The sequence below is a fragment of the Streptomyces sp. NPDC094032 genome, assembly GCF_040303965.1.
In the GTDB taxonomy this organism is placed as follows: Bacteria; Actinomycetota; Actinomycetes; order Streptomycetales; family Streptomycetaceae; genus Streptomyces.
The window spans coordinates 1-57,671 of record NZ_JBEOUE010000015.1; the positions used below are offsets into that span (position 1 = coordinate 1).

The window sequence follows — 57,671 nt, forward strand, 5'->3', positions numbered from 1 at the left end:
GCCCTGGACCCCGACGCCCCCGCCCGGGTCCGGATCGACGCCGACGGCACCACCCTGCGCATCACCGACACCGGCATCGGCCTCACCGAGACCGATGTCCACACCCTCCTCGCCACCATCGGCAACAGCTCCAAACGGGACCCCGCCCACGGCCTCGAAGGCGCCCGCGCCGAATACCTCGGCCAGTTCGGCATCGGCCTGCTCGCCTGCTTCGTCGTCGCCGCCGAGATCCGCGTCGTCTCCCGCTCCGCCCGCACCCCCGACGCACCCCCCGTCGAATGGCGCGCCCACGACGACGGCTCCTACACCGTCACCACCCTCGACCAGGCCGCCCACCCCGAACCCGGCACCACCGTCCACCTCACCGCCCGCCCCGGCACCACCGACTGGCTCACCCACGACCGCGTCCTCACCCTCGCCCGCCACTACGGCTCCCTCCTCCCCCACACCATCCACGTCGGAGACCAGCCGGTCACGGACCTGCCGGCACCGTGGGAGCGCGCGTACCCGAGTCCGGCGGCGCGCCGGGCGGCGCTGGCCGCGCACTGCCGCGAGACCCTGGGCTTCACGCCCCTCGACGTCATCGAGCTCGACGTGCCGCTCGCCGGACTGCGCGGGGTCGCCCACGTCCTCCCCTCGCAGGTCAGCCCCGCCCACCGGGCGGGCCACCGGGTCCACCTCAAGGGGATGCTCCTGACGGAGAAGGCCGACGGGCTGCTCCCGGACTGGGCCTTCTTCGTCCGCTGCGTCCTGGACACCGACACCCTGCGCCCCACCGCCTCCCGCGAGTCCCTCTACGAGGACGAGACGCTGGACGCCGTACGCGAGGCCCTCGGCCGGTCCGTACGCGACTGGCTGGCGGAGCTCGCGGCGAGTGAGCCCGAACGCCTGCGCCGCCTCCTCGCCGTCCACCACCTCGGCGTGCGGTCGCTGGCGCGGCACGACGACGGGATCCTGGCCGCGATGCTGCCGTGGCTGCCGTTCGAGACCAGCGACGGACAGCTCTCCCTGGACGCCTTCGCCCGCCGCCACCCGGTCGTCCACTTCACCCGTACCGTCGAGGAGTTCCGCCAGGTCGCGGCCATCGCCGCCGCCCAGGGCATCGGCGTCGTCAACGGCGGGCACACCTACGACTGCGCGCTCGTGGAACGCCTGCCGTCGGTGCGGCCGGGCACGGCCGTGGCCGAACTCGACGCCGGCACCGTCGCCGACCGCCTGGACGCCGTCGCCCCCGCGCACGAACGCGCCCTCACCGGCTTCCTCTCCCTCGCCCGCACGACGCTCGACGCCCTCGGCTGCGACGTCGCCCTGCGCGCCTTCCGGCCGGTCACCCTGCCCGCGCTGCTGCTCGACGGCCGCCTCGTCCTCAACCACCACAGCCCCCTCGTCCGCCGCATCGCCGCCCTCGACGACCCCACCCTCACCGCCACCGCCGTCGAAGCCCTCTACGGGCAAGCCCTCCTCATGGCCCAACGCCCCCTGCGCCCCGCCGACAACGCCCTCCTCAACCGCACCTTCCTCGGCCTCCTCGACCGGTCCGTGCGGACGGGGTCCGGCGGGACGGAGCGTGCGGCGGACCCGGCCCCCGAACGCCCCTCCGGAGAACACCGATGACCCGCCGCCCCCTCGACGAGATCCGCAACGACGTCTACCGCAACGGCGAGGAGCCGTACGGCTCGGCCCGCAACGCCCGCGCCGAGCGGCTGGTCGCCGAGGCGGAGGCGACGGGCGACCGCCCGCTGCTCGTCGAGGCCCTGACGGGACTGACGGTCGCGTACACCTCCAGCGCGGAGGGCGACAAGATGTTCGTGCCGTTCGCGCGGCTGCTGCGGATGTGGGACCAGAATCCGGCGGACTTCGACGAGGACGACACCCACGAGCTGTTCTGGATGTTCAAGTGGGTCAGCGGCAGCGCGCTCGACCAGCCGGACATCCCGCTCGACTCCATCGAGCGGTGGCTGACCGAGATGCGGCACCGCTACCGGCTCGCCGGACACTCCGAACGGGCCGTGCACTCGCGGGAGTTCGAGGTCGCCCGGCACCTGGGCGACCGGCCGCGCGCCGAGCGCGCCCTGGCCGCGATGCTCGCCGCCGAACGGGACGAGATGGCCGACTGCCCCGCCTGCGAGCTGCACGAGCGCGGCCGGTGGGAGACCGAGCGGGGCGAGGACGCCCGCGCCCTCGACGTGTGGCGGCCCGTGCTCGACGGGCGCGCCGCCTGCATGCACGAGCCGCACGCCGTGCTCGCGCTGTCGCTGCTCCCCCTGGTCCGCCTCGGCAGACTCGACGAGGCCCGCGCCCACCACCTGCGCGGCTACCGCATGGCCCGTACGGAGACCGGCCTCACCGTCGCCGTCGCCGCGCACGTCGAGTTCTGCGCGCTGACCGGGAACGAGCCGCGCGGCCTGGAGATCCTCGCCGAGCAGTCCGCCCGCTGGGGTCTGCGCGGGGACGTCGGACCGTACCTCCACTGGCTGAGCTGCGCGGCCCTGCTCACGGGCCGGCTCGTCGCGCTCGGCCGGGGCGAGCACCCGGTGCCGGGGCCCGCCGGCACGGAGTGGACGGCCGCCACGCTCCACGCGTACGCGACCCGGGAGGCGCTGACCCAGGCGGCCCGCTTCGACACCCGCAACGGCGACGACCGGACGTCCGCGCTGGTGCGGGCCCGGATGACGGCGCGGCCGCTGCTGGACGCGCTGCCGCTGGGTCTTGGCGGGGAGGGGCGGTCGTTCGGCGGAGGGGTCGGGGCTGTCCCCGAGAGCGCGGCGGCGGCCGGTGCCGTGGAGACCGACGCGGAACTCCTCGCGCACGCGCGGGCGTCGACCGCCGTGGGCCACCCTGCGGCCGGGGCGGCCTGGGGGCGTGCCCGGACCGCCGTGGAGGCCCGTGGCGGCGCCCTGTCGCCCGCCGACGGCGCCGACGCCCTGGACGCCGAGGCCCTCGCCCTCCAGCGCGCGGACGCGGGCGGCGCCGAAGCGGCCGCGCTGTTCGCCCGCGCGGCGGACCTGCACGCACGGGCCGGGCGGGAGGGCCGGGCCCTGGTGTCGCGGGCGCGGGCGCTGATCGTCGCGCCGGACGCCTCGGTGGCCGGGCTCGACGAGCTGTGCGTACGGGCCGGAGCCCTGCACACGGACGGGCGGGCCACCGCCGCCGAGACGGCGACCGTGCTCCTGCTGCGCTGCCGGGCGCTCGTGGCGGGGCTCGGGGCGGGCGACGGCACGGCTCGGGCACGGGAGGAGGTCCACCGGCTGCTGGCCTTCGCCGAGGAGGCGCGGGAGGGGCGGGACCGGCGGGCGGACCAGGAGCTGCTGAGCCGTATCGCGTCCGCCGTCGAACTGCTCGCGCGGATCACCGCGCCGGAGGATCCCCGGGCCGCCGTGCGGCTGGCGACGGCCGCCGTCGCCGACCATCACGAGGCGGGGCGGCCCTGGCTCGCCACGCCCGCCGAACTCCTCCTCACGAGCCTGCTGTCGGCGGTGCGGGACCACGAGCGGGCGGCGGCCGTGGCGCGCGGGGTGCTCGGCGACGAGGCGCGCACGGAGCTGCTCGGGCCGGGCGACCGGGCCCGGTTCTGTCTGGCGCTCGCCCAGGCGGTGACCGGTCTGGAGGGTCCGGGGCCCGAGGCGGAGGCGCTGCTCGTGGACGCCGACCTCTTCGCCGGGGCCGCGGGCGAGGGGGCCGGACTCGGCGCCCTGGTGCGACTGCGGCTCGGCGGGCACTACTGCGCGCTCGGCCGGTTCCACGAGGGCGCCGCCGTCCTGGAGGCCGTCCTGCCGGAGCTGCGCACCGGGCACGACCCGGCGGATCTGGTCCAGGCCCGGGTGTGGCTGGCGCACGCGGCGACGGGGCTCGGCGAGCCGCGGCAGGCCGCCGAGCAGTACGCGCTGGCCGCCGCCGAGACCGGCGACTGGGCGGACCGGCACCCTCACGCGGTCCTCTCGCAGCAGGCGGCCGAGGCGCTGGCCACGGCCGGCCTGCCGGAGGAGTCCGCCCGGGCCTTCGAGCGGGCCGCCGACCTCTGGCGGGCGCTCGGGGACCCGATCGGGGCCGTGCGCGCGCTGCGGGGCCGGGCCTGGGAGGCGCTGAAGGCGTGGGGTCCCGCCGCGGGCGAGGTCGTCATGGAGGAGGCGCTGCGGGAGAACGAGCGGGCGCTCGCCGCGGCCGGGACGGCCGAGGAGCGGATGCGCGGGACCACGGAACTCGGCACCACCCGGCAGCAGTTCGCGCATCTCCTCGTGGAGGCGGCGGAGGCGGCGCCGTTCGAGGAGGAGGAGTCCGCCGAGCGGTACGCCGAGCTCGTCGCCCTCTTCGAGCGGGCGCTCGAAGAGGCGGAGCGGGCCATCGTCGCGCTGCGGAGCTGCGGCGAGGCCGCCCGCTCCGACCTGTGGCTCTGCGAGCTCCTCGCCGTACGCCTGGAGTGGGGGCTCGGCCGGGCGGGCGCGGCCAACGGGCGGGCCCGGCGGGTCCACGCCGGTGTGCAGGACCTGCCCGACCCCGACGGCACCCTGGCCGTGGTCGCCGCCGAGTGCGAGGCGCTGCTGGGCGCGCCGGGGGCCTTCTGACCCGTACGGGGGCGGTCCGACCCTTACGGGCCGGGGGCGGGCGGGGTCTTCGCGGCGCGGCCTCAGCCCGTCGCTCGGGCCACCAGGGAGGCGAGGCCCGCGCGGGTCATCACGCCGGTCTTGCGGTAGACCCTGGCCACATGGCTCTCGACCGTGCGGGGGCTGAGGCACAGACGGTCGGCGACGGCCTGGTTGGTGAGGCCTTCGGCGACGAGGGCGGAGATCTCACGCTCGCGGGGGGTGAGCGTGGCGAGCGGGCCTTCCGCGTCCGTCGCCGGGCCCGGGCCCGGCGGTTCGGGGCCCAGGGCCGCGGTGCGGGTGCGGTCGGCCAGGTCGGTGAGCAGGCGGGCGCCGCCGGCGGTGGCCAGGCTCCGGGCGCGGCGCCACATCGCGGCGGCCTCGGCGGGATCTCCGGCGGCCCGGGCCACGGGGGCGCCGAGCAGCAGGGTGTGGGCCTCGCGCAGACCGGTGCCCGAGCGGGCGTACTCGTGCGCCGACCGGGCGAACAGCTCCGCCGCCGCGGCCTGTTCGCCCGCGTGCAGGCGCAGCCGGGCGCGGGCGCGCAGGGCGGCGGCGCGCTGGACGGGCAGGTCCAGGCGTTCGGCCTCGGCTTCGGCGCGCCGGGCCGCGTGGTGCGCGCCGGAGGGGTCGCCGATGGCGAGCGAGGCGGTGGCGAGGAGTTCGAGGAATCCGGGCCGTACGGAGGGCTGGATCCTGGGCAGGGCGGGGCCGCCGCCCGTGGTGAGGAGGATGTCCCGTACCCGGTACGGGTCGGTGGCGACGGGGATCGCCTGGGCGAGCAGGCTGCGGGCGAGGGTGCCCCACCAGCCGCCGGCCGTGCCGACGGTGGCGGCGGCCTCCTCGGCGGCGGCGAGGGCGCCGGGGTCGCCCAGGGGCCTGGCCTGGAGCAGGATCGTGGCCCTGATGGCGCGGCTGAAGCCGAGGACCTCGGCGCCGCCCAGGGTGCGGGCGAGGGAGATCGCCTCGTCGGCGAGGCCGAGGGAGGTGTCGACCCTGCCGGTGAGGGACTGGACGTACGCGGCGCACAGGAGCAGTTGGGAGAGGGCGAAGGGGCGTCCCGCGCGGCGGGCGAGGGCGATGCCCCGGGTGGTGTGGCGCTCGGCCGCGGCGGGGTCGTCGAGGAAGATCTCGCTCCAGCCGAGCCGGACCAGGGCTTCGCAGTACGCGGTGAGTTCGCCGTCGGTCATGGCGTCGACCAGGGTGGCGGCCTCCTCCGCGTGGGCGCGGGCGGCGTCGGTCTCGCCCTCGTACGCCTCGCCGAGGGCGCCGAGGGTGAGCGCCCCGAGCGTGCCGGGCTCGTCCCCGCGCGCGCGGGCGTCGGCAAGCACGGCGGCGAGTTCGGCGCGGACCTCGGGGAAGCGGGCCTCGAAGAGGGCGCGGCAGCCCCATTCGACGACGAGCCGCAGCCGGAGCGAGGGGCGGGGGCCGGGGCCCCGGCGCAGCTCGCGGCGGATCAGGGCGTCGGCCTCCCGGTAGCGGCCCAGGTGCCGTTCCATGAACGCGCACAGGAGCACGGCCGCGCTGCGGGGCTCCTCCTCGCCGGTGGTCGCGGGGCACCGGGCGCCGGTGCGGCGGGGCGGTCCGTCCTCCCCGCACAGGGCGAGCAGCCGGTGCAGCAGGTCCCGGCTCTCCTCGACCCGGCCGGCGTGGCCGAGCGCGCGGGCCCGGCGCAGCTTCAGCTCGACGCGGGCCTGACGGTGTTCGGGGGCGTCGGGCAGGACGTCGAGGACGGCCGCGAGGCGGCGGGCGGTGAGCGCGGGGTCGGTGGCCTCGGTCAGCTCGGCGGCCCGCACCAGGGCGGCGGCCGCGGCGGGCTCCCAGCGGTTCAGATAGCGCTCGATGTGCGCCGCGCGCGCGGTGGCGGGCGCGCCCGCTCCGGCGAGGCCCTCGGCCGCGCGGCGGTGGTACTCGCGGCGCCGCAGCGGGTCCATGGACCGGTGCACCAGCCGGGCGAGGGCCGGGTGCCGCAGCTCCAGGGTGTGTCCGTCGGGGTGCGGGCGGACGAGGTCGAGCCGCACCAGGTCCCGTACGGCCCGGACGAGTTCGTCCCGGCTCGCGCCGGTGACGGCGGGCAGCAGGTCGGTGCGGGCCTCCTCCCCGAGCAGGGCGACGGCGTCGACGACCGCGCGGGCCGGGGGGTCGAGCGGTGCCAGCTCGTCGAGGAGCACGGCGAGCGCGCCGCCGCTGCCCCGGGCGCCCGCGAGCGCCAGGAAGTAGGCCGGGTTACCGCCGCTGGCCGCGTGCAGTTCGGCCACGCGGTCCGGGGGCAGCCCGGGGGCGAGCCCGTCCGCGCACTCCGCCGCGCCAAGGGGACCGAGCGCCATCCTGGTGAGCGTGCCGCCCTCGGCGCCCCGGGCGAGAGCGGCCGCGAGCGCGGGCGGGGTGCGCTGCTCCCGACGGGCCGTCACCAGGAGCACGGGGGCGGCCACGGGATGGCGCAGCAGGTGGTCGAGCAGGTCGAGCGAGGCGTGGTCGGCCCGGTGCACGTCGTCGAGGACGAGCAGCAGCGCGGGCTCGGCGACCCGGGCCAGGGCTTCCGCGGTCCGCCGGAAGATCCCGTACGGCTCCGGCCAGACCTGCGGCGGCACGCCCCACGGGTCCCGCCCGGAGGAGCCGGCCCCGGCGTACCCGGTCCCCGTCCAGGGCCCGATGATCCCGTACGCCCCGGGGCCGACGGAGTCGGACCCGTACGGGAGCTCGTAGGGGAAGGAGTCGGGCCCGTACGGGGAGCGGCCGGTCGATCCGGGCTCGTACGCGGAGGCCCCGGGCCCGTACGGGTGGACGGGGCCCGGCCCGTACGCGGCGGAACCGCCCCCGGGCGGGAAGTCGGGGACCGTCCACGGCGCCCGGCCCGGCTTCCGGCTCGGGCGGCGGGTGGGGCGGCCCGGTGCGGGGGAGGTCGTGTCGGCCGGGCGGGAGGTGCGGCTCGCGCCGCAGGCGATGCGTACCGCGTCGGCCGCGTCCGGTGCGCGGGACTCCTCGCCGACCGGGCCCAGGTCCGCGAAGGCGTCCGCGAACAGCTCGAACGGCATGGGGTGCGCGCGGCCCGAGGCGCGGCCGTGCAGGACGGTGACGCCGGCCCGGCGGGCGCGGGCGGCGAGCTCGGTGAGGAGGCGGCTCTTGCCCACGCCGGGCTCGCCGGTGATGTCGACGGCCTTCGGGGCGTCGGACCCGCGGCGCCCCGGGAAGCGCAGCAGTTCTTCCAGGCGGGCGAGTTCGGCTCGCCGTCCGGCGAAGGGCGCGCGGTCGACGCTCCCCTCCCCTGTGCTTGTGTTCATCACCGGTCCCCCACGGACTTGGTTCCCCGTCACCCGTTGTACGGCACGCCTCTGACAGCCGGGCCGTCGCCCCTGGGGTCAGTGGCCGGGCGACAGCGCCTTGAAGGCCCTCGTCTGCTCGGTGATGGCCCGTTCGGTGGGCAGCCGTTCCACCGAGGAGGCGCCGAAGAAGCCGACGACGCCGGTGGTGTGCGCCAGGACGTAGGCGGCGTCCTCGGGCTCGGCGATGGGACCGCCGTGGCAGAGCACGAGGACGTCGGGGTTCACCCGTTTGGCGGCATCGTGCATCTCCTGCACGGCCTGCGCCGCGCGCTCCAGGGTGAGGGCGGTCCCGGCGCCGATGGCGCCCTTCGTGGTGAGGCCCACGTGCGGGACGAGGACGTCGGCCCCGGCGCGGGTCATGTCGGCGGCCTGCTCGGGGTCGAAGACGTACGGCGCGGTGAGCAGGTCGCGTTCGCGCGCCGCGCGGACCATGTCGACCTCCAGGCCGTAGCCCATGCCGGTCTCCTCCAGGTTGACCCGGAAGGTGCCGTCGTAGAGGCCGACGGTGGGGAAGTTCTGGACCCCGGCGAAGCCCATGGCCTTGAGCTCGTCGAGGAAGAGGTCCATGCGGCGGAAGGGGTCCGTGCCGCACACCCCGGCGAGGACGGGGGTGTCGCGGACGACGGGCAGGACCTCGCGGGCCATGTCCTTGACGATGGCGTTGGCGTCCCCGTAGGGCAGCAGCCCGGCGAGGGAGCCGCGGCCGGCCATCCGGTAGCGGCCGGAGTTGTAGATGATGAGCAGGTCGACGCCGCCGGCCTCGGCGCACTTGGCGGAGAGTCCGGTGCCCGCGCCGGCGCCCACGATGGGCCTGCCCTGGGCGATCTGGGCGCGCAGCCTGGCGAGTACGTCCTGACGGTTCACGCGGTCCTCCCGGACGCGGTCGGGGCCGCGGTCGCGGTCCGGGGCGGGCTCGGGGGCGTGTGCTCGCCGATGAGCTGGTGCAGCCGGTCGGCCATGGCGACGGCGAACGAGGCGTCGTTGACGTGGGCGTCGAGCTCGTGGATGCGCACGCCGCCGCCCGCGACGGCGCGGCGCAGCGCGTCGAGTCCGGCGGCGTCGGCGTCCGGGTCCTCGAACGGGCCGCCCGTCACGTCGACGGCGGAGACGCCGCGGCGGGGCCAGAACACCTCGGCGGGGCCGCGGGCGGCGGACAGCTTGCGGCCGATGGCGGCGCCGAGCTCGGCCATCTCGGCGCCGGTGGTGCGCATGAGGGTGACGGTCGGGTTGTGGACGAGGAGCCGGCGCCCGGCGAAGCGCTCGGGGACGCTCGCCTCGGGCCCGAAGTTGACCATGTCGAGCGCGCCGGGGGCGACGACCTGGGGGATGCCGGCGGCGCCCGCGGCGGTCAGCCGGCGCGGTCCGGCGCTGAGCACGCCGCCGACGAGTTCGTCGGCGAGTTCGGTGGTGGTGAGGTCGAGGACGCCGTCGAGCAGGCCGTCGCGGGCCAGCTTCTCGACGGCGCGGCCGCCCGCGCCGGTGGCGTGGAAGACCAGGACTTCGTAGCCGTGTTCGGCGAGCCGGGCGCGGGCGGTGTCCACGGCGGGCGTGGTGACGCCGAACATGGTGGCGGCGACGACCTTGCGGCCGCGTCCGGCGGACCGGTCCTGGTTGCGTTCGTGGCGGCGGGCCATGCCGGCGGCGGCCGCGGCGGCGTTGCCGAGGACCTGCCGGGAGACGGAGTTGAGCCCGGCGATGTCGACGACGCTGTACATCATGGTGAGGTCGCTGCTGTCGACGTACGGCGAGACGTCGCCGCCCGCCATGGTGCTGACCAGGATCTTCGGCACGCCGATGGGCAGGGCGCGCATGGCCTGGGCGGCGATGGCGGAGCCGCCGCTGCCGGCCGCGGCGAGCACGGCGTGGGCACGGCCGGAGCGGTGCAGGTCGAGGACGACACGGGTGAGTCCGTCGGCCATGGCGGAGACGGCGGCACCCCGGTCGCCCGCGGCGCGCAGGGCGGCCAGCTCGTGTCCGCCGGCGCGGGCGACGAGCTCGGCGGGGATGTCGGGGACGGGGGTGTGCGCGGGTGGTGGCAGCACGCCGGTGTCGACGAGCAGGACGTCGGCCCCGTACTCGCGCAGCCGCTCCCGCAGCCAGGCGTACTCCTCCCCCTTGGTGTCCAGTGTCCCGACCAGCACCACCGTGGCCAATGCCCTCACGCTCCCTTTCTGTGGCGGTGTCACCGATCCTCCGTGCGGTGTCCGGTCGCCGCAACGACCACTCGGGGCCGATTGGCCTGCGCGGACACCCCGTGGCCAAGATGGGACGCATGGCCAGGATCCCCTCGACGCGTGTGTCCCGACTGCTGACCGGCTGGGCGTCGGGGGCGCGGGGGCCGTTGCCCCGGCTGCTCGCCGACGCGCTGCGGGAGCTGGTGGAGCGGGGGGACGTGCCGGCGGGCACGGTGCTGCCCTCGCAGCGGGAGCTGGCGGCGGTGCTGGGGGTGAGCCGGTCCACGGTGACGGCGGCGTACGGCCTCCTGGAGGGTGAGGGGCGGCTGGAGAGCGTGCGGGGCAGCGGTTCGCGGCTGCGTGGTTCCGGGGTGCTCGACCGGCATCCCATGGAGGGGCGGCTCGCCAGTTTCGACGCCCGCGCGGGGACGGCCGATCTGTCGAGCGGGGCGCTGCCGGGGCTCGCCGACGTGGCGGAGGCGGTGGCGGCGCTGACGGCCGGGGACGTGGCGCCGCTCCTGGGGGCGGACGGCTACCACCCGTACGGGTTGCCGGAGCTGCGGGAGGGGGTGGCCGCCTACTACCGGGCGGCGGGCGTGCCGACGGACGCGGAGGAGATCCTGGTGACGGCGGGCTCGCAGCAGGCGGTGTGGCTGGTGGCGCAGGCGCTGGTGGACCCGGGTGACACGGTGGTGGTGGAGGACCCGACGTACCGGGGCGCCCTGGAGGCGCTGCGGGCGCGCGGGGCGCGGCTGGTGCCGGTGGGCGGCGAGGGGCCTGAGGGAGCCGGCGGAGCCGGCGGGGCGGGCGCGGCGTGGCTGCGGCGGCTGTGCGGGTCGGTGCGGCCGCGGCTGGTCTATCTCCAGCCGACGGCGCACAACCCGACGGGGCGGAGCCTGGACGAGGGGGCGCGCCGGGAGTGGCGCGGGGTGCTCGGCGAGCTGGGCCTGTTCACGGTGGAGGACACGGCGTGCGCGGAGCTTTCGCTGGCCGGGGACGAGGCGGTGGTGCCGCTGGTGGCGGGGCTGCCGAGCGGCTCGACGGTGACGGTGGGCACCTTGTCGAAGCTGTTCTGGGGCGGCCTTCGGGTGGGCTGGGTGCGGTCCTCGCCGCAGGTGGTGGCCCGGCTTGCGAAGATCAAGACCTCGGTCGACCTGTCGTGCTCGGTGGTGGACCAGCTGGTGGCGGTGCGACTGCTCGCGGAGCTGCCGGGGGCGCGGGCGCGGCGGCGCGCGGTGCTGCGGGAGCGGCTCGCCGAGGCGGAGGCGTTGTTGCGCGCGGAGGCGCCGGGGTGGGAGTGGACGCGGCCTGCGGGCGGCCCGGCGCTGTGGGTGCGGGTGCCGGGGGCCGACACGGAGGCGACGGCGCAGTTGGCGCGGCGGCGCGGGGTGTCGGTGGTGCCGGGTTCGGCGTTCTCTCCGGTGGACGGTTTCCGCGACCGGCTGCGGCTGCCGTACGCGCACGGGGTGGAGGCTTTGGCGGCGGCGTTGCCGACGTTGCTGGACTGCGCGGCCCGGAGCGCGGCGGGCGGGGGCGGTTCCGCGCGCTGAGGCGCGGGACCGCCCTCCTTGGAGACGCCCTGGGGGTCAGGCCTGCGCCCCGGCGGCCCGTGCGGCGGCTTCGGCCCGGGCGGCTCCCTCGGCGCGGCCGCGCTTGCCGGTGCGGATGGTCCACAGGACGAGCAGGCCGAGGGTGCCGTAGATGAGGACCGGGTTGGCGACGAGCATCGCCTCGACGGAGAGGGTGTACGAGAGGCCGACGCGGGCGGCGGCCTCGACGAGGTAGGCGACGCCCCAGACGATCGTCATGCGGCGCATGGCGGTGCGGAAGCCCTCGTACTGCCAGAGGCCGTTCCACCAGGCGTGGCTCTCGGCGGTGCCGTCGGTGGCGAAGCGGCGCCCGAAGTAGAACATCAGGGGCTTGGGGGCGAGCAGCGTGGCCAGGCAGAGCACGCCGAAGAGACCGGTGACGGCCGAGTCCTTGACGAGCAGGGCCCGGGCCGAGTGGGTGCCGACGAGCGAGACGACGGCGGTGAGGGCGAGGAAGAAGAGGGTGACGACGGCGAACTCGTCCGTCTTCCGGTGCCAGACGAGATGGACGACGGTGTCGAGGACCGGCCAGACGCCGCTGAGGAGCAGCGCGGTGAAGTCGCTCCAGCCGCGGTCGGTGAGCGCCCCGAAGGTGAGGACGGGTGCGACGACGTTGAGTCCGATGGTGAGCGTCCAGCCGATGGCCGTGGCGGCCGCCGAGCGGGCGGGCGCGGCTGGGCGCGCCTCTGCTGCGGACATGGTTCCCCCTGGTGAATGACCTGATCAGTGCGGTTCTCGCACCGTAGGGCGGCGCCAAAGGGACGGACAAGGCGAGGACACCCAAAATGATCTTCAAGACTTCTGTGCCGTTCGTCACTCAAACCGACGACCTGATGCACAGGGAGTCATATCGGCAGGTCGAATGCTTCTCGCGCCGTGTCGTACGCCCTGGCGAAGGGTGATCATCCGCGCGCACCCTGAGAACATGCCGGAGCGGCTGGTTCCGGCAAGCGGTGCGAGGCATCGGGGAGTTCGGGGAGCGGGGGGCGTATGCCGGTCGTGGACGTGTGTGTGGCCGGTGCGGGACCGGTCGGCCTGACCCTGGCCATCGCCCTGCGCAGGCTCGGCCTCGGGGTGCGGGTGGTCGACCGGGCCCCCGCCGCCAAACGGGAGGCGCGCGCCCTCGTGGTGTGGCCGCGCGCGGCGGAGGCCCTGGAGGCGCTCGGGGTCCTGGGCGCGCTGCGGGACGGGGCGGTGGAGCTCGGCGAGGTGACCGTGCACGGCCGCGGCCGGCGGCTCGGCTCGCTGGTCACCGGCTGGCACCGCTCCGCCCACCGGCGCCCGCTCAACATCGAACAGCACGACATCGAGCGCCTGTTGTGCGCGGAGCTGGCCCGGCTCGGCACCGAGGTCGAGTGGGACACGGAGGTCACGGACGTCAAGGTCCACGACGACCGGGCCGAGTTCACCCTCCGCCTCCCCGACGCCTCCGTGGAGTCCGCCTGCGCCGCCTGGATCGTCGGCTGCGAGGGCACCGCCAGCGTGGTCCGCGACCGGCTCGGCATCGCCTTCGAGGGGCGGCGGCGCACGGGCCTCCAGGTCGTCCAGGGGAACGCCGAGGCCGACTGGCCGCTCGGCCACCGCCCGGGGCACGGCCACATCTTCCTCGCCCCGCACCGCTCGCTGCTCGTCTTCCCGCTGCCGGGAGGCGGCTACCGCTTCTTCTGCTTCCGCGACGACCCCGACCCCTCGCGCACCGCACCCCCCACGCTCGACGAGCTGCGCGAGCTCGTCGCGGACACCACCCGGCTGCCCGGACTGCGGCTCTCCCCCACGGAGCCGCTCTGGCTGAACCGCGCCCGCTTCAGCGACCGGATCGCCACCCGGCTGCGCTGCGGGCGCGGACTGCTCGCCGGGGACGCCGCGCACGCCTGGGCGCCGGTCGGCGGGCACGGGATGAACGTGGGGATCCTCGGCGCGCACAACCTCGCCTGGAAGCTGGCCGCCGTCCACCACGGGCACGCCGACGAGCGCCTCCTCGACACCTACGGCACCGAGCAACGGGCCCTCGCCCTGCGGTACATCCGCGAGATGCGGTTCAACTTCATGGAGCTGCCGCTGCCGCCGCTCGGCTACCGGGCCTTCGCGGCCGCCGTCCCCCTCGGCCTCTCCCTCAGCCGCGTCCAGCAGCGCGTCGACCTCCAGCTGAGCGATCTGGGCCGCAGTCACCGGGGCAGTGCCCTGTCCTGGCAGCGCACCCCACGGCTGCGGCGGGGCGGGGGCGCCAGGGCCGGGGACCGGATGCCCGACGCCCGCGTCACGACCGGCGCCCCCGAACCCGTACGGCTGCACGGCCTGCTCGGGTACGACCGGTGGACGCTGGTCCTGGACGCCGCGCGGGCCGCCGACGACGCCGTGCGCGGAGCCCTGGAGGAGGCGTGCGCGCGGGCCTCCGTGCCGGTCCGGATCCTGCCGGTCACCCCGGCCGACCCGGCGGAGGCCAGGCTCCTCGGCGCCCCCGGTGTCCTGCGGCTGGTCCGCCCGGACGGCTGCGTGGGCCTGGTCGCCCCCGTCGACCGGCCCGAGGTCCTGGCCGCCTATCTCGCCGCCCTCGCCCCGCGGCCCGCTTCAGCCACCGCACAGTGATCGGGAGGCAGACTTGTCCCAGCACCGGACGCGCACCCGAGGCACGGTCACCGTCATCGGCGCGGGCATGGCCGGCCTGGTCGCCGCCTACGAACTCGAACGCCTCGGACACCGCGTGGAGGTCCTGGAAGGCAGCCGCCGCCTCGGCGGCCGTGTGCACACCCATCGCTTCGGCGCCGACGAGGGTGCCCCGTTCGTCGAGCTCGGCGCGATGCGCGTGCCCACCGCCCACCGCCGCACCATGCACTACATCGAGCACCTCGGCCTCCAGGACCAGGTGCGCCCCTTCACCACCCTGCTCTCCGAGGAGAACGCGTTCCTCGCCACCAGCACCGGCCACGTACGCCTGCGCGACGCCCCCCGGGCGCTGATCGCGGACGTCCGGGCCACGCTGGCCCGCGCGGACTACCGGGACGAGACCGTCGTCTTCGGGGCCTGGCTCGCCGCCGTCGTCGACGCCGTCGCCCCGCCCGCGCTGCGCGCGGGGCTGCGCGAGGACCTCGCCCGCGACCTGCTCGACCTCGTCGAGCGGATCGACCTGACGCCGCATCTGCTCGGCGACGGCAAGGACCGCATCGACGTGCACGGCCTGTTCGCCGCCCACCCCGGCATCCGGGCCGGCTGCGGCACGCGCCTGAACAGCTTCCTCGACGACATCCTCACCGAGACCAGCCCCGCGCTCGTCCGGCTCGCCTGCGGCATGGACCAGCTGGTGCAGCGGCTCGCCGGCCGGATACGGGGCCCGATCTGGCTCGGCCAGGAGGTCACCGGGGTGGACGTCGCGCCCGACCGGGTACGGCTGCGCGTCGGACGCGGCCCCCTCGCCGCCGTGCGCGACGGCGACCTGGTGCTGTGCACGGTGCCGTTCTCGGTGCTGCGCGGCATGGCGCTGACCGGATTCGACGAGGAGAAGCTGGCGGTCGTGCGGGGCGTGGACTACTGCCCGGCGACCAAGGTGGCCGTGCACTGCCGCGAGCCCTTCTGGGAGCGGGAGGGCATCCGGGGCGGCGCCTCGTTCAGCGGCGGCCTGATCCGGCAGACGTACTACCCGCCCCGGAGCGAGGAGCGGGGGTCCCCGGGCGGCGGCACGGGCGGGGCGGCGCTGCTCGCCAGCTACACCATCGGCGAGGACGCCGACCTGCTGGGCCGGATGCCCGTGTGCCGGAGGCACCGCACGGTCCTCGACGAACTGGGCCGCATCCACCCGCAGTTACTGCGGCGCGGGATGGTCAGAGGGGTCGCCAGCATGGCCTGGGGCGAGCATCCGTGGACCGCGGGCGGCTGCGCCATCCGCTGGGGCCAGGACGCGGCCGCGTGCGAGGAGGAACGCCTGCGGGCGGCCCGTCCGCAGGGGCGCCTCTTCTTCGCCGGGGAGCACTGCTCGGCCGAACCGGCGTGGATCGAGGGGGCGGTGGAGTCCGCCCTGGCCGCGGTCGCCGGGATCGACCGGTGCGCCCGCGCCCGGCGCGGCGCCGCCCCGGCCCGGCTGGAGGCGGCATGAGCGTCTTCGACACGCCCCGGCTGTACTTCGCCGGCACCGCGCTGACCCGGCTGCCCACCGCCCCGCGCGGCGGCCTGGTGGACCTGGCGACCAACACGGCCCTCACCCCGGACGGCCCGTTCCCCGTGGACCGGCCGGCCGGCGAGTACCACGCGCACCTGAGGGAACGGGGCGCCCTGGGCGGGCACTTCTCGGGGAACGGGCACTTCTCCGTCGACGCGCGGGTGACGGGCGCGCAGGGGCCGGGCGGCGGTCCCGTGGACCCTGCGGATCCGCTGGTGGGGCGGGCCGTGGACCTGTGGGGGCACTACAACCCGTACCTCGGCACGACCGTCAACCGGGCCCGGGTCTTCGACCTGGATCCGGCCTCCGCGTGGACGACGACGCTGATGATCGGCCGCCTCGCCCTGGGCCGTCGGGGCCGCTCGCACGACACGGGCCATCTGTGCCTCGGCGACGTGACCGGCTTCCAGCCGCCGCGCTGGCAGTCCTTCGCCCCCACGCCGTCCGTGCTCCACCAGTTCGCCGTCCCCGCCGGACCCGCGCTCGACTGGCCGCGCGGGCCCGAGGGGCCCGAAGGGCCCGGCGGCGGGTCCCCGGTGGCGGAGGCGCTGCGGGCCGCGGCCGAGGAGAGCGGCGGCCTGGTGGTCCAGTTCACGCTGGAGGCACGCGGAGCGGGAGGCGCCGGCCCGGGCGACGCCCCGCAGGAGTGGCGGCTGCGCGGGGTGATCGCCCCCTGGCGGCCGGAGGAGCCGCGCACCCATCCGGCGGGACGGCTACTCGTCCCGTACGGGCCCGGGGGCGCCGTCCGGGGCGGGCGGATCTGCTCGGTGCGGGTGACGCCCGAAGGGGCCGTGTTCAACCTGCCGTTCGGCCCGCCCGCCCCCGGTGACCTGGAGCTGCGCACCACCGTCTCCGACGAGCTGGTCGCCGTGCTGCCGGGCCGGGGCGACGGGGAGGTCTTCGATGCCGTCGACGCCACGGTGGTGGCGGTCCCCGTGACCGACCCCGGTGCCGCCTGGGCCGCCGACGAGGGGCTCTGCCTGGTTCCGGCGGGCGGGGCCGACCGCACGGTGCTGCTGCGCGAACGCGAGCGGGTGGTGGTCGCCGACGAGGCCTGTCTCTTCGTGGAGCACCCGGACCGCGAGCGCGGCGAGGACCACGCCGTGGAGGTCGCCGTGCGCGCCCTCGTGCGCGGGCGCCCGGCCGCGCTGGAGCCGGTCCTCGTCCGGCAGTTCACCAACCCCCGGGCGCTGCCACGCGACCCGGTCGCCTCGCGGCCGGAGGCCCGCGCCGGGGAGCTCGTGACCGTCGAGCTGCGGGCGGGGCGGGAACAGGACACGGGCGGCGCTGTGGAATCCGTGGATTCCGTGGACTCCGTGGATTCCGTGGACTCCGTGGACGGATACGGGTTCGGTCCGTGGTGCCGGCTGGTCACCGACGCCCAGGGGCTCGGCTGGTTCACGGTGCGGGGCGCGCGGGCCGGCACGGCGCGGCTGCTGCTCACGGCGGACGCCGACGAGCCGCCCTGCCCCCTGGACGCGCCCGGGTCGGCCGCCGCCGCGTACGACGACGGGGACGCGCTGGGCTGGTGGGCGGGCGCGGGTGGGGCGTACGTCCGGGTGCTGCCCGACGACTGGCAGCTCGACGCCGTCCTCCAGCGGGACGTCACCTTCGAGCTGCTGCACCGCGAGGTCTTCGCCTTCTACGAGCACCTGTTCCCGTTCATGCGCGACGAGGTGTTCAGCCTCGCGGACCGGTGCAAGGTCGAGACGTACGCGAAGCTGATCTGGCAGATGTGCGATCCGTCCAACCGGGACCGCACCTACTACATGCCGCCCACCCGGGACCTGAGCCTGCCCAAGGCCCGGCTGCTCCTGAAGTACCTGCGCGCCCGGGACGCGGCGGACGCCGTGCTGCCCGCCACCGCGCCCTCGCCCGTCACGGCGGCGCCCCGGATCACCACGCGGGCGCAGTTGCGGGCGGCGCTGTGGCAGGCGGTCACCGTGGAGCTGGCGACCTCGCTCCAGTACCTGTACGCGGGGTACTCGCTGCCGACGCACGGCGCGGGGTTCGCGTATGTGCGGCGCGGGATGTGGACGCCCCGGCAGCTGCGGCTGGCCTGCGGGGACGGCGGGGAGACGCTGGCCAAGGGGATCCGGGACACGCTCTTCGAGGTGGCCCGCGAGGAGATGATCCACTTCCTGGTCGTCAACAACATCCTGATGGCGATGGGCGAGCCGTTCCACGTCCCGGCGATCGACTTCGGCACTCCGGGACGGCTTCCGCTGCCGCTGGACTTCGCCCTGGAGCCGCTGAACCTGGGCAGCGTGCAGCGGTTCATCGCGATCGAACGGCCCGCGCGCCTCGCGGGCGGGTCCGGTGCGGGCGGGTCCGGCGAGGTGGCGGGGCTCGGGTCGCCGAGCGAGCTGTACGCGGCGATCCGCGAGGGGCTGACGACGGTGCCCGACCTCTTCCTGGTGGAGCGGGGGCGCGGCGGTGGCGAGCACCACCTCTTCCTCGGGCGGGCGGTCGACGCCCGCCACCCCGACTACCAGTTGGAGGTCGACGACCTGTCGAGCGCCCTGTTCGCCGTGGACTTCGTGACCGAACAGGGCGAGGGCGGGGTCCTCGACACCCCGGGCCCCGCGCCCGACTCCCATCACGACACCTTCGTACGCCTCGGCGAGCTGCTCATGTCGGAGCGGGCCGACGGCCCCAACGGGCAGGGGGCGCCGTGGAGTCCGGCCTATCCGGCGCTGCGCAACCCCACGCTCGACCCGGCGCACCCGGGGCGGGCCGCGGTGCGCGACCCGCACGCGCGCGAGGTGGCCCGGCTGTTCGACCGGAGCTATTTCATGATGCTCCAGCTGATGGTGCAGCACTTCGCGGAGAGCCCGGACGCGAGCCTGCGCCGGTCGCGCCTGATGAACGCGGCGATCGACGTGATGACGGGCATGATGCGCCCGCTCGCCGAGCTGCTCGTCACCCTCGACTCGGGGTGGCGCGGCAGGACCGCGGGCCCCGGCTTCGAGCTGGAGGAGCCGCCGCTGCCGCTCGCACGGCCCGATGTGGCCCGACGGGCGTTCGCGATGCGCTTCGGGCACCTGGCCCGGATGGCGCGGGAGTGTCCGGGCGTGCCGGACCGCGTGCCGGAGCTGATGACCTTCTACGCCGAGCAGTTCCGCGCCGAGGGAGAGCGGTGAGCCATGGACACGAAGACGTACGAGAGCCGTGGCGGCGCGGGCCGCTCCCGCGCCGCCGCCCATGACACGGACGTCCTGATCGTGGGCGCCGGTCCGGTCGGGCTCGCGCTCGCGCTCGATCTGGCCTACCGGGGCGTGGACTTCACGCTGGTGGAGGCGGGCGACGGCAGCGTGACCGACCCGCGCGTCACGACGGTCGGCCCGCGCGCCATGGAGATGTTCCGCCGCTGGGGCGTCGCCGACGCGCTGCGCGACGCGGGCTGGCCGGCGGACCACTCGCTGGACGTCGCGTGGGTGACCGCCGTCGGCGGCCACGAGCTCCACCGGCTGTCCTTCGGCACGACCGCGACGCGGCCGCCGCTCGCCGTCACACCGGAGCCGGAGGCGATCTGCCCGCAGCACTGGATGGCGCCGCTGCTCCTCGACCGCGTCGGCCGCCACCCGGAGGGACCGGTGCGTCTGCGCTGCCGGCTGCTCGGCTTCACCACGCCGCCCGGCGGCGTGACCGCGACCGTGGCCTGCGACGACGGCACCCGGGCGACGGTCAGGGCCCGGTATCTGGTGGGCTGCGACGGGGCCGCCTCGCCCGTGCGCAAGGCCTGCGGGATCGCCTCCTCCGAGCTCCACGAGACCCGGGTGCTGCGCAACATCCTGTTCCGGGCGCCCGGACTGCCCGCGCTGCTCGGCCCGGACGCCCCGCTCGTCCACTTCCTCACCTCGCCCGACGGGCTGCGCTATCCGCTGCGCGCGATCGACGGGCGCGGTCTCTACCGGCTGACCGCGCCGCCCGGCCCCTCGGATCCGCTCGGTGTCGTCCGCCGCGCGGTGCCGCTGGACACCCCGCTGGAGATCGCCTCGCACGGCCTGTGGCACCTGGCGCACCGGGTGGCCGAGCGGTTCCGGTCGGGGCGTGTGTTCCTGGCCGGGGACGCGGCCCACACCCTGTCGCCCTCCGGGGGCTTCGGCATGAGCACCGGCGTGTGCGACGCCGCCGACCTCGGCTGGAAGCTGGCCGCCACGCTCGCCGGGTGGGCCGGACCCGGACTGCTCGACGCGTACGAGACGGAGCGGCGCCCGGTGGCGGTGGCCGGCGTCGAGGAGGCCAACGTGAACCTGCGCCGCACCCGCGAGCGGCGCATCTCCCCGGCCCTCCTCGACGACAACCCGGTGGGTGAGCGGGCGCGGGCCGCGCTCGGCCGGGAGCTCGCCGCCTCGGACGTACGCCGTGAGTTCGACCGTCCGGAGATGCACTTCGGGTACCGGTACGCCTCCCCGGTCATCGCCGCCGACGCGGACGCGTCCGACGACGTGTGCCCGCCCGGGGCGCGGGCGCCGCACGTCTGGCTGGACGGGCGGCGGCGCTCGACGCTCGACCTGTACGGGCCGGGGTTCGTCCTGCTGTGCCTGGAGGGCGGGGCGGTCGGGGGGTGCCCTTCCGGGCACAGCACCGCCCTCGACGCCACCGCGCGGGCGTTCGCCGCGCGCGGGATCCCGCTCCGGGTCGCCCGGCAGGCCGGGTTGGAGGCCGCCCGGGCGTACGGGCGCCCGTTCGTCCTGGTCCGGCCGGACGGACACGTCGCCTGGCGCGGCACCGCGCCACCGGCGGACCCGGGGGCGCTGGCCGACCTGGTGCGGGGGGCGGGGACATGAGCGGGCCTTCGGCGCCCCGGCGCCTGCCGCCCTTCGACCCGGCGCGGCTCGACCTCTCCGACCCCTATCCCGCGTACCGCCGCTACCGGGAGCACGAGCCCGTGCACGCCATCCGGCCGGACGGCGGTGACCGGGCGCCGACCACCTGGTACGTCTTCCGGTACGCGGAGGTCGCGCGGGTGCTCGCGCGGCGGGAGTTCGGGCGGGTCTCCCCCGCGACCGGCAGCGCCGCGCCGCTGCCGCCGGGGTACGCCGTGCTGCGCGAGGTGGTCGAGAACTGGCTGGTCTTCCTCGACCCGCCGCGCCACACCCGGCTGCGCTCCCTGGTGCTCCCCGCGCTCGGCGCCGGGCCCGTGGACGCGCTCCGGCCCCGGATCCGCCGGATCGCCCTCGGCCTGGTCGAGCCGCTCGTGGCCCGGAGCACCGTCGACGTCGTCGCGGACTTCGCCGCCCCCTTCCCGCTCCTCGTCGTCTCCGGTGTGCTGGGCGTGCCGGAGCACCGGCAGGCGTGGTTCCGCGCGCGGGCGCTCGACCTCCAGCGGGCCGGCGGGGCGCGGGTGGACCGCGACGCCGAGGGGCTCGCGGTGGCCGAGCGGGCGGCGGCGGAGCTCGGCGCCTACTTCCGGCGTGAGCTGGAGCTGCGCCGGGGGCCCGGGAACGACCGGGGCGACCTGCTCTCCGCGCTGGTCCGGGCCGCCGACGAGCGGACCGCGCTCAGCCCCGAGGAGCAGGCGGCCACCTGCATCCATCTGCTGACGGCCGGCCACGAGACGACCACGGGGCTCATCGGCAAGGCCGTCCTCGCGCTGCTGCGGCGGCCGGAGACCTCGGCCGAACTGCGCGCGGAGCCCGGGCTGCTGGCGGGGGCGGTGGACGAGTTCCTGCGGCACGACCCGCCGGTGCAGATGATCACCCGGTGGGCGCAGCGGGACACGGTGCTCGCGGGGCGGCCGATCGCCCGGGGCGACCGCATGGTCCTGGTGCTCGGCTCGGCCAACCGGGACCCGGCGCGCTTCCCGGACCCCGAGCGGCTGGACATACGGCGGGACTCCGCGCGGCACTGCGCCTTCGGCCTCGGCATCCACTACTGCGCGGGCGCGGCGCTCGCGCGGGCGGAGGCGGAGGCGGGCCTCGCGGTGCTGCTAGAACACCTTCCGGCGCTGCGGCCGGGGGCGCGCCCTCGGGTGACGGCGCGTTACGCCCCGGACTGGGTGTTCCACGGGCCGGAGCGGCTGACGGTCACGATGCCGGAGGCGCCGCCCGGGCGGGCTACGGCGTAGCGGCGGGTGCCGGGGCGGTGGCGTCGGGGGTGGGCGCGTCCGGGGTGTCCGGCGGCCATGCCGAGGGGGGCCAGTCCTCGGCCGGTGGGCTCCAGGTCGGGCCGGCCGGGGGTGCGAAGGGGCCGGCCTTGTTGGCCATGAGGAGCATCATCACGCCGACGAGGACGAGGCTGCCGATGATGAGGGCGAGCCCGAGGGGGTTGCGCGGGTTGTACTCGTAGCGCCATCCGTACCGGCTGCGCTTGAACACCGGCTCGTGATCGTCGTCCATGTCCCGGCTCCCCCCTGTCCGATGCGCGCCAGGCTACTCTCCGGTCCACGGACGACCGACGAGGACCCGAGGACCGGCACCATGGCACAGGACGCGCAGCGCGAGCACTGGCAGCGCACGTACGAGGAGCACCCCGGCATGTACGGGGACGAGCCGTCGGAGCCCGCGCGGCACGCCGCCGGGGTGTTCGCCGACGCGGGCGCCCGGGACGTGCTGGAGCTGGGCGCGGGGCACGGCCGGGACGCGCTGTTCTTCGCGGGCCGGGGCTTCACGGTCCTCGCGACCGACTTCAGCCCGGTCGGTCTCGGTCAGCTGGGCGAGCGGGCCGAGACGCTCGGTGTGGCCGGCCGGGTCACGACGGCGATGGTGGACGTCCGCGAGCCGCTGCCCTTCGAGGACGGTTCGGCGGACGCGGTCTTCGCGCACATGCTGCTCTGCATGGATCTGTCCACGGCCCGGATCGAGGCCCTGGTGGCGGAGGTCCGGCGGCTGCTGCGGCCGGGCGGCACCTTCGTCTACACGGTCCGGCACACCGGCGACGCCCACTACGGGTCGGGCACCGCGCGCGGCGACGACGTCTACGAGCACGGCGGCTTCGCGGTCCACTTCTTCCCCCGGGCCCTGGTCGACCGGCTCGCCGAGGGCTGGCGGCTCCAGGAGGTGCACGCCTTCGAGGAGGGCGCCCTGCCACGGCGCCTGTGGCGCGTCACGATGACGGTGCCGGGGCCGGTGGCGGGCGGCGTATAAGCGGACGCACGGCTCAGCCGGACTCCGCCGGTTCCCCCGCGTTGTCGAGCGCGGCGGCGGCCCGCCCCGCCAGGTCGGCCGCGACGAGCCGGGCCTCCAGGGGCGGCGGTACGGCCCCGGGGGCGGGGGTCATGAGGAAGCGGCCCTGGTAGCGGCCGCGGGCGACGGCCCGCAGCTCGATCTCACCGTCCGGCCAGCCCTGCCGGTCCAGGTCCCAGATCCAGCCCTCGACCCGTACCGATCCGTCCGGGAGCAGGCGGGGCGGGCGGCCGGTGAGCGTCCCGTACTCGAAGCGGCAGGCGCTCAGGCCCAGCAGCCCGACGAGTTCGCCGCGGACCGCTCGTACCACCGCGTCGGGCGAACGGCTCTCGTCGGCGAGGCGGCTCGCCTGGTGGAGGCGTTCCAGGTGGCCGGCGTCGGTGACGGCGACCGTGCCCAGCAGGCGGGCCCGGGCGGCGAGCTGCGAGACGATCAGGCCGACGAGCAGGAGCAGCAGCGCGGTCTCCAGGTCCGCCCGGTCGCGGATGTGGAAGCTCTCGTACGGCGGGGTGTGGAGGAAGTCGAACCAGGCGGCGGCCGACACGGCGGCCAGCGCCCCCGCGAGGCGGTTGCCGAGCGCGGCGACGGCGACGACCACGACGACGAGCAGCAGCGCGAGGTTGGTGTGGGTCACGCTCGTGCGCAGCGGCAGCAGCGCGAGCGCGGCGAGGAACGGGGCGAGGACGGCGGCGACCAGCGCGGCGACGTCCCGGCGCGGAATCCTCATGGCCGACCTCCGGCACCTGATGGTCTCGGCCCCCGACCCCAGGCTGCGCCGTATGTGACACGTGCAACGTCCACCGGGGGGATCTTGACGGATTCCTGACGCCCGCCGCCGGGTTCCGTACGTGTCCCTTGCGTACGCTGACTCGGCTGCCGTCCGAGCGATGGCCGAAAACCGACCATTCCCCGCACGGACAGCAGGAGCCCCTCGATGTCCACGTCGCCCCCCGCCCGCACCGGTCGCCTGCGCGCCTGGATGCTGGAAGGCCTGTCCGACATGGGCAAGGGGCGCACCACGCCCCCGGCCCACCCGGAAGAGCCGGCCCCCGTGTCCAAGCTGGAGCACAAGGGCCAGCCCTGGTGGCGGGTCATGTGTCTGACCGGTGTCGACTACTTCTCGACCCTCGGCTACCAGCCGGGCATCGCCGCCCTCGCGGCCGGACTGCTCTCTCCCGTCGCCACCGTCGTGCTGGTCGTCGTGACCCTCGTGGGCGCCCTGCCGGTCTACCGGCGGGTGGCCGAGGAGAGTCACAAGGGCGAGGGCTCGATCGCGATGCTGGAACGTTTGCTCTCCTTCTGGAAGGGCAAGCTGTTCGTCCTCACCCTGCTCGGGTTCGCGGCGACCGACTTCCTCATCACCATCACCCTCTCGGCCGCCGACGCCTCGACCCACCTGGTCGAGAACCCGCATCTGTCCGAGGCCCTGCACGACAAGCAGATGATCATCACCCTGGTGCTCGTCGCGCTGCTCGGCGCCGTCTTCCTCAAGGGCTTCCTGGAGGCGATCGGCGTCGCGGTCGCGCTCGTCGGGATCTATCTGGCCCTCAACGTGGTCGTCGTCATCACCGGCCTGTGGCACGTGATGACCGAGGGGCACGTGGTGACCGACTGGTCCACGGCGCTGACGGCGGAACACGGCAACGTCTTCGTGATGATCGGCGTGGCGCTCCTGGTCTTCCCCAAGCTGGCGCTGGGCCTGTCCGGCTTCGAGACCGGCGTGGCGGTCATGCCTCACGTCAAGGGCGACCCGGACGACACCGAGGAGAAGCCGGCCGGCCGGATCCGCGACACGAAGAAGCTGCTGACCACGGCCGCGCTCATCATGAGCGTGTTCCTGATCTCGACCAGCTTCATCACCACCGTCCTCATCCCGCAGAAGGAGTTCGAGTCGGGCGGCCAGGCCAATGGCCGCGCGCTCGCCTACCTCGCCCACGAGTACCTGGGCAACACCTTCGGCACGGTCTACGACATCGCCACGATCGCGATCCTGTGGTTCGCGGGCGCCTCCGCGATGGCCGGACTGCTCAACCTGATGCCCCGCTACCTCCCCCGCTACGGCATGGCCCCGCACTGGGCCCGCGCCGTCCGCCCCATGGTGATCGTGTTCATCCTGGTCGCCTTCCTGGTGACCTGGATCTTCGACGCGGACGTGGACGCGCAGGGCGGCGCGTACGCGACCGGCGTCCTGGTGCTGATCTGCTCGGCGGCCATCGCGGTGACCATCGCGGCGCGCAAGGCCGGTCAGCGCGGCTGGACGATCGGCTTCGCGATCATCTCGGCCGTCTTCCTCTACACGACCGTCGCGAACGTCATCGAGCGGCCCGACGGTGTGAAGATCGGCGCCTGCTTCATCGCCGGCATCATCCTGATCTCGCTCCTCTCCCGCCTCGGCCGCGCCTTCGAGCTCCGGGTCACCCATGTCGAGCTCGACGACCTGGCCGAGCGCTTCATCCGGGACATCGCCAACCGCACCCCTCGGTTCATCGCCAACGAGCCCGACCGGCGCGACAAGGCCGAGTACCGCGAGAAGATCGAGCAGATCCGCGCCGACAACGACCTGCCCACCACCGAGGACTTCGTCTTCGTCGAGGTCACCATCACCGACCCGTCCGAGTTCGAGGCCGGTCTGACCGTCCGGGGCGAGGTCCTGCACGACCGCTACCGCGTCCTGACGGTGGAGAGCTCCTCGATCCCGAACGCGCTGGGCGCGCTGCTGCTGCACGCCCGTGACCTCACCGGCGTCCGCCCGCACATCTACTTCGAGTGGACCGAGGGCAACCCGTTCGCGAACTTCCTGCGCTTCTTCCTCTTCGGCCAGGGCGAGGTCGCCCCGGTCACCCGCGAGGTGCTGCGCGAGGCGGAGCCCGACCGCTCGCTCCGGCCGCGCGTCCACGTGGGCTGAGGCCTGATGCCCCCGACAGCCCTATACTCAATAAAGTGAATAGGTGCGTGCGCCCCTACATAGGCGCGCACGCGAGCGAGAAGGCGGTCGGTCGCATGACGGTTCAGCCGGGCCCCCCGTACCTGCGGTACGTCGCCCTCGGGGACAGCCAGACCGAAGGCGTCGGGGACGGCGACGACACCCGGGGCCTGCGCGGCTGGGCGGACCGGCTCGCGGAACGGGTCGCGCGGGACAGCCCGGACCTGCGCTACGCCAACCTGGCCGTACGGGGCCGGCTGGCCGGCCAGGTACGGGCGGAGCAGCTCGGCCCCGCGCTCGCGCTGCGCCCCGATCTGGCGAGCGTGGTGGCGGGCGTGAACGACCTGCTGCGGCCGCGCTTCGACGCGGACGAGGTCGCCGGGCACCTGGAGGCGATGTTCGCCGCGCTGACCGCCCAGGGCGCCCGGGTCGTGACCCTGACCTTCCCGGATCTGACCCGGCTGATCCCGGCGGCGCGCCCCGTCGCTCCGCGCCTCGCGGCGGTCAACGCCCGCGTCCGGGAGGCCGCGCGCCGCCACGGCGTCACCGTCGTCGAGACCGGCCACCACCCGGTCGTCACCGACCGGCGGCTGTGGAGCACCGACCGGCTCCACGCGTCCCCGCTCGGCCACGACAGGATCGCCGCCGCCGTCGCCGAGGCCCTCAGCCTCCCCGGCAGCGACGGCTCCTGGTCCCACCCGCTCCCGCCGCCCACCGCCCGCCCGGCCACGGGCCCGCGCGCGGCCGTCGCCGAACTCGCCTGGGCCGCCTCCTTCCTGACCCCGTGGCTGGCCCGGAGGCTGCGCGGCCGCTCGTCGGGCGACGGCCGCACGGCGAAGCGACCGGCACTGCTCCCGGTGGCCGCCACCCGCTAACGTTCGCTTTAGATACGACCGTATTACATTTGATAGATGAATACACGCGCTGTCGTCCACAGGGACGTCCCGCCAGGGGCCGAGGTCCGTGTCGCCGAGCTGTACTGGGAGGCGTTCGGGCGCAAGCTGGGGTCCGCGCTCGGGCCGCCCGACAAGGGGCGCGCCTTCATCGCGGAGCACCTCCGCCATGACCGCGGGCTCGTCGCCCTGGTCGACGGGACGGTGGCCGGGATCGCCGGGTACCAGCTCGGCGGACACGGGCTCACCGGCGGCGGGGCGGGGGACGTGCTGGAGACGTACGGGCTGGTGCGGGGGCTGCCGCGACTGGCCCTGCTGGCGCTCCTGGAGCGGCGTCCGGCGGACGACGAGCTGGTCATGGACGGGATCGCCGTCGACGCCGAGCGGCGGGGGCTCGGCATCGGCGGGATGCTGCTCCGCGAGATCGCCGCCGTCGCCGCCGAACACGGGTGCCGGCGCATCCGCCTCGACGTCATCGACGTCAACCCCCGGGCCCGCGCCCTGTACGAACGGCACGGCTTCGTCGCCGTGCGGACCGAGCGGACGCCGTTCCTGCGGGAGCTGATGGGATTCGGCGCCGTCACCACCATGCACCGGCCGGTCACCGCCGCCGACTGCGCGCACGGCCGGGAAGGGACCCGATGACCACGCCCGATACCGATACCCCCGTCCCCACCCGGATGCTGGTCCACGCCCTGGTCCGCGAGGACGGCACCGTGGACGCCGGGGAGCTCTACGACGTCGGCGGACTGCTCGGCATGAGCGACCAGCAGGTCCGACTCTGCGTCAAACGGCTGGTCGCCGAGGGGCGCTTCACCCACGAGGGGCGCGGGCGCAAGGCGCTGCTGCGCACGGTCGCGGACGGCGACGGCGAGCTCGCCCCGGACGCGGCGTACATCCGGCTCGCCTACGCCCAGGACCGGGGCGGCGCCCCCTGGGACGGTGTCTGGCACCTCTTCGGCTTCGCGGTGCCCGAGTCCAGCCGCGGCGCCCGCGACACCCTGCGCGACACCCTGGTCCGCCTGGGCGCCGCACCGCTCCAGAGCGGGCTCTACGTGAGCGCCCACGCGATCGGGCCGCTCGTCGAGGCCGAGGCGGAGCGCCTCGGTGTGGCCGCCGCGCTCACCCGCCTGACCAGCACCGACCTGCGCCGGGGCGGGCTCGCCGACCCGGCGGAACTGGCCGCCGCGCTCTGGCCGTTGGAGGAGGTCGCCGGGCGGTACGAGCGGCTCGCCGGGCTCGCCCGGGAGGTCCTGGACCGGCTCGCGGGGGCGCGTCCGCCCGGCCGGGCGGAGCGGCTGGGGCTCAGCGTCCGGCTCGCCGCCGCGTTCGGCGAGGCCATGGAGCCCGACCCCCTGCTGCCGCCCGAGCTCCTGCCCCACCCCTGGCAGGGCGCCACGGCCCGGGCGCTGGCCGCGGAGTGCTGGCACGCACTGGCGCGGATCGGGGACGAGGAGGAGGGTGTACGGGCGGACGGGGCCGGGACCGGCGGGGCGACGCCACGGCTGTTCGCCCGCTACCGGGGGCTGCTCGCCGAGTGACCGGCGCGAAACGGGAGTTGCTCTCCGAGTGACCGGCGCGGAACGGGGGTCGCTCTCCCCTCAGCCCACCGCCGCCCGCGCGTCCGCGATGCCCGCCGGGTCCCAGCCGCGCCGGGGGACGGAGTCCAGGAGGAGGCGGGTGTAGGGGTGTTCGGGGGCGGTGAGGACCCGGGAGGTCGGGCCGGACTCCACGATGCGGCCCGCGCGGAGCACCACCAGTTCGTCGGTGATGTGGCGGACCACCGCGAGGTCGTGGGTGACGAAGAGGAAGCCGACCCCGGCCTCGCGCCGGATGCCGCTGAGCAGTTCGAGGATCTGGGCCTGGATGGAGACGTCCAGGGCGGCCACCGCCTCGTCGAGGACGAGCACCCTGGGCTCGGCGGCCAGGGCCCGGGCGATGGCCACGCGCTGGCGCTGGCCGCCGGAGAGGCGGCGCGGCAGGGCGTCGGCCTCGCGCGGGCCGAGGCCGACCTGGTCGAGGAGTTCGGCGACCCGGGCCTTCCGGGCCGCCGGGTCGAGCCGGAAGTGCAGCCGGAGCACCTCGTCCACGCAGCCGCCGGCGGTGATCCGGGGGTCGAGGGAGAGGTAGGGGTCCTGGAAGACCATCTGGATCTCGCGGGCGCGGGCCAGCCGTTCGGCCCGGCCCCGGGGCCGGGCGGAGCGGTCCCGGCCGTCGAGGGTGACGGTCCCGGCGTCGGCGCGTTCGAGGCCGACGAGCATGCGGACGGTGGTGGTCTTGCCGCTGCCCGACTCGCCCACGATGCCGAGGGAGGAGCCGGGGGCGAGGGTGAAGGACACGTCGTCGACGGCGGTGTGGTCGCCGTACTCCTTGCGGAGCCCCGTGACGACCAGGCCCTCCCCCTTCACGGTGGTGGTCACAGCAGGATCCCTTCGTCGGCGCGGTGGCAGGCGGCGAGCCCCTCGCCGTACGCCGTGAGCGCGGGCGTCTCCTCCGCGCAGCGGGGCAGGGCGTGCGGGCAGCGGGCGGCGAAGTGGCAGCCCGGCGGGGCCTCGGAGACGGAGACCGGGCGGCCCACGATGGGCCGGGGTGCGGGCGCGTCGGGGTCGATGCGCGGGGTGCAGGAGAGGAGGCCCGCGGTGTAGGGGTGGCGGGGCCGGTCGAAGAGCTCGTCGGCGGCGCGGGTCTCGACGATGCGGCCGGCGTACATCACGTACACCCGGTCGCAGATGGCGGAGGCCAGTTCGAGGTCGTGGGTGACGAAGAGGAGCCCGGTGCCGCGCTCGGCCTGGAGGCGGGTGAGGATCGCGATGATCTCGGCCTGGGTGGTGACGTCGAGGGCGGTGGTCGGCTCGTCGGCGACGATGAGCGCGGGGTCGCCCGCGAGGGCGGCGGCGATGACGACGCGCTGGAGCATGCCGCCGGAGAACTCGTGCGGGCGGCGGCGCAGGGCGCCGCGCGGGTCGCGGATGCCGACGGCGTCGAGGAGTTCCTCGGCGCGGGCGGTGGCCTTCGCGGCGGGGGTGCCCGCGGCGCGCAGGCCCTCGGTGACGAAGTCGCCGACGCGGCGCAGCGGGTTGACGGAGGCGCGCGGGTCCTGGAAGACCATGGCGACCTCGCGGGCGCGCACGGCGGCGAGTGCGGCCCGGTCCATGGTGAGGACGTCGCGTCCGGCGACGCGTATCTCGCCGGTGGTGCGGGCGCCGCCGGGCAGCAGGCCGAGGACGCTGCGGCAGGCGACGGACTTGCCGGAGCCGGACTCGCCGACGAGGCCGACGGTCTCGCCGGGGGCGACGGTCAGGGAGACGCCGTCGAGGAGGGGGCGGGCGGCCTGGCCTTCGGGGAGGCGCAGGGTGAGCCGGTCGATCTCCAGGACGGGCCGGGTGTCGTTGCGGATGTCGTTCCGGGTGGCGTTCCGGGCCTCGTTCCCGGTCTCGTTCCGGTTGTCGTTCCGGTTGTTGCTCATGGGGTCACCGCTCCCGCTTCGCGATCCGGTCGGCGATGCCCTCGCCGACGATGCCGAACGCCACGACGGCGAGGACGATGCAGACGGACGGGGCGAGCGCGGGCAGCATCGCGCCCTGCTGGAGCGCCGACTGGCCCTCGTTGATCATGGCGCCCCAGTCGGCGGTGGGCGGCTGGACGCCGAAGCCGAGGAAGGAGAGGGCGGCCAGGTCCATCAGCGCGTAGCCGAAGTTCATGGCCGACTGGGCGAGCAGGGTGGGGGTGATGTTGGGGAGCAGGTGGCGCAGGCAGATGGTCCAGCCGGACCAGCCCTGCACCCGGTAGGACTCGATGTACGGGCGGGCCTTCTCCTGGCGGGCGATGCCGCGGACCAGGCGTCCGACGTACGGGGTGTAGGCGACGGCCATGGCGATGACGGGGGCGGTCATGCCGGAGCCGACGACCGCCACCAGCATGATCGCGAGGAGCAGTCCGGGGATGGCGAAGACGAGGTCCATGGACCGGGAGAGGAAGGCGTCGGCCCAGCCGCCGCGCCAGCCCGCGACGACGCCGAGGACGGTGCCGAGGAGGGTGGAGACGGCGACGACGAGGAGCGGGCCGAGGAGTCCGGTGCGGGCGCCGTACATCAGCCGGGACAGCAGGTCGCGGCCGGACTGGTCGGTGCCGAGGAGGTGGTCGCCGCTGGTGCCGACGAGGCTGGACGTCAGGTCCATCGCCTCGGGGTCGTACGGGGCGATGAGCGGGGCCAGGGCGGTGACGAGCACGAGGGCCACGAGGAGGAGCACGGCCGTGGTGAACAGCGGGCCCTGGCCGAGCGCCCGCAGGCGGCGCAGGCCGGGCCGGCGGCGCAGCGCGTCCGCGGGGCCGGCCGCCCCGGGGCTTGCGGTGAGGGTCATGAGGTGCCTTCCCCGTGGAGGGTGAGCCGGGGGTCGATGAGGGGGGCGCAGAGGTCGACGACCAGGTTGACGAGGACGAAGGCCGCGACGCTGAGCAGGGTGACGGCCTGGACGACGGCGAAGTCCTTGGCGCTGACGGACTGGACGAGGAGGGAGCCGATGCCGGGGACGTCGAAGGCGGTCTCGACGACGGAGGTGGTGACGAGGAGTCCGGCGAGCATGGTGCCGCCGACGGTGACGACCGGTCCGAGGCTGTTGCGCAGCACGTGCCGGCGGACCACGGTGCGTCCGGCGACGCCTCGGGCGCGGGAGACGTCCACGTGGTCGCGGCCGAGTTCGTCGAGCATCGCCGAGCGGGTCACACGGGCGAGCAGTCCGGCGAAGGTGGTGGCGAGGGCGAAGGCCGGGAGGGTGAGGTAGTAGAGGCGTTCGCCGAGGCCTTCGGGGGTGCCGCCGGGGCCGGGGAACCAGCCGAGCTGCACGGAGAACAGCGAGACCAGGCCGATGGCGCTGACGAACGAGGGGGTGGCGGTGGCGATGCCGGTGGCGATGAGGACGAGCCGGTCGAGGAAGCCGGGGCGCAGCGCGGCGAGCACGCCCGCCGCCACGCCGCCGACGGCGACGAGGACGGCGGAGTAGCCGACGAGCAGCACGGTGCCGGTGAGCCGGGAGCCGAGCAGGGCCGAGACGTCCTGGTGGTACTGGGCGGAGCGCCCGAAGTCGCCGTGCAGGGCGCCGCCGAGCCACTTGAGGTACTGCACGGCGAGCGGGTCGTCGAGGTGGTACTCGGCCCGCAGCGCGGCCACGGTCTCGGGGGTCGCGGGGCGGCCGTGCAGCAGGAAGGAGACGGGGTCGCCGGGGGCGAGGTGGACGCTGGCGAAGACCACGAAGGAGGTGACGAGCAGGACGCCGAGGAGTCCGGCGAGCCGGCCGAGGAAGTAGCGGAGCATGCCGTTCATCAGGAGGTGGCGCCGATCGTCGCGGCCCAGGGGTAGTAGAGCTGGGCGATGCCGGTGGGGGCGCCGGTGACGCGGCTGCCGAGGAAGACGGTGTACGGGGCCTCGTAGAGCGGGATGATGGGCAGTTCGCGCACCGCGATCTTCTGGAGTTCGGCGGTGAGGTCGGCGCGGGCGCCCGGGTCGGCGGCGGTGTTGGCGCGGTCGAAGGCGGCGTCGTAGCCGGGGTCGGACCAGTTGCCGTAGTTCCCGAAGTCGCCGGTGCGCAGGTACTGGTAGAACTCCAGCGGGTCCGGGGTGTTGTCGTACCCGTTGGTGATGACCAGGTCGAGTCCCTTGCGGGCGTTCTTGTCGACGAAGATGCTGCTGTACGCCTCGGGCGAGACGGACTTGAGCTGGACGTCGAGGCCGATCTGGCGGCCGGCGGCCTGGACGGCGTTGGCGACGACGCTGATCTCGGGGGCCAGGGTGCTGGTCACCAGGGTGACCTTCTTGCCGGTGGCGCCGGCCTGCTCCACGAGCTGCTTGGCAGCGGCGACGTCGTAGACGGGCTCGGGCAGTTCGGCGAAGTACTTGTCGGTGCGCTCGGGGAGGAGCGACCAGGCGCCGCGCGCGGCGGGGGCCTTGGCGGGGATGCCGATGCCGCCGGCGGCGGCCTTGACGATGTTCTTGCGGTCGAGCGCCATGGACAGCGCCTGGCGGACCTTCAGGTCGCCGAGGGTGCCCTTGAAGTCGAGGACGGCGAGGTTGGCGGCGGCGGTGTTGGGGCCGAAGTACAGCTTGCCCTTGTTGCTCGCGCGGAGCTGGGCGAGGGCGGACGAGGGGACCATGTAGCCGCCGTCGGCGGTGCCGGAGAGGAAGGTGTTGGTCCGGGCGGAGGGGTCCTCGACGAAGGTGAAGCGGACCGTGTCGGTCTTCGGCGCCAGCTTCTTGTCCCAGTACGCGGGGTGCTTCTTGAGGGTGATCGACTCGCCCTGCTGCCACTTGTCCAGGGCGTAGGGGCCGGTGCAGTTGACCTTGCCGCCGGGGACTCCGTACTCCTTGCCGGTCTTCGCGAGGAAGGCGGCGCTCTCGATGGTGCCGGGCGAGGCGGCCATCAACTCGTTGAGGAGGATGTCGGGCTTGGTGAGGCGGAGGGCGACCTGGAGCGGCCCGGTCTTCTCGACCGCCTTGACGTTCTTGAAGGCGGAGCCCCAGGGGGAGCCGGTGGCCGGGTCCATCTGGCGCTTGAGGGAGGCGACGACGTCGTCGGCGGTCATGGTGGTGCCGTCGTGGAACTTGACGCCGGGGCGCAGGGTGTACACCCAGGTGAGCGGGTCGGGGTTCGCCCACTTGACGGCGAGTCCCGGCTCGATCCTCAGGTCGGGGGTGACCCGCAGGAGCTGCTCGCAGACGTTGGCGAGGACGGTGTTCGGCGGGTAGTCGAAGGCCTGGGCGTAGTCGAGGGTGTACGGCTCGGCGTACAGCGACCAGGTGAGGGAGGCCAGTCGGCCCTTCGCCGCGGGGGAGGTCGGCGTGACGGTGTACGCGGCGGAGCCGGCGCCCGGCTTGGTGGCGCCGGAGCAGCCGGACACCGTGACGGCGAGGGACGCGGTGCAGGCGAGGGCTGCGAGGAGTCTGGGCGTGCGCAAGGAGACCCACCCCTTTACGGGTGTAGAGACGTGCACTGGGGATGCGTGGGATGCAGGGGGTGCTGCCGGGTGCTGGGGGGATGGAGCGAGTATTGATGCGGGAACGTTCCCGCACAAGACTTTGCGGGAACGGTTTTGCAGAGGTCACGGAGGTGGCAGCATCGGAGCGTGACCACATCTGAACAGCACGGAGGGCATGCCGGGGACAGGCCCGGCGGACCCGGCGCGCGACCGCCAGGACCCCGGGTCAGGCTCGTCGACGTGGCCCGTGAGGCCGGGCTCTCGAAGACGACCGTCTCCGCCGCGCTCAACGGCACCGGGCGCCTCTCCCCCGCCGTGCGGGAGCGGGCGCGCGAGACCGCGCGGCGGATGGGCTACCGGCCCAACGCCACCGCCCGGCAACTGCGCGCCGGGCGGGCCCGGCTGATCGGCTACGTCGTGGGCGAGTTCGCCGGCGAGCCCTGGACCTACCTGGACTCGCCGTACTTCGCCCAGCTGACGAGCGCGACCGCGGCCGCCGCCCTGAGACACGGGTACGCGATGGTGATGCTGCCCGCGGGGACGCTCCAGCGGGAGTGGGCCGATCTGCCGCTGGACGCGGTGATCGTCGCCGACCCCGTCGAGGACGATCCCCTGGTGGAGGACTTCCTCGCCGCCCGTATCCCGGTCTTCAGCGACGCCTCGGTCGCGGGACGGACCGGTGCGTACTGGGTCGACCTGGACACGGAGGCCGCGGTACGGGACTCCCTGGACCACCTGCGGGAGCGGGGGTCCCGGCGGACCGCGCTCGTCCTGCCCGACAGCACGACCCGCTTCCACCGGCAGGTCCACGCCGCCTACCGCGCGTGGTGCGCGCGGCACGGCGCCGAGGAGCTGGTGACCCTGGTCCCCGCGCCCGGCAACGGGCCGGTGATCCGGTCGGTCGAGGAGACGCTGGGCGCGCTCCCCCGGCCCGACGGGCTGTTCGTCGTGGCGGAGGCGAGCCCGCCGCTGGTCCTGGACGCCGCGCGGCGGCTCGGCCTCGCGGTGCCCGGGGACGTGCGGCTCGTGTGCGTCAGCGAGGACAGCTCCGCCGCCCACGCCGACCCTCCGGTCACCACGCTGAGCCTGCGCCCGGCCGACGTCGCCGAGGCGGGCCTCTCGCTGCTCGTCCGAGCCCTGGAGGACGGAGGCAGCACCCCCCCGGGTGTGCTGCTCTCCGCCCGGCTCAGGGTGCGGTCCTCCACCTGACGGGGGCCGCGCGGCGACCCGATCGACGGCGGTTGGCCCGGCGGCGGGCCCGGCAGGCCCGGCGGCAACGGCGGCAACCGCGCGGACAGTTCCGCCGGGCGCGCCGGGGGCGCGGCACCCCGCGCGGGTGCGCGGCTTTCCTCGCCGGTCCGGCGCGAGCGGCATGACGTCCCCCTAGCCCGCGTACACGCGGGTGCCGCCGACGAAGGTCTGCTCCACGCGGGCCTCGGCGATCTCCTCGGCGGGCGCGGTGAGGATGTCGCGGTCGAGGACGACGAGGTCCGCGAGGTACCCGGCGCGCAGGCTGCCGGCCTCGTCGTGACCGCCGACGTGGGCGGAGCCCGCCGTGTAGGCGGCGAGGGCGGTGGTGAGGTCGAGGCGCTGCTCGGGCAGGAAGACCCGGCCGTCGGTGGCGCCGGGCTCGGCCCGGTTGACGGCCACGTGCAGACCGGCCAGCGGGTCGGGGCTGGAGACCGGCCAGTCGCTGCCCGCGACCAGGGTGGCGCCGGCCCGGACCAGGTCGCCGAACGGGTACTGCCGGGCGGCGCGTTCGGGGCCGAGGAACGGGATCGTCAGCTCGTCCATCTGCGGCTCGTGCGCGGCCCACAGCGGCTGGATGTTGGCGAGCGCGCCGAGGCGGGCGAAGCGGGCGATGTCGTCGGGGTGCACGACCTGGAGGTGGGCCAGGTGGTGCCGGTTGCCGCGGCGGCCGTTGGCCTCGACCGCGGCCTCGACCGCGTCCAGGGCCTCGCGGACGGCGCGGTCGCCGAGCGCGTGGAAGTGCACCTGGAAGTCGAGCGCGTCGAGCTCGGTGACGTATCCGCGCAGCGCCTCGGGGTCGACGAAGCTCAGCCCGCTGTTCGCGGTCGCGCAGCCGCAGGCGTCGAGGTAGGGGCTCATCATGGCGGCGGTGAAGTTCTCCGCGACGCCGTCCTGCATGATCTTCACCGAGCCGGCCCGGAAGCGCCCGTGGTGCGACTTGGCGCGCCGCTCGACGAGTTCGGGGATCTGCTCGGCGCCGCGCGCCCGGTCCCACCACAGCGCGCCGCTGACCCGCGCGGTGAGGGTGCCGTCCTGGGCGGCGGTGAGATAGGCGTCGGAGGGGTCGGTGATCCCGCTGAAGGAGCCGAGGAGGGCGTCCTGCCAGCCGGTGATGCCGAGCGAGTGCAGCATCGCCTGGGCGCGCAGCAGGCCGTCGAGCCGGTCGGTCGCGGTGCTCGCCGGGACGAGCCGCTGGACGAGGGCGACCGCGCCCTCCTGGAGGACTCCGCTCGGCGTCCCGTCGGTCTCGCGCTCGATGCGGCCGTCGGCCGGGTCGGGCGTCTCGGCGGTGATCCCGGCGAGCTCCAGGGCACGGGAGTTGGCCCATGCTCCGTGGTGGTCGCGGTTGACCAGGAGGACCGGCCGGTCGGCGACGACCGTGTCCAGGAGCTGCCGGGAGGGCAGCCCGCCCTCGAAGCTCTCCATGGACCAGCCGCCGCCGGTGATCCAGGGGCGGTCGGGGTGCTCGGCCGCGTACCCGCCGATGATCCGCAGGTAGTCGTCGACGCCGGTGGTGCCGGTGAGGTCGCACTGGGCCATCTCCATGCCGCCGGAGACGGCGTGGATGTGGGCGTCCTGGAAGCCGGGGATCAGCAGCCTGCCCGCCAGGTCGACGACCTCGGTCCGCGGACCGATCAGGGCGCGGACCTCGTCGTGGCCGACGGCGATGATCCGCTCGCCGACGACGGCGAGGGAGGTGGCCCGGGTCCGGGCGGGGTCGCCCGTGAAGACGGGGCCACCGGTGAAGACCAGGTCGGCCGTGCTCATGTACGTACTCCTGGAGGGTGAGGGGCCGGGGCCGTTGCCGCCCTGGACCGCCGGACGGGCCCCGGGAGCGGGGCCGGTGCGAGGGGCGTCATGCAACCGGTGCGGTGGTTTACACGTCAAGGGCGTTGACATAAGGTCCGGCGGCATGGCCGAACGAGTGGTGCCGGAGAACCGGCGACAGCGCAGGCGCCCCACCAAGCAGGGCACCGTCCTTTCCGAGCGGATCATCATCGAGACCGCGCTGCGGCTGGTCGCGCAGCACGGCGCGGAGGCGTTGTCGGTACGCCGCCTGGGCGCCGCCCTGGGCGCCGATCCGAGCGCGATCTACCGCTACTTCCGCAACACCGACGATCTGCTGCTGGCCCTCGCCGACGAGCTGATCGGCATCGCGCAGCGGGGCTGGCGGGCCACCGGCGACTGGCGGTCCGACCTGCGGGACATCGCCCTGCGCGTGCACGCCGCCTATCTGGCCAATCCGCAGGCGGCGGCGCTCGCGGCGCACCGCACGACGGGCCGCGAGCACGAGACCCGGGCCGTCGAGGCGATCCTCTCGGTGCTGCGCGGGGCGGGCTTCCCGGACGCCGAGGCGGTGCGGATCTACCACGCGTTCGTGGACCAGGCGCTCGCGTTCGCCGCCCTGGACGCGGCCGCCCTCGCCCTGCCGGAGCCCGCCCGGGAGGCCGACGAGCAGGTCTGGCACGCGGCGTACGGGAAGCTGTCGGCCGCCACCCACCCGCATGTCGCCGCGACGTTCCCGCTGCTCGCGGCGGACATGAGCGAGAGCGGGCACCCCTTCGCGCTGGAGCTGATGCTGGACGCGGTGGGGGCCCGGCTCGCCGCGCACCGCAAGGGCTGACCCGGGCGGATCCGGCGGGCCCCGGGCCCGCGCGCGGCTTACGTCAACACCATTGACGCAAAATCGCCCGGCCGGTTCTCATGGCGGCACTTCGGAGGCCCGTACCTCCGCGATCCGAAGGAGCCCCGCCCCCATGAACCCCGACCCCGTGCACGCGCTCCGCGACGCCTCGCCCACCCCGTTCTGGCTGGACCACCCGGGCAGGCCGCAGGCGTCCCCCGCCCTCGTCGGCCCCACCGACTGCGACCTGCTGGTCGTCGGCGGCGGCTACACCGGACTGTGGACCGCGCTCATCGCCAAGGAGCGCGACCCGTCCGCCGACGTGGTCGTCATCGAGGCGGAACAGGTCGGCGGCGCCGCCTCCGGCCGCAACGGCGGCTTCTGCGAGTCGAGCCTCACCCACGGCCTGGGCAACGGCATCGCGCGCTGGCCGAACGAGATCGGCCGCCTGGAGCGCCTCGGCCGGGAGAACCTCCAGGCCATGCAGGACACCATCGAGCGCTACGGGATCGACTGCGACTGGGAGCGCACCGGCTCCCTCGCCGTGGCGACCGAGCCGTACCAGCTCGCCGGGCTGGAGGAGGAGATCGAGGCCGCCCGGCGCTACGGCACGGAGCTGACGCCGCTCGACGAGGCCGCCGTCCGCGCCGAGATCGACTCCCCGACCTTCCTCGGCGGCCTGTGGGACAAGGACGGTGTCGCCATGGTCGACCCCGCCAAGCTGGCCTGGGGCCTGAAGCGCGCCTGCCAGGAACTGGACGTCCGGGTCTACGAGCACACCCCCGGCACCGGGCTCACCGAGGACGGCGCCCGGGTCGCGGTCACCACCCCGTACGGCCGGGTACGCGCCCGCCGGGTCGCCCTCGCCACCAACGCGTACCCCTCGCTGCTGCGCCGGCACCGCCCGTACACCGTCCCGGTCTACGACTACGCGCTGATGACGGAACCCCTGACGGAGGCCCAACTCGCCTCCGTGGGCTGGAAGAACCGCCAGGGCTGGGCCGACTGCGCCAACAGCTTCCACTACGTGCGGCTCTCCGCCGACAACCGCATCCTGTGGGGCGGCTACGACGCCGTGCACCGGCGGGAGGTGCGGGCCGAGCACGATCAGCGGCCCGCGTCCTACGTCACCCTCGCCCGGCACTTCTTCGCCACGTTCCCGCAGCTCGCCGGGGTGCGCTTCAGCCACGCCTGGGGCGGCGCCATCGACACCAGCACGCGCTTCTGCGTCTTCTTCGACACCAGCCACCGCGGCAAGGTCGCCTACGCGGCCGGCTACACGGGCCTGGGCGTCGGCGCCACCCGCTTCGGCGCGGAGGTCATGCTCGACCTGCTCGCCGGACAGCGCACCGAACGCACCTCCCTGGAACTGGTCCGCCGCAAGCCCCTGCCGTTCCCGCCCGAGCCGGTGCGCTCGCTGGGCATCGGCATCACCCAGTGGTCCCTCGCCCGCGCCGACGCCCACGAGGGCCGCCGCAACCTGTGGCTGCGGACCCTGGACCGGGCCGGCCTCGGCTTCGGCAGCTGACACGGGCGAAGCCTCCTCTCTCTCCTCTCACTTGAACCACCCGCACCACCTGGGCCCCCCACGCCACCCGCACCTCTGCTCCACGGCCAAGGAGGCCCCGTTGAACTCCCCCGACACCGCCCTGCCCACCGAGGCGAGACCCGCGTCCGGCGGCGGTCTGCGCCGACTGATGCCGCTGCTCACGCTCGCCCACGCGGCCATGTTCACGGTCTACATGGGCGTCGGCGGCATCCTGCTGCCGGTGCAGGTCGAACTCCTCGACCCGGCCGACAAGGTGGCGAACCTGGGGCTCGTCTCCGGTGTCGCCGCGATCTTCGCGACGCTGTTCAACCCGCTCGCCGGTCTGCTCTCCGACCGTTCGGGCCGCCGCAACCCGTGGATCCTGGGCGGCGGCCTCGCGGCCCTCGGCGCGCTGGCCCTGCTCGGCGCCGTGCGGACCGTGCTGCTGGTGACCGTCGCCTGGTGTCTCGTCCAGGCGACGATGAACGTCTACCAGGCGGCGCTCACCGCCGTGGTGCCCGACCGGGTGCCGGTCGAACGGCGCGGTCTCGCCTCGGCGATGGTCGGCATCGGCACCCCGATCGGCTCGGCGGTCGGCATCACCGTCGCCGCGCTCTTCGTGCCGGACTCGCTCACCACCGGGTATCTCGTGATGGGCGCGGTCATCGCGGGCGCGGCCGTCCTCTTCACCGCCCTGGTGCGGGACCGCAGGAGCCCGGCCCCGGCCGAAAGGGTGCCGCTGGGACGCCAGTTCGCGGCGTTCGCCTCCACGCTCGGGAACGCCGACTTCCGCTGGGCGTTCATCGGGCGCTTCCTGCTGATGCTGGGCTTCTTCGCCGTCTCCCTCTACCAGCTGTACATCCTCCAGGACCACATCGAGCTGCCCGCCGGGCTCTCCCCCACCGACGCCGTGGCGATCACGGCCCCGATCGACGCCGTCTGCACGCTGCTCGCCACGGTCGCCGGCGGTCTGCTCTCCGACCGCATCGGCCGGCGCAAGCCGATGATCGCCGTGTCCTGCGCGCTGAGCGGCGTGTCCATGCTGGTCCCGGTGTTCCTGCCGACATGGACCGGCATGCTCGTCTTCACCGTCCTGACCGCGCTGGCCTTCGGCAGCTTCATGGCCGTGGACACCGCCCTGGTCACGCTGGTGCTGCCCAGCGCCGACGACGCCGCCCGTGACATGGGCGTCCTCAACATCGCCAACGCGGGCCCGCAGATCATCGCCCCGTTCCTGGCCTCGCTCCTCGTCGGCACGGTGGGCTACGACGGCCTGTACGTCGGGGCGGCGCTGCTCACCCTGCTCGGGGCGGCTTCGGTCGCGGGCATCAAGGGCGTGCGCTGAGGGGCGTACGCCGGGGGGCGGGGTCCGGGGTGGTGTGCCCCGGACCCCGCCCCCCTCGTTTCCGTACCGGCCCGGGTGTCAGACCCCCGGGATGGCGCGGCCCCGGAAGGCGGCGCGGACCGCGTTCGCCGCGTCCGGGCCGTACATCCGCTGGGCCGTGGCGATCGTCTTCGTCGCCGCGTCCGAGAAGGACGTGTCGGGCGCGAAGCCGAACTGCGCGTTCACGATGATCCGGTCGGCGGTACGGGCGCCGAGCGCGCCCCGGATGTCCCACAGGGCGCGGGACCAGATCTCGCCGTCCGCGTGCACCTCGCCGACCCGGTCCGCGTAGGTCTTGTCGCCGTCGACCCGGCGCAGGCAGTGCGGGGCCGTGCTGTACGGGACGGAGTCCCAGTCGGCGACGCAGGCGAGGTCCGTCTTGACCGCCCAGCCGTAGCGGGCGGCGGCGTGGCTGCCGACCTCGACGGCCAGGTAGTCGCCGAAGGCCTCGCCGATCGCGCCGGACTCGGCGGTGGAGCCGAAGCCGGGCACCTGGGCCTCGTGCACGGCGTGGCCGTACTCGTGCACGATCACCTCGGCGTCCTCGGCGTCGTCGACACCGCCCTTGCCGAAGCGGATCTCGTCCTTCTTGTCGGTGAAGAAGGAGTTGTCCGAGCCCCACTGGTTGAGCCGCACGGCCTGGGGGCGGTCGTTGGCGCCGGGGAGCTCGCCGCCGAAGCCGAGGCCCTGGAGGTACTCCTGCGCCTCGTTGACCCAGAAGTAGGCCATGACCTGCTCGAACTGGTCGTCGTGCCGGTTGTACGCGCCGGCGTCGGCGGTCTTCGCGGGGGCGCCCGTCTCGGACCTGACGTACGCCCAGCGCCCGGAGAGTCCGCCACTGCCGTCGAGGTTGCGCAGCACGGCGGTGGTGTACGCGGAGGCGGGCACCGCGTCGGCGGCGTCCTTCGCGTCGTCGAGCGTCTGGTCGCCCGAGGACTGCACCGGGTTGACCATGAAGATACGGGCCTGCGGGCCGCTCGCGGCGGGTGCGGCGGCCGTGGCCGTCGTGACCGGGGCGGCCAGCGCCACGGTGGCGGTGGCCGCGGCGATCAGGCCGCGGGTTGTGCGGCGTGCCATCAACGTCCTCCTGGTTGGGGGATGTGAGGGGGGTGGCGTGGTGCGGGCGTGATCATCGCGCAAGGACGGGGCCCGCGTCGAGAGTCAGGGCGGGAAGGGCCTCGCGGGCCAGACCGTGGGCGAGCGCGGGCCACCAGGCACCGGCGGGCGGGTCGACGACGCCGTACACGGGATCCAGGGTGCCGCCGGTGCCCCGGGCGCAGCTCCCGTCGGACTCGCCGACGATCTTCACGTACAGGAAGGCGTCGGCCAGCGGGACCCCGGTGTCGGCGGTGGGGCGCGGGCCGATGCCCCGGCCGGGCGGGTTGCACCAGGTCTCCGGGTCGGCGTACGTGCCGGGGGCGGGGGTCCAGGGGCCGCGGCCGTTGCGGCTGGTGTCGACGACGAAGTGGAGGAGCTCGGTGGTGGCGGGGCTGCCGGTGGCCTGGGCGTACCAGGCGTCGGTCCAGTGCCAGGTGGACGGGTCGGCCGCCGAGACCGCGTTGCCGGGCGCGCCGTCGTTGGGGGCGGCGCCGGAGTAGTACTGGCTCGCGCACCAGTCGGTGTGGCCGCGCGCCCAGTCGGGGCCCCGGGTGGCGAACCAGACGCACTTCGAGACCCAGGTGCCGTAGCGGGTGAGCTGGTCGGTGGGCTGGAAGTTGGAGACGTTCAGGGAGAAGCCGTCGGCCTTGGCCACCCCGGCGTCGATCAGCCGCCGGGCGATGTCGCCGACGGCCTTCCACTGGCTGTTGCCCGCGTCGAGGTAGACGGAGGTGCCGGGGCTCCGCTTGAGCGTCGTGACGGCGAAGTCGAGGTCGGCCAGGCGGGCGGCGGTGAGCGCGCCGGTCGGGTCCACGTTTCCGGCGCAGTCCTTGGGCAGCGCGGCCAGGGCGTCGGGCTCCAGGATCACCAGCGCCGGGCCCGCGCCGACGCCCTCGGCGAAGGCGGCGATCCAGTCGCGGTAGGCGGCCGAGGAGGCGGCGCCGCCGCTGGAGTAGAGCCCGCAGTCACGGCCGGGGATGTTGTACGCGACGAGCACGGGGACCTGCTGCGCGGCGCGCGCCCGCGCCATGAGGGCGCCCACTCCGGCGCGTACGCCCCCGGGAGTGCCCTGGGTGAACCAGGCGGCCTGCGGCAGCGCGGCGAGCCGGCGCATGTTCTCGGCGTCCCCGGCCGCCCCGGCTGCTTCGTCGGTGAGTGCCTGCCGTGCGGCACCGCTGTCGGGGTCGACGTAGAACCTGGTCGCGGTGGTGAGCGGGCCCTCGGGCACCCCTCCCGCGCCGGGCGTCTCGGCCGACGCCGGGGCGACGGCGGTCCAGGCCGCGCAGGCGGCGAGCGCCGCCGCGACGGCGACGGAACGCCGCCCGGGAATCCGGATTCTCATGAAGGGCCCCTCCCCTGGTGTGCTCACTCGCAGCGTAGGCGGCGATGATCATCCGGCGGGGCGGAACCCTTCGTTCGGTCCGGAACTCGGTCGGGATGCGGTCGGGATGCGGCCGGGATTCAGTCCTGTCGGCTGCTCTCGTCCCTCAGCCAGGTGTCGAAGTCCCGCGCCCTGATGGCCTTGCGCGCGCCCCTGCGCGCCGCGAGCGCCGCCGAGAGGAAGACGACGACGGCGGGCAGCAGCGTCGGGTCGGCGCGCAGCAGGGCCCGCAGGTCGGAGACGCCGGTACGGGCCGAGGGCGGCGCGGCGGGCTCCGTCGGGGCCTGCCCGGGCGCCGATCGGGCCTGGTGGTCCTCCAGTTGGGCCGTGGAGGTGGCCGCCCGCACCCTGCGGCGGATCAGGTCCCGCCAGGTGCGGGGCGGCCGGACGACCACCCGGGCGGTCCGGACCACGCTGCGTTCGGCCGGCCCGAAGGCGAGCGAGGCGGCCAGGTCGTCGGCCATCAGGGGCGGCAGCGCGGCGATCCGGGCGTGGCCCTCGCCGGACATGGCGATGACGCCCCGCCCGAAGAGCCCCTCACGCACGGCGGGCAGCCGCTGCCACACCCGGTAGTACGCGCGCACCCGCCAGGAGCAGCCGGTCATCGGCAACTCCCGTTCGGGCGCGGCGGCGAGGACCTCGCCGGGTGCGGCGAGCGCGGCGGCCAGGGCGCGCACGTCCCCGGCGCCGAGCACCACGTCGGCGTCCACGTAGATCCGGGGGAAGCCGCGGGCGTGCTCGTCGCCGAGCCGCAGGGCCTCGTGTTTGGAGGGCACGGGCGTCTCGACGACCCGGACGCGCGGGCCGCGCCCCGCGGCGACGCGGGCGGTGGCGTCCGTACAGCCGTTGCACACGACGACGATGTCGAACTCCTCGTCGCGGGCGCCGTCCAGGAGGGCGTCCAGGAGGCGGCCGAGGGTGCGTTCCTCGTTGTGGGCGGGGATCACGATGCTGGGCACGGGGACAGTATGACCAAGGAGTCCCACTCTTACAGTTCCTTCAAGTATCGGTAGGAGTTTCACACAACTCCTGGATGGCCTGCCCCAGTTGGTCTAGATTGAGCGCTGCCGGATCCGCTGGGGCACGAACACGACTCGTCCCGGGTGGATTCTGCGTCCTGTGCGGACACGGCCGTGGCTGGGGAGACTCACGACCGCGGTCCGCATTGTTCAGTCAGGCGGAAGAGCCGCGCACCCTCGTCGCACCACCGCTGCCTTTCCCTGCCCGCGAGCCGCTCTCGTGGACAGTCCCTGGGGAAGGGCACGGGGGATCGACGGGTTGCGCGGGAAGCGCCCTTGGGGGGAATGGATGACCGTCCTGCCGGTCACGCATGAGCGGCATCGAGTCGAATCCACACATTTCGATGTCCACCGCCTGTGGTGGCGGAGAAGACACCAGATAATCCTGCTGGCCGCGGACACCACCGCGGCCGCCCTCGCCGCGGTGAGCGTCCTCGGCGTGGTGGGCCACTGGCCCGTCGTCATCGGCCTGCCGCCGGCCTGGGTCGCCCTGATGTGCGCCCACCGGGCCTACGAGCGCGGCGTGTTGGGCTCCGGCGGCGAGCTGTACCGCCGGGTGCTGCGCGGCGCCCTGGTCCTGCCGGCCCTGGCGGCGGTCCTCGGCTGGGGGCTGGTCGGTGACCTCGACCTGCTCCACGAGATGATCCTGGCGGCCCCGGCCGTGGCCGTCCTCGCGCTGGCCGCCCGCTTCCTGCTGCGCCGCTGGCTGCGCCGGGACTGGGCCCAGGGCCGCAACCGCACCACGGCGGTCCTGGTCGGGCCGTCGGCGGGCGTCGGCGAACTCCTGTCGGCGCTGTGGAACGGCGGCCCCGACCGCACGCCGGGCCGGGTCGGGCTCCAGGGCATGGACATCGCGGGCGTGTGCCTGACCGATCCGGGCAACGCCCGGGGCCGCGCGGTGCTCGACAAGCTGGGCGTGCCGATCCTCGGCGGGGTGGCCGAAGTACCGGGCGCGATCAGAGGGTTCGGCGGCTCCACCACCGTGGTGGTGCTGCCCTCGCCGGAGATCGACGCGACCCTGCTGCGCGCGCTCTCCTGGAGCACGGCCGCCGCGGGCGGCGACTTCCTGCTGGCACCCGCCTTCGGCGACGTGGCCGCCGCACGCCTGGCGGTCCGGCCGGTCGGCGGCGTCCCGCTGATCCATCTGCGGGCCCCCCGGCTGTCCCGCTGGGCCCGGCTGCCGAAGGAGCTCGCCGAGCGCCTCGCGGCCGCCGTGCTGCTGCTCGCGCTCGCACCCCTGATGTGCGTCGTCGCGCTGGCCGTACGGCTCGGCAGCCGCGGGCCCGCGCTGTTCCGGCAGGTCCGGGTGGGCCTGCACGGCAAGCAGTTCACCATGTTCAAGTTCCGTACGATGCGCCCCGACGCCGAGGCGGTCAGGGCGGAGCTCGCGGACGCCAACCACAACAGCGACGGCCTGCTGTTCAAGGTCCGCGACGATCCCCGTGTGACCAGAGTAGGCGCCACGCTGCGCCGCTACTCGATCGACGAACTGCCCCAGTTGTTGAACGTGTTGAACGGGCGGATGTCGCTCATCGGGCCGCGCCCGCCGCTGCCCGAGGAAGTCGCCGGATACAGCCACGAGGTCCGGCGCCGGCTGCTCGTCAAACCGGGCCTCACCGGCCTGTGGCAGGTCAGCGGACGCTCCGACCTGCCGTGGGACGAGGCCGTACGCCTCGACCTGGCGTACGTGGACAACTGGTCGCTCGGCCTGGACGCGCTGATCCTGCTGCGCACCGGCCCCGCCGTCCTGCGCGGGACGGGGGCCTACTGACGATGAAGGGAACACACGTGAGCGACGCGAAGGACGCGGCTCGTCCGGACGGGCCGCTGGGGGTCGCCGTCATAGGCGCCGGCTACTGGGGCCCGAACCTGGTCCGCAACTTCCAGGCCAGCGACCGCTTCCGGCTGCGCTGGCTCTGCGACCTCGACGTCACCCGCGCCCAGCGGGTCCTGGGCGGCTACTCCACCGTCCAGGCCACCGACGACTACGCGGCGGTGCTCGCCGACCCGGAGGTGCGCGCCGTCGCCGTCGCCACCCCGGCCGGCACCCACCTGGACGTGGCGCTCGCGGCGCTGCGCGCGGGCAAGCACGTCCTGGTCGAGAAGCCGCTGGCCACCACGTACGCCGACGGGGCGCGGCTGGTCGCCGAGGCCGAGGAGCGCGGCCTGACCCTGATGTGCGACCACACCTACTGCTACACCCCGGCGGTGGCGAAGATCCGCGAGCTGGTGCGCGAGGGCGCGCTCGGCGACATCCACTACGTGGACTCGGTGCGGATCAACCTGGGCCTGGTCCAGAAGGACATCGACGTGCTGTGGGACCTCGCCCCGCACGACCTGTCCATCCTGGACTTCATCCTGCCCGAGCACGTGGAGCCGGTCGCGGTCGCCGCGCACGGCGCCGACCCGATCGGCGCGGGCCAGGACTGCATCACGTATCTGACCCTCCAGCTGAACACCGGGGCCATCGCCCATGTGCACGTCAACTGGCTCTCCCCGACCAAGGTCCGCACCACCATGGTCGGCGGCTCCAAGCGCACGCTGATCTGGGACGACCTCAACCCGGCGCAGCGCGTCGCGCTGTTCGACCGCGGGGTGGACCTGGCGACGCCCCAGGAGCTGGGCGCGGACGAGCGCCGGGAGGCCCTCATCTCGTACCGCAGCGGCGACATGGTCGCTCCGGCGATCGGCGAGAAGGAGGCGCTGCGGAGCATGGTCGACGAGTTCGCGGCGGCGATCACGGAGGGCCGGCCGCCGCTGACCGACGGCCGGGCCGGGCTGCGGGTGCTGGACATCCTGGAGGCGGCCTCGCGGAGCCTGGAGTTCCGCGGTGCGGTCGTCGGCCTGCGGACCGGCTCCGACCGGTCCATCAAGAACGGGAACGAAGTGCTGGGAGAACGGCGTTGAGCGATATCGCGGGCAAGCGGGTCCTGGTCACCGGCGGTGCCGGGACCATCGGCTCCCATGTGACGGACCTCCTGGTGGAGGGGGGTGCGAGCCAGGTCGTCGTCCTGGACAACTTCGTGCGCGGGCGGCGGGCCAATCTGGCGAAGGCGCTGGCCAGCGGCCGGGTCGAGCTCGTCGAGGGCGACATCCGCGACGCGGCGACCGTCCACCGGGTCACCGAGGGCGCCGACCTCGTCTACCACCTGGCGGCGATCCGCATCACCCAGTGCGCGGAGGAGCCCCGGCTCGCCAACGAGGTCATGGTGAACGGCACGTTCAACGTCCTGGAGGCGGCGGCCGCCGCCGGGGTGGGCAAGGTGATCGCCTCCTCCTCGGCGTCCGTGTACGGCCTCGCGGAGTCCTTCCCGACCACCGAGCGCCACCACCCGTACAACAACGACACGTTCTACGGCGCGGCCAAGGCCTTCAACGAGGGGATGCTGCGCAGCTTCCACGCCATGTACGGCCTGGACTACGTGGCGCTGCGCTACTTCAACGTGTACGGGCCCCGGATGGACATCCACGGCCTCTACACGGAGGTGCTGATCCGCTGGATGGAGCGGATCGAGGCGGGCGAGCCGCCGCTGATCCTCGGCGACGGCACCCAGACGATGGACTTCGTCGACGTCCGCGACATCGCCCGCGCCAACATCCTGGCGGCGCGCGAGGGGCTCACCGACGAGGTGTTCAACGTGGCGAGCGCCACCGAGACCTCGCTGCGCGAGCTGGCCGACGGCCTCCTGGAGGTGATGGGCTCCGATCTGGAGCCCGTGCACGGCCCGGCCCGCGCGGTCAACGGGGTGACCCGGCGGCTCGCGGACACCACGCTCGCCGAGGGGCGGCTCGGCTTCAAGGCCGAGATCGACCTGCGGACGGGTCTGCGGGACCTGGTCGACTGGTGGCGGGCGGAGAAGGGCGCGACGGGGACGGACGCCGACGTGGCCGCCGCCTCCGAAGCAGCCGCGGAAGCAGCCGAGAAGGCCCCCGTACGGATCCCCGTGATGGTGCCGTGGCTCGGCGAGGAGGAGGCCAAGGCGGCCTCCGACACCGTGCTGTCCGGCTGGGTCGCGCAGGGGCCGAAGGTCGCCGAGTTCGAGCGGGCCTTCGCGGAGCGGGTCGGCGCCCGGCACGGCGTGGCGGTCAGCTCCTGCACGACCGCCCTCCACCTGGCCCTGGTCGCGCTCGGCCTCGGCCCCGGGGACGAGGTCGTGGTCCCCTCGCTCTCCTTCATCGCCACCGCCAACGCCGTACGGTACGTGGGCGCCGAGCCGGTCTTCGCCGACGTCGAGCTCGCCACCGGCAACCTCACCGAGGCCACCGTGGACGCGGTCCGCACCCCGCGCACCAAGGCCGTCCTCCTCGTCCACCAGGGCGGGGTCCCCGCCGACGTGGCCGCGCTGCGGGCCGCCTGCGCGGGCTGGGGGCTGCCGCTGGTCGAGGACGCGGCCTGCGCGATCGGCTCCACCGTCGACGGGGCCTCCGTCGGGCGTGGCGCGCTGCTCGCCGCCTGGTCCTTCCACCCGCGCAAGCTGCTCACCACGGGCGAGGGCGGGATGGTCACCACCGACGACGCCGAGTGGGCGGCGCGGCTGCGCAGGCTGCGCGAGCACGGGATGAACGTCTCGGCGGCCGAGCGGCACGCGAGCGGCAAGCCGGTCCTGGAGAGCTACCTGGAGACCGGCTTCAACTACCGGATGACCGACATCCAGGCGGCCGTCGGCCTCGCCCAACTGGCGAAGCTGGACGCGCTGGTGGCCCGCCGCAGGGAGCTCGCCGCGCGCTACGGGGAGCTGCTGCGGGACGTGCCGGGCCTGACGCCGGTGACCGATCCCGCGCACGGGGAGGGCAACTTCCAGTCGTACTGGGTGCTGCTCGCCGAGGAGTTCCCGGTGGGCCGCGACGAACTGCTCGCCGTGCTCGCCGAGGCGGGCGTGTCGGCCCGCCGGGGCATCATGGCCAGCCATCTGGAGCCGGCCTACGCGGGCCACCCGGCCGGGCCGCTGCCGGCCACCGAGCGGATCGCCCGCGACTCGCTGATCCTGCCGCTGTTCCACACCCTGACGGAGGAGCAGCAGGACCGCGTGGTCGCCGTCCTGCGGGAAGCGGCGGCGCGTCCGTGACCGAGCTCGTCATCATCGGCGCCGGCGGCTTCGCGCGGGAGACCGCGCAGGCCGTCCGGGCCGCCGGCCTGCCCCTGGCGGGCCATCTCGACGACGACCCCGCGCTGCACGGCGTCGAGGTCGACGGAGTGCCCGTGCTCGGCGGCAGCGCGCTGGTGCGGGAGCTGCCCGGCGCGTCCTTCGTGGTCTGCGTCGGCAGCCCGCGCGACTACACGTCCCGGGCCCGGGTGGTCGAGCGTCTCGGCCTGCCGGAGGAGCGTTACGCCACCGTGGTGCACCCGACCGCGGTGGTCTCGGCGACCTCGGTGCTCGGCCCCGGCACGGTGCTCCTCGCCCACACGGTCCTGACGGCCGCGGTGCGGGTGGGCCGGCATGTCGCGGTGATGCCGCACACCGTCCTCACCCACGACGACGAGGTGGCGGACTTCGCCACCCTCGCCTCCGGGGTACGGCTCGGCGGCGGCGCCCGGATCGGCCGGGGCGCCTACCTCGGCGCGGGCGCCCTGGTCCGCGAGGGCACCACCGTCGGCGCCTGGTCGCTCGTCGGCATGGGCAGCACGGTCCTGGCCGACGTCCCCGAGGGCGAGGTGTGGGCAGGATCCCCGGCCCGCCGGCTACGCGCGGCGGCACCGTCGGCCCTCGCACAGCTCACGCCCGTCCCGCCCGTCCCGGTAAGAGGAGTGAACGGCACATGAACCAGATCCCCCTGGTGGACCTGAAGGCGGCGCACGCCGAGGTCGCCGAGGAGATACGCGCCGGATTCGACCGGGTCCTGGCCGGCACCGCCTTCATCGGCGGCGCGGAGGTCCGGGAGTTCGAGCGGGAGTACGCGGAGTTCGGCGGCGTCGCCCATGTCGTGGGCGTCGCCAACGGCACCGACGCCCTGGAGCTGGCGCTGCGGGCGAGCGGGGTCGGGGCCGGTGACGAGGTCGTCGTCCCCGCGAACACCTTCATCGCCACGGCCGGCGCGGTCGCCCGCATCGGGGCCCGGCCGGTCCTGGTCGACTGCGACCCGGAGACCCTGCTGATCGACCCCGAGGCCGCGCTGGCCGCGGTCGGGTCCGGCACCCGGGCCGTGGTGCCGGTCCACCTGTACGGGCAGAGCGCGGACGTGGCCGCGCTCGCCGGGGCGCTCCCGGAGCGCGTACGGATCGTCGAGGACGCCGCCCAGAGCCAGGGAGCGAGCCGGAACGGGCGTACGCCGGGCAGCGGGGGCATCGCCGCCACCAGCTTCTACCCGGGCAAGAACCTCGGCGCCTACGGCGACGCCGGGGCGGTGCTCACGGACGACCCGGAGGCCGCCGCTCTGGTGCGGGCCATCGCCAACCACGGCGGGGTCGAGAAGTACCGGCACGACGTGCCCGGCTTCAACAGCCGTCTCGACGGGCTCCAGGCCGTGGTGCTCCGGGCCAAGCTGCGCCGGCTCGCCGCCGGCAACGCGGCCCGGCGGGCGGCCGCGGCCCGCTACGACGAGCTGCTCGCCCCGCTCGCCGCGGCCGGGCGGCTCGTGCTCCCGGCCACCGCCGAGGGCAACGAGCACGTGTGGCACCTCTATGTGGTGCGGGTGCCCGGGGCGGACCGCGACGGCGTGGTGGGCAAGCTGAACGCGGGCGGCATCGGCGCCGGGGTGCACTACCCGGACCCGGTCCACCTGACGCCCGCCTACGCCCATCTCGGCCACCGCCGGGGCGACTTCCCGCACGCCGAGCGGGCCGCCGGTGAGATCCTCTCGCTCCCGCTCTTCCCGCAGATCACCCTCGACCAGCAGCAGCAGGTCGTGGACGCGCTGGTGTACGCCCTCAACTAGGGCCCGCTCCCCCACCCCGGCCGGAAGGCCCGGACCTGTACTGCCCGTGAAAGGTACGGCGATGCAAAACCGATTCCGTCGAGCGAGAAGCGCCCTGTTCGCCCTGGCGGCGGCGCTGACCGCGATCTTCTTGCCGCCGGTCGGAGAGGCGAGCGCGCTCGCCGATCCCTGTGGAACGGGCAGCAATCCCATCGTCTGCGAGAACTCCAAGCCGGGCACGCCCATGTCCGACTGGTTCGCGGGCAGCTCCTGGGGCGACATCGCGGGATTCCCGACGAAGATGAGCCTCCAGGCCGGGGAGACCCTCCAGTTCAAGGTCCAGTCCCCCTCGGCCTACCGGGTCCGGATCTACCGGCTCGGCTGGTACGGGGGTGACGGCGCCCGGCTGGTCTCCACCCAGGCGCAGGCCGACCAGACATATCCCGCCACCTACCTCACGCAGCGGCCCAGTTGCCTCAAGGACCAGCCGACGGGTCTGATGGACTGCGGCAACTGGCCCGCCACCGCGAGCTGGACCGTGCCGAGCGACGCGGTGTCCGGTCTCTACGTGGCCAACTTCGACCAGGCCGACGGCAACGGCCTCATGCCGTACCCCTTCGTGGTGCGCAACGACGCCAGCCGCTCCGAGATCCTCGTGCAGACCTCGGACCAGACCTGGCAGGCGTACAACGACTGGGGCGGCACCAACCTCTACGACGGCCAGGGCCCGGCCCCCGACGGGCGCGCGTACAAGGTCAGTTACAACCGGCCGATGGACATCGGCGGCGAGAACGGCATCTACGGCTCCGAGTTCGAGATGATCTCGTGGCTGGAGCGCAACGGCTACGACCTCAGCTATGTCTCCGGTCTGGACACGGCCACCCGGGGCTCGGCGCTGCTCGCGAACCACAAGATGTTCATGTCGCAGGGCCACGACGAGTACTGGACGCAGGAGCAGTTCACCAACGTCCTGAACGCCCGGAAGGCGGGCCAGCACCAGACGTACTTCTCCGGCAACGAGATCTTCTGGAAGACCCGGCTCGAACCGAGCATCGACGGCAGCGGCACCGCCAACCGGACCCTGGTCTGCTACAAGGAGACCAAGCTCAAGTTCCCCACGCCGAACGGCATACCGGACCCCAGCAACGTGTGGACGGGCACCTGGATGGACCCGGACAGCACCAAGGAGGGCGAGCCCTACCGGCCGCAGAACATCCTCACCGGTTCACTGTTCCAGGTGAACGGCCCCCGGAACGACGCCATCACCGTGCCCGCCCAGTTCGCGAAGATGCGGCTGTGGCGCAACACCTCGGTCGCCGCGCTCACCGGCAACCAGGTGGCGACCTTCCCGCAGGGCACCCTCGGCTACGAGTGGGACAGCGACATAGAGAACGCCTCCCGGCCGGCCGGACAGATCCGGCTCTCCTCGACCAGCGTCGACGTCAACGACGGCAACTACCTGCTCGACTGGGGCAATTACTACGGCAACGGAACCGCCACGCACAGCCTGGTCGCCTTCCGTGACCAGACCTCCAACGCCCTGGTGTTCGGCACCGGGACCGTCCAGTGGTCCTGGGGTCTGACCAACGTCCCGACGGCGGACCCGAACGGCGGGGTGGTCACCGCCGACAAGCGGATGCAGCAGGCCACCGTGAACATCCTGGCCGACATGGGCATCCAGCCGAAGAGCCGACAGGACGACCTGGTCCCCGCCGAGGCCTCCAAGGACCTCACGGGCCCCACCGTCACCGTGACCAACCCGGTCGCGAACAGCTCGGTCCCCGCGCTGCGGCAGGTCACCGTCACCGGCACGGCGGCCGACGCGGGCGGCGTCGTCGCCCGCGTGGAGGTCTCCACCGACGGCGGCACCACCTGGAAGGCGGCCGAGGGCACCACCACCTGGAGCTACAAGTGGACCCCGCTGACGGAGGGTCCGGTGCAGCTCAAGGTCCGCGCCGTCGACGACAGCGTCAACCTCGGCAATGTCACCACCGTGCCGCTGACCGTGTCCCAGCAGCAGTGCCCGTGCACGGTGTGGCCGGCCACCGCCCAGCCCACCAAGGCCAACAGCGGCGACGGCAGCTCCGTCGAGCTCGGCGTGAAGGTGCGCAGCTCGGTGCCCGGCACGATCACCGGCGTCCGCTTCTACAAGTCGACCGCCAACGTCGGCACCCACAAGGGCAGCCTGTGGTCGGCGGGCGGCCAGCTCCTCGCCACCGGCACGTTCACCAACGAGACCGCCTCCGGCTGGCAGGAGCTGAAGTTCGCGAACCCGGTCCCGGTGAAGGCCAACACCACGTACATCGCCTCGTACTTCGCCCCCAGCGGCGGATATTCGTACGACGCGCACTACTTCACCGACAAGAACGCCGGGCTTGCCCCGCTGACGGCGCTCCAGTCCGGCACCGACGGCGGCAACGGCGTCTACCGGTACGGCACCGCCGGCGGCTTCCCGAACCAGCAGTCCGCGGGCAGCAACTACTGGGTGGACGCCATCATGGAGACCGGCTCGGCCAGCACCGTGCCGCCGACCGTCACCGGCCGCACCCCGGCCCCGGGGGCGACCGGGGTGTCGATCACGGCCCCGCTGACCGCCACCTTCAACCAGAGCATCGACAGCGGCACCCTGGTGTTCAGCGTGCAGGGCCCCGGCGGCACGTCCGTCCCGGGCCGGGCCACGCTCGACGGGGACGGCAAGACGGCGGCCTTCACGCTCAACAGCCAGCTGGCGCTCGGCACCACGTACACGGTCTCCGTGCAGGCGGCCGACCTGTGGGGCAACGCCATGGCCGACCCGGTCACCTGGTCCTTCACGACGAGCCCGACCCCGCCGCCGGCCGCCTGCCCCTGCACCCTGTGGGGCGCCCAGACGGTGCCCGCGAGGACGGCGGAGACCGGTGACGGCAACTCCCTCGAACTGGGCACCCGCTTCCAGTCCGCGCTGAGCGGCAAGGTCACGGGCATCACGTTCTACAAGGGGGCGACCAACACCGGTACCCACACGGGCAGCCTGTGGGCCGCCGACGGCACCCTGCTGGCCACCGGCACCTTCACCGGCGAGACGGCCACCGGCTGGCAGACCCTGACCTTCGCCACCCCGGTCGCCATCGCGGCGGACACCACCTACGTGGCCTCGTACCACGCCCCCAACGGCAACTACGCCTCGGACGGCGCCTTCTTCACCGGCGCCCACCTGAACTACCCGCTGTCGGCGCCCGCCGACACCAGCGGCAGCGCCAACGGGCTCTTCCGGTACGGGGCCACGAGCGCCTTCCCGAACAACTCCTACAACTCGACCAACTACTGGGTCGGACCGGTCTTCACGACCGGCTGACCGCCCGACCCAGCGACCCGCACCCACCGAAACCGGGGAACGCACCACATGAGCTCAGTCAGCGTCGTCATCCCCTGCTACAAGTACGGCCACTTCCTGGCGGACTGCGTACGCAGCGTGCTCGACGAACAGCCCGGCCTCGACGTGCGGGTGCTCATCATCGACGACGCGTCCCCGGACGACTCGGCGGAGGCGGCCAGGAAGCTGGCCGCCTCCGACCCGAGGATCGAGGTCCGGGTCCACGAGACGAACAAGGGGCACATCGCCACCTACAACGAGGGCCTCCTTGAGTGGGCGGACGGCGACTACGTCGTGCTCCTGTCCGCCGACGACCGCCTGGTCCCCGGGGCGCTCGTACGGGCCGTGGCCCTGCTCGACGCCCACCCGGAGGCGGGCTTCGCCTACGGCAGGCCGCTGCGCTTCCGGCACGGCGGGCCGCTCCCGGCGGCCCGCACCCGCTCCACCGGCTCCGTGGTCTACCCCGGCCACTGGTGGCTGGAGCGGCGCTTCCGCGAGGGCACCGGCTGCATCACCTCGCCCGAGGTCGTGGTCCGCACCAGCCTCCAGCGGAAGGTCGGCGGCTACGACCCGGAGCTGCCGCACGCCGGGGACATCGAGATGTGGATGCGGCTGGCCGCCCACGCGGACGTCGGTTACGTCGCGGGAGCGGACCAGGCGTACTACCGGGTCCACGGCAACAACATGTCCACCACCGACTTCGGGGGCCAGCTCGACGACCTGCGCCAGCGCCGGGCCGCGTTCACGGCGGTCCTGGAGAAGTGCGGGGACCTGCTCCCCCAGGCCGACCGGCTCGCGGGTCTGGTGGACACCCGGCTGGCCCGCCAGGCGCTGCGCCGGGCCTACCGGGCCTACGACCGGGGGCGCACCGACGTCGTCCCGGTCGAGGAGCTGGTGGAGCTCGCCCGGCAGTGGCGGCCGGACGCCGAGGCGCTGCCGGAGTTCCGGGCCCTGCGGCTGCGGCGGCGGATCGGGGCGCGGGTCATGCCGTACCTCCAGCCGCTGGTGCTTTCGGCGGTGGTCGACCGGGGCCGCGAGTGGCTCTGGTGGCGCTCCTGGAAGCGCCGCGGCATCTAGTCCCCCTCCCCACCCCTCTCCATGGAACGAAAGGCACATCCGTGAACTACCGCGTCCAGCCCACCGCCCAGGTCGACGAGAAGGCCGTCGTCGGCGCGGGCAGCAGTGTGTGGGAGCTCGCCCAGATCCGCGAGGACGCCCGGCTCGGCGAGAACTGCGTGGTGGGGCGCGGCGCGTACGTCGGCCCCGGGGTCGTCGTCGGGGACAACTGCAAGCTGCAGAACTACGCCCTGGTCTACGAGCCGGCCGTGCTCGGGGACGGCGTCTTCGTCGGCCCGTCTGTGGTCCTCACCAACGACCACAACCCGCGCGCGGTGGACCCGGACGGGAAGCTGAAGCGGGGCGGCGACTGGGAGCCGGTCGCCGTCGTCATCGGCGACGGCGCGGCCGTCGGCGCCCGCTCGGTGTGCGTGGCGCCGGTGCGCATCGGGCGCTGGGCGCTGGTGGCGGCCGGTTCGGTGGTCACCTCGGACGTCCCCGACTTCGCCCTGGTGATGGGCGTCCCGGCCCGGCGGGCGGGCTGGGTCGGCAAGGCCGGTGTCCGGCTGGTCGAGGAGCCGGGCACGCCCGGCCTGTGGCGGTGCCCGGAGACGGGCGAGCACTACGAGGAGCGGGACGGGCTGCTCACGGAGTCCGGTGCGGCGCGCTGAGCCGCCGTCCGCGCCGCGCCACGGCGGCCCGCTCGATCCACAGCGCCGCCATCACCCCGGCCAGGGTGCCGAGCGCGCCCACGCCCGCCACGGCGCGGGTGCGGTTGGGGGGCAGCGCGACGGTGCCGGGGCGGTTGACCAGGTCGACGGTGAGCAGGGTGGCGGCCGGCACGTGCTGAGCTGCCTGGAGGGCGTTGAGGTGTTTCCCGTACACGCCGATGATCAACTGGACCTGGCGGTCGGCCTCTTCGGGCCGGGTCTGCTCCGACTCGATCTGGAGGGTGGGGATCGAGTAGTACGGGGTGGCGCTGGTGCCGCTGTTGCGGGGCGTGATGCGGTAGGTGCCGCGCACTCCGGCGTCCCTCAGTTCGGCGCGGCCCTCGGGCGACTGGAGCTGCTGGACCACGGCGTAGGACACCAGGGCCAGCGAGGGCTGGAGGTTGGTGAGCTGGTTGGGCTGGTTGCCGGTCCGCGGCGGCTTCACCACCAGCACCGCCGAGCTCTGGCAGCGCGGTGCGGGCCGCAGGGCCGGGTAGCAGGCGACGCCGGTGAGGAGCATGGCGAGGACCAGGACGTACCAGCGGCGCAGCAGCACGCGGGCCAGTCCTTCGGGAGTCAGCACGTCTCTTTCCATCAGCGTCGATACTGGCACCACGAAGAGGAACCGGGGGAGGGTTCGTGAGCATCGCCGAGATCTGCCGTGTCCTGGCGGGGCGTTGGTACGTGATGGTGCCGCTGACCCTGCTCAGTCTGCTGGCGGGCGGCTACCTGTACACGACGGTGCCGGTGACCTACGAGTCGCAGAGTCAGCTCGCGCTGCTCAACTCCAGCAAGGTGGCCAAGCCCGCGCCCAGTTACGGCAACCCGCTGGCGTACGCGAGCGGTTCGCTGATCGGCACGGCCGATGTGCTGATCCGCGCGCTCCAGTCGCAGGAGACGGCGCGTTTACTCCAAGGCCGTGGGATCACCGACGAGTACGGCGTGGACTTCGCCGCCCAGGCGGAGGGGCCGCTGCTCACCCTGACGGTCAAGGGCGAGGACAAGGCCAAGGTCCTTGAGGAGACCCGGAAGATCACGGACTACGCCTCGGAGCAGCTCCGGCTGCTCCAGGAACAGGCCCGGGTGCCCGACGGCTACTACGTCAGGTCGGCGGGGATCGTGCCGCCGCAGAAGCCGGTCTCGCAGCCCAAGTCGCGCTACCAGAAGGTGGCCGCCGTCGTCGTCTTCGGCATCACGGGCGCCTTCCTGCTGTCCTTCGTGATCGAGACCTGGGCGGCGGCCCGCCGCCGCACCCGCGGTCTGCCCGAGCCGGAAGCCCCGGTGGCGCCCCGGCCCGGCGCGGGCCGCCTGCGGACCCTGCTGACCCGGCCGCTGGACGCCACGGCGGTACTCACCGGCTATCTGTCGCTGGCCCTGTTCCTGCCGTCGAACCTGGCCCTGCCGGCCCTCGGCGGCGCCGGTACCCCTGCGAACGTCTTCGCGCTCCTTGGCCTGTTCTGGTTCCTGGCGACCTGGTGCATGGGCCGGATCGCGCCCGCGCCGGGGACCCGCACCATGCGCACGGTGATGCTGCTGCTCGGGGTCGCGGTGCTGCTCTCGTACGTCGCCAACCAGGACCGGATCAGCTCGCAGAAGGAGATACTGGCCGCCGACCGTGGGCTGATCGTGCTCCTCGTGTGGGTGTCGCTGGTGGTGCTGACGACGGCCGGGATCCAGGACCGGGCG

The 57,671-nt window shown here is 74.6% G+C and carries 42 protein-coding genes (1 of these 42 running past the window's edge); 26 read left to right on the plus strand and 16 right to left on the minus strand.

Features of this window, described 5'->3' with window-relative positions; translation table 11 throughout:
• The coding region (locus ABTZ54_RS21370; protein ID WP_351665506.1) for an HSP90 family protein at window positions 1-1,614 on the plus strand (1,614 nt) is incomplete at its 5' end.
• Window positions 1,611-4,562: a tetratricopeptide repeat protein gene (locus ABTZ54_RS21375; RefSeq protein WP_351665514.1), complete on the plus strand. Its 2,952-nt coding sequence runs from the start codon at window positions 1,611-1,613 to the stop codon at window positions 4,560-4,562. The genes ABTZ54_RS21370 and ABTZ54_RS21375, both read left to right, overlap by 4 nt.
• 62 nt (window positions 4,563-4,624) lie before the next feature.
• Here ABTZ54_RS21375 and ABTZ54_RS21380 read toward each other — a convergent pair whose 3' ends face one another.
• The 3 genes from ABTZ54_RS21380 to ABTZ54_RS21390 form a co-directional block, all read right to left on the minus strand.
• The gene (locus tag ABTZ54_RS21380; RefSeq protein WP_351665516.1) at window positions 4,625-7,861 is read right to left on the minus strand and encodes an AAA family ATPase; all 3,237 of its coding nucleotides are present in this window, start codon (window positions 7,859-7,861) and stop codon (window positions 4,625-4,627) included.
• Between the two features lie 78 nt (window positions 7,862-7,939).
• A complete protein-coding gene (locus ABTZ54_RS21385; RefSeq protein WP_351665518.1) occupies window positions 7,940-8,767 on the minus strand; it encodes a phosphoenolpyruvate hydrolase family protein in 828 nt (275 codons plus the stop codon).
• A complete protein-coding gene (locus tag ABTZ54_RS21390) occupies window positions 8,764-10,056 on the minus strand; it encodes a Tm-1-like ATP-binding domain-containing protein (protein WP_351665807.1) in 1,293 nt (430 codons plus the stop codon). Before ABTZ54_RS21390 ends, ABTZ54_RS21385 begins: the two co-directional genes overlap by 4 nt.
• Before the next feature lie 119 nt (window positions 10,057-10,175).
• On the opposite strand from ABTZ54_RS21390, the gene ABTZ54_RS21395 reads away from it, so the two are divergent.
• Window positions 10,176-11,627: an aminotransferase-like domain-containing protein gene (locus ABTZ54_RS21395; protein ID WP_351665520.1), complete on the plus strand. Its 1,452-nt coding sequence runs from the start codon at window positions 10,176-10,178 to the stop codon at window positions 11,625-11,627.
• Window positions 11,628-11,663: 36 nt separating this feature from the next.
• Here ABTZ54_RS21395 and ABTZ54_RS21400 read toward each other — a convergent pair whose 3' ends face one another.
• Complete coding sequence (locus ABTZ54_RS21400) at window positions 11,664-12,365, minus strand: VC0807 family protein (RefSeq protein ID WP_351665522.1); 702 nt, start codon at window positions 12,363-12,365, stop codon at window positions 11,664-11,666.
• Between the two features lie 291 nt (window positions 12,366-12,656).
• Here ABTZ54_RS21400 and ABTZ54_RS21405 point away from each other — a divergent pair, with 291 nt between their 5' ends.
• From ABTZ54_RS21405 to ABTZ54_RS21425, 5 genes are read left to right on the plus strand one after another with little or no spacing between them, the layout of a single operon-like run.
• Entirely contained in the window at window positions 12,657-14,252 is a 1,596-nt protein-coding gene (locus ABTZ54_RS21405) for an FAD-dependent monooxygenase (protein ID WP_351665524.1), read from the plus strand.
• A gap of 13 nt (window positions 14,253-14,265) precedes the next feature.
• Window positions 14,266-15,753, plus strand: a complete 1,488-nt coding sequence (locus tag ABTZ54_RS21410) for a flavin monoamine oxidase family protein (protein WP_351665526.1) — start codon at window positions 14,266-14,268, stop codon at window positions 15,751-15,753.
• Window positions 15,750-18,959, plus strand: coding sequence for a ferritin-like domain-containing protein (locus ABTZ54_RS21415; RefSeq protein WP_351665528.1), 3,210 nt, complete (start codon window positions 15,750-15,752; stop codon window positions 18,957-18,959). Before ABTZ54_RS21410 ends, ABTZ54_RS21415 begins: the two co-directional genes overlap by 4 nt.
• Window positions 18,960-18,962: 3 nt before the next feature.
• Window positions 18,963-20,609, plus strand: coding sequence for an FAD-dependent monooxygenase (locus ABTZ54_RS21420; protein ID WP_351665530.1), 1,647 nt, complete (start codon window positions 18,963-18,965; stop codon window positions 20,607-20,609).
• A complete protein-coding gene (locus tag ABTZ54_RS21425; protein ID WP_351665532.1) occupies window positions 20,606-21,889 on the plus strand; it encodes a cytochrome P450 in 1,284 nt (427 codons plus the stop codon). Before ABTZ54_RS21420 ends, ABTZ54_RS21425 begins: the two co-directional genes overlap by 4 nt.
• Here the strand turns inward: ABTZ54_RS21425 and ABTZ54_RS21430 are convergent.
• Window positions 21,879-22,160: a hypothetical protein gene (locus ABTZ54_RS21430; protein WP_351665534.1), complete on the minus strand. Its 282-nt coding sequence runs from the start codon at window positions 22,158-22,160 to the stop codon at window positions 21,879-21,881. The two genes, ABTZ54_RS21425 and ABTZ54_RS21430, sit on opposite strands and share 11 nt — an antisense overlap.
• An 81-nt stretch (window positions 22,161-22,241) precedes the next feature.
• Between ABTZ54_RS21430 and ABTZ54_RS21435 the strand changes: the two genes are divergently transcribed.
• The gene (locus ABTZ54_RS21435) at window positions 22,242-22,907 is read left to right on the plus strand and encodes a class I SAM-dependent methyltransferase (RefSeq protein ID WP_351665536.1); all 666 of its coding nucleotides are present in this window, start codon (window positions 22,242-22,244) and stop codon (window positions 22,905-22,907) included.
• A 13-nt stretch (window positions 22,908-22,920) separates the two neighbouring features.
• Here the strand turns inward: ABTZ54_RS21435 and ABTZ54_RS21440 are convergent, their stop codons facing one another.
• The gene (locus tag ABTZ54_RS21440) at window positions 22,921-23,673 is read right to left on the minus strand and encodes a DUF4118 domain-containing protein (RefSeq protein ID WP_351665538.1); all 753 of its coding nucleotides are present in this window, start codon (window positions 23,671-23,673) and stop codon (window positions 22,921-22,923) included.
• A gap of 207 nt (window positions 23,674-23,880) precedes the next feature.
• On the opposite strand from ABTZ54_RS21440, the gene ABTZ54_RS21445 reads away from it, so the two are divergent.
• The 4 genes from ABTZ54_RS21445 (at window position 23,881) to ABTZ54_RS21460 (ending at window position 28,303) form a co-directional block, all read left to right on the plus strand.
• Window positions 23,881-25,851 carry an APC family permease gene (locus tag ABTZ54_RS21445; protein ID WP_351665540.1) on the plus strand — a complete coding sequence of 657 codons (1,971 nt, stop codon included), beginning with the start codon at window positions 23,881-23,883 and terminating at the stop codon, window positions 25,849-25,851.
• 95 nt (window positions 25,852-25,946) lie between these two features.
• Entirely contained in the window at window positions 25,947-26,744 is a 798-nt protein-coding gene (locus ABTZ54_RS21450; protein ID WP_351665542.1) for an SGNH/GDSL hydrolase family protein, read from the plus strand.
• Between the two features lie 36 nt (window positions 26,745-26,780).
• A complete protein-coding gene (locus ABTZ54_RS21455; protein ID WP_351665544.1) occupies window positions 26,781-27,407 on the plus strand; it encodes a GNAT family N-acetyltransferase in 627 nt (208 codons plus the stop codon).
• Window positions 27,404-28,303 (plus strand): PaaX family transcriptional regulator C-terminal domain-containing protein, encoded by a 900-nt coding sequence (locus ABTZ54_RS21460; protein WP_351665546.1) that lies wholly within the window; start codon window positions 27,404-27,406, stop codon window positions 28,301-28,303. The genes ABTZ54_RS21455 and ABTZ54_RS21460 overlap by 4 nt, the downstream gene beginning before the upstream one ends.
• Before the next feature lie 60 nt (window positions 28,304-28,363).
• Here the strand turns inward: ABTZ54_RS21460 and ABTZ54_RS21465 are convergent, their stop codons facing one another.
• The 5 genes from ABTZ54_RS21465 to ABTZ54_RS21485 are packed head-to-tail and all read right to left on the minus strand — an operon-like array spanning window position 28,364 to window position 33,710.
• Window positions 28,364-29,182, minus strand: a complete 819-nt coding sequence (locus ABTZ54_RS21465; protein ID WP_502997290.1) for an ABC transporter ATP-binding protein — start codon at window positions 29,180-29,182, stop codon at window positions 28,364-28,366.
• Window positions 29,179-30,228, minus strand: a complete 1,050-nt coding sequence (locus ABTZ54_RS21470; protein WP_351665548.1) for an ABC transporter ATP-binding protein — start codon at window positions 30,226-30,228, stop codon at window positions 29,179-29,181. Before ABTZ54_RS21470 ends, ABTZ54_RS21465 begins: the two co-directional genes overlap by 4 nt.
• Before the next feature lie 4 nt (window positions 30,229-30,232).
• A complete protein-coding gene (locus tag ABTZ54_RS21475) occupies window positions 30,233-31,123 on the minus strand; it encodes an ABC transporter permease (protein WP_351665550.1) in 891 nt (296 codons plus the stop codon).
• Window positions 31,120-32,073, minus strand: a complete 954-nt coding sequence (locus ABTZ54_RS21480; protein ID WP_351665809.1) for an ABC transporter permease — start codon at window positions 32,071-32,073, stop codon at window positions 31,120-31,122. The genes ABTZ54_RS21475 and ABTZ54_RS21480 overlap by 4 nt, the downstream gene beginning before the upstream one ends.
• An 8-nt stretch (window positions 32,074-32,081) precedes the next feature.
• On the minus strand, window positions 32,082-33,710 hold the full coding sequence (locus ABTZ54_RS21485; RefSeq protein WP_351665552.1) for an ABC transporter substrate-binding protein: 1,629 nt from the start codon (window positions 33,708-33,710) through the stop codon (window positions 32,082-32,084).
• A gap of 261 nt (window positions 33,711-33,971) precedes the next feature.
• On the opposite strand from ABTZ54_RS21485, the gene ABTZ54_RS21490 reads away from it, so the two are divergent.
• The gene (locus ABTZ54_RS21490; protein WP_351665554.1) at window positions 33,972-34,940 is read left to right on the plus strand and encodes a LacI family DNA-binding transcriptional regulator; all 969 of its coding nucleotides are present in this window, start codon (window positions 33,972-33,974) and stop codon (window positions 34,938-34,940) included.
• A 174-nt stretch (window positions 34,941-35,114) separates the two neighbouring features.
• Here ABTZ54_RS21490 and ABTZ54_RS21495 read toward each other — a convergent pair whose 3' ends face one another.
• A complete protein-coding gene (locus tag ABTZ54_RS21495) occupies window positions 35,115-36,749 on the minus strand; it encodes an amidohydrolase (protein ID WP_351665556.1) in 1,635 nt (544 codons plus the stop codon).
• 145 nt (window positions 36,750-36,894) lie between these two features.
• Between ABTZ54_RS21495 and ABTZ54_RS21500 the strand changes: the two genes are divergently transcribed.
• From ABTZ54_RS21500 to ABTZ54_RS21510, 3 genes are all read left to right on the plus strand, one after another.
• Window positions 36,895-37,605: a TetR/AcrR family transcriptional regulator gene (locus ABTZ54_RS21500; protein ID WP_351665558.1), complete on the plus strand. Its 711-nt coding sequence runs from the start codon at window positions 36,895-36,897 to the stop codon at window positions 37,603-37,605.
• A gap of 133 nt (window positions 37,606-37,738) precedes the next feature.
• A complete protein-coding gene (locus ABTZ54_RS21505; protein WP_351665560.1) occupies window positions 37,739-39,133 on the plus strand; it encodes an NAD(P)/FAD-dependent oxidoreductase in 1,395 nt (464 codons plus the stop codon).
• 100 nt (window positions 39,134-39,233) lie between these two features.
• A complete protein-coding gene (locus tag ABTZ54_RS21510) occupies window positions 39,234-40,478 on the plus strand; it encodes an MFS transporter (protein ID WP_351665562.1) in 1,245 nt (414 codons plus the stop codon).
• A 78-nt stretch (window positions 40,479-40,556) separates the two neighbouring features.
• Here the strand turns inward: ABTZ54_RS21510 and ABTZ54_RS21515 are convergent, their stop codons facing one another.
• The 3 genes from ABTZ54_RS21515 to ABTZ54_RS21525 all read right to left on the minus strand — a co-directional run bounded on the left by ABTZ54_RS21515 (window position 40,557) and on the right by ABTZ54_RS21525 (window position 43,955).
• Window positions 40,557-41,594 (minus strand): M4 family metallopeptidase, encoded by a 1,038-nt coding sequence (locus ABTZ54_RS21515; RefSeq protein ID WP_351665564.1) that lies wholly within the window; start codon window positions 41,592-41,594, stop codon window positions 40,557-40,559.
• Between the two features lie 52 nt (window positions 41,595-41,646).
• Window positions 41,647-42,957 carry a glycoside hydrolase family 6 protein gene (locus ABTZ54_RS21520; RefSeq protein ID WP_351665566.1) on the minus strand — a complete coding sequence of 437 codons (1,311 nt, stop codon included), beginning with the start codon at window positions 42,955-42,957 and terminating at the stop codon, window positions 41,647-41,649.
• A 119-nt stretch (window positions 42,958-43,076) separates the two neighbouring features.
• Window positions 43,077-43,955, minus strand: a complete 879-nt coding sequence (locus ABTZ54_RS21525) for a glycosyltransferase family 2 protein (RefSeq protein ID WP_351665568.1) — start codon at window positions 43,953-43,955, stop codon at window positions 43,077-43,079.
• Between the two features lie 349 nt (window positions 43,956-44,304).
• Here ABTZ54_RS21525 and ABTZ54_RS21530 point away from each other — a divergent pair, with 349 nt between their 5' ends.
• The 8 genes from ABTZ54_RS21530 to ABTZ54_RS21565 all read left to right on the plus strand — a co-directional run bounded on the left by ABTZ54_RS21530 (window position 44,305) and on the right by ABTZ54_RS21565 (window position 55,946).
• Window positions 44,305-45,786: a sugar transferase gene (locus ABTZ54_RS21530; protein ID WP_351665570.1), complete on the plus strand. Its 1,482-nt coding sequence runs from the start codon at window positions 44,305-44,307 to the stop codon at window positions 45,784-45,786.
• A gap of 17 nt (window positions 45,787-45,803) precedes the next feature.
• Window positions 45,804-46,922 (plus strand): Gfo/Idh/MocA family protein, encoded by a 1,119-nt coding sequence (locus tag ABTZ54_RS21535; protein WP_351665574.1) that lies wholly within the window; start codon window positions 45,804-45,806, stop codon window positions 46,920-46,922.
• A complete protein-coding gene (locus tag ABTZ54_RS21540) occupies window positions 46,919-49,081 on the plus strand; it encodes an aminotransferase class I/II-fold pyridoxal phosphate-dependent enzyme (protein WP_351665576.1) in 2,163 nt (720 codons plus the stop codon). Before ABTZ54_RS21535 ends, ABTZ54_RS21540 begins: the two co-directional genes overlap by 4 nt.
• The gene (locus ABTZ54_RS21545; protein ID WP_351665578.1) at window positions 49,078-49,776 is read left to right on the plus strand and encodes an acetyltransferase; all 699 of its coding nucleotides are present in this window, start codon (window positions 49,078-49,080) and stop codon (window positions 49,774-49,776) included. The genes ABTZ54_RS21540 and ABTZ54_RS21545 overlap by 4 nt, the downstream gene beginning before the upstream one ends.
• Window positions 49,773-50,888, plus strand: coding sequence for a DegT/DnrJ/EryC1/StrS family aminotransferase (locus tag ABTZ54_RS21550; protein WP_351665580.1), 1,116 nt, complete (start codon window positions 49,773-49,775; stop codon window positions 50,886-50,888). The genes ABTZ54_RS21545 and ABTZ54_RS21550 overlap by 4 nt, the downstream gene beginning before the upstream one ends.
• Window positions 50,889-50,949: 61 nt before the next feature.
• Window positions 50,950-54,201, plus strand: coding sequence for a DUF4082 domain-containing protein (locus ABTZ54_RS21555; RefSeq protein ID WP_351665582.1), 3,252 nt, complete (start codon window positions 50,950-50,952; stop codon window positions 54,199-54,201).
• Between the two features lie 48 nt (window positions 54,202-54,249).
• Window positions 54,250-55,296, plus strand: coding sequence for a glycosyltransferase family 2 protein (locus ABTZ54_RS21560; RefSeq protein WP_351665584.1), 1,047 nt, complete (start codon window positions 54,250-54,252; stop codon window positions 55,294-55,296).
• A gap of 41 nt (window positions 55,297-55,337) precedes the next feature.
• Window positions 55,338-55,946: an acyltransferase gene (locus ABTZ54_RS21565; RefSeq protein WP_351665586.1), complete on the plus strand. Its 609-nt coding sequence runs from the start codon at window positions 55,338-55,340 to the stop codon at window positions 55,944-55,946.
• Here the strand turns inward: ABTZ54_RS21565 and ABTZ54_RS21570 are convergent.
• Window positions 55,921-56,568, minus strand: a complete 648-nt coding sequence (locus tag ABTZ54_RS21570) for a YveK family protein (protein WP_351665588.1) — start codon at window positions 56,566-56,568, stop codon at window positions 55,921-55,923. The genes ABTZ54_RS21565 and ABTZ54_RS21570 overlap by 26 nt on opposite strands.
• Window positions 56,569-56,624: 56 nt before the next feature.
• Between ABTZ54_RS21570 and ABTZ54_RS21575 the strand changes: the two genes are divergently transcribed.
• Window positions 56,625-57,671: the 5' portion of an O-antigen ligase family protein gene (locus ABTZ54_RS21575; RefSeq protein WP_351665590.1), read on the plus strand. 978 nt of this gene lie beyond the right edge of the window; 1,047 of the gene's 2,025 nt are visible here — the first part of the coding sequence; its start codon is at window positions 56,625-56,627; its stop codon lies beyond the right edge, outside the window.

Bases quoted from the DNA above. Each gene is read 5' to 3' on its own strand.
- ABTZ54_RS21475 (WP_351665550.1), bottom strand. From the start codon at position 31,123: ATGACCCTCACCGCAAGCCCCGGGGCGGCCGGCCCCGCGGACGCGCTG.
- ABTZ54_RS21380 (WP_351665516.1), bottom strand. From the start codon at position 7,861: ATGAACACAAGCACAGGGGAGGGGAGCGTCGACCGCGCGCCCTTCGCC.
- ABTZ54_RS21450 (WP_351665542.1), top strand. From the start codon at position 25,947: ATGACGGTTCAGCCGGGCCCCCCGTACCTGCGGTACGTCGCCCTCGGG.
- ABTZ54_RS21520 (WP_351665566.1), bottom strand. From the start codon at position 42,957: ATGAGAATCCGGATTCCCGGGCGGCGTTCCGTCGCCGTCGCGGCGGCG.
- ABTZ54_RS21500 (WP_351665558.1), top strand. From the start codon at position 36,895: ATGGCCGAACGAGTGGTGCCGGAGAACCGGCGACAGCGCAGGCGCCCC.
- ABTZ54_RS21405 (WP_351665524.1), top strand. From the start codon at position 12,657: ATGCCGGTCGTGGACGTGTGTGTGGCCGGTGCGGGACCGGTCGGCCTG.
- ABTZ54_RS21515 (WP_351665564.1), bottom strand. From the start codon at position 41,594: ATGGCACGCCGCACAACCCGCGGCCTGATCGCCGCGGCCACCGCCACC.
- ABTZ54_RS21560 (WP_351665584.1), top strand. From the start codon at position 54,250: ATGAGCTCAGTCAGCGTCGTCATCCCCTGCTACAAGTACGGCCACTTC.
- ABTZ54_RS21550 (WP_351665580.1), top strand. From the start codon at position 49,773: ATGAACCAGATCCCCCTGGTGGACCTGAAGGCGGCGCACGCCGAGGTC.
- ABTZ54_RS21395 (WP_351665520.1), top strand. From the start codon at position 10,176: ATGGCCAGGATCCCCTCGACGCGTGTGTCCCGACTGCTGACCGGCTGG.
- ABTZ54_RS21400 (WP_351665522.1), bottom strand. From the start codon at position 12,365: ATGTCCGCAGCAGAGGCGCGCCCAGCCGCGCCCGCCCGCTCGGCGGCC.
- ABTZ54_RS21455 (WP_351665544.1), top strand. From the start codon at position 26,781: ATGAATACACGCGCTGTCGTCCACAGGGACGTCCCGCCAGGGGCCGAG.
- ABTZ54_RS21420 (WP_351665530.1), top strand. From the start codon at position 18,963: ATGGACACGAAGACGTACGAGAGCCGTGGCGGCGCGGGCCGCTCCCGC.
- ABTZ54_RS21425 (WP_351665532.1), top strand. From the start codon at position 20,606: ATGAGCGGGCCTTCGGCGCCCCGGCGCCTGCCGCCCTTCGACCCGGCG.
- ABTZ54_RS21480 (WP_351665809.1), bottom strand. From the start codon at position 32,073: ATGCTCCGCTACTTCCTCGGCCGGCTCGCCGGACTCCTCGGCGTCCTG.
- ABTZ54_RS21440 (WP_351665538.1), bottom strand. From the start codon at position 23,673: ATGAGGATTCCGCGCCGGGACGTCGCCGCGCTGGTCGCCGCCGTCCTC.
- ABTZ54_RS21445 (WP_351665540.1), top strand. From the start codon at position 23,881: ATGTCCACGTCGCCCCCCGCCCGCACCGGTCGCCTGCGCGCCTGGATG.
- ABTZ54_RS21555 (WP_351665582.1), top strand. From the start codon at position 50,950: ATGCAAAACCGATTCCGTCGAGCGAGAAGCGCCCTGTTCGCCCTGGCG.
- ABTZ54_RS21505 (WP_351665560.1), top strand. From the start codon at position 37,739: ATGAACCCCGACCCCGTGCACGCGCTCCGCGACGCCTCGCCCACCCCG.
- ABTZ54_RS21530 (WP_351665570.1), top strand. From the start codon at position 44,305: ATGACCGTCCTGCCGGTCACGCATGAGCGGCATCGAGTCGAATCCACA.
- ABTZ54_RS21470 (WP_351665548.1), bottom strand. From the start codon at position 30,228: ATGAGCAACAACCGGAACGACAACCGGAACGAGACCGGGAACGAGGCC.
- ABTZ54_RS21460 (WP_351665546.1), top strand. From the start codon at position 27,404: ATGACCACGCCCGATACCGATACCCCCGTCCCCACCCGGATGCTGGTC.
- ABTZ54_RS21430 (WP_351665534.1), bottom strand. From the start codon at position 22,160: ATGGACGACGATCACGAGCCGGTGTTCAAGCGCAGCCGGTACGGATGG.
- ABTZ54_RS21415 (WP_351665528.1), top strand. From the start codon at position 15,750: ATGAGCGTCTTCGACACGCCCCGGCTGTACTTCGCCGGCACCGCGCTG.
- ABTZ54_RS21375 (WP_351665514.1), top strand. From the start codon at position 1,611: ATGACCCGCCGCCCCCTCGACGAGATCCGCAACGACGTCTACCGCAAC.
- ABTZ54_RS21495 (WP_351665556.1), bottom strand. From the start codon at position 36,749: ATGAGCACGGCCGACCTGGTCTTCACCGGTGGCCCCGTCTTCACGGGC.
- ABTZ54_RS21435 (WP_351665536.1), top strand. From the start codon at position 22,242: ATGGCACAGGACGCGCAGCGCGAGCACTGGCAGCGCACGTACGAGGAG.